Source organism: Paraburkholderia sp. PREW-6R (assembly GCF_039621805.1).
Classification (GTDB): Bacteria; Pseudomonadota; Gammaproteobacteria; order Burkholderiales; family Burkholderiaceae; genus Paraburkholderia.
The window spans coordinates 861,591-917,457 of the sequence record NZ_CP155075.1 but is presented as its reverse complement, the minus strand read 5'-3'; the positions used below and the strand labels follow the sequence as shown (position 1 = coordinate 917,457).

56 protein-coding genes and 3 pseudogenes (2 of these 59 only partly in view) are annotated in these 55,867 nt (G+C 58.8%); 34 read left to right on the top strand and 25 right to left on the bottom strand.

Going from position 1 to position 55,867, the window contains the following annotated elements; all coding sequences use genetic code 11:
* Both AAGS40_RS28700 and AAGS40_RS28695 read left to right on the top strand, forming a co-directional pair.
* A protein-coding gene (locus AAGS40_RS28700) for an SDR family oxidoreductase (protein ID WP_345817624.1) crosses the window boundary here: on the top strand, nt 1-166 show its final stretch. 830 nt of this gene lie to the left of the window's left edge; 166 of the gene's 996 nt are visible here — the last part of the coding sequence; its start codon lies off the left edge, out of view; its stop codon occupies nt 164-166.
* 61 nt (nt 167-227) lie between these two features.
* Nucleotides 228-2,009, top strand: a complete 1,782-nt coding sequence (locus AAGS40_RS28695; protein WP_345816944.1) for a glycoside hydrolase family 15 protein — start codon at nt 228-230, stop codon at nt 2,007-2,009.
* A 332-nt stretch (nt 2,010-2,341) separates the two neighbouring features.
* On the opposite strand, the gene AAGS40_RS28690 is transcribed toward AAGS40_RS28695, so the two are convergent.
* From AAGS40_RS28690 to AAGS40_RS28675, 4 genes are all read right to left on the bottom strand, one after another.
* The gene (locus tag AAGS40_RS28690; RefSeq protein WP_345816943.1) at nt 2,342-3,064 is read right to left on the bottom strand and encodes a YfdX family protein; all 723 of its coding nucleotides are present in this window, start codon (nt 3,062-3,064) and stop codon (nt 2,342-2,344) included.
* 554 nt (nt 3,065-3,618) lie between these two features.
* Nucleotides 3,619-4,251 carry a class I SAM-dependent methyltransferase gene (locus AAGS40_RS28685; RefSeq protein ID WP_345816942.1) on the bottom strand — a complete coding sequence of 211 codons (633 nt, stop codon included), beginning with the start codon at nt 4,249-4,251 and terminating at the stop codon, nt 3,619-3,621.
* Nucleotides 4,252-4,359: 108 nt separating this feature from the next.
* The gene (locus tag AAGS40_RS28680; protein ID WP_345816941.1) at nt 4,360-4,773 is read right to left on the bottom strand and encodes a nuclear transport factor 2 family protein; all 414 of its coding nucleotides are present in this window, start codon (nt 4,771-4,773) and stop codon (nt 4,360-4,362) included.
* A gap of 205 nt (nt 4,774-4,978) precedes the next feature.
* Complete coding sequence (locus tag AAGS40_RS28675; RefSeq protein ID WP_345816940.1) at nt 4,979-5,731, bottom strand: glucose 1-dehydrogenase; 753 nt, start codon at nt 5,729-5,731, stop codon at nt 4,979-4,981.
* 156 nt (nt 5,732-5,887) lie between these two features.
* Between AAGS40_RS28675 and AAGS40_RS28670 the strand changes: the two genes are divergently transcribed.
* Nucleotides 5,888-6,481, top strand: a complete 594-nt coding sequence (locus AAGS40_RS28670) for a helix-turn-helix domain-containing protein (protein ID WP_345817623.1) — start codon at nt 5,888-5,890, stop codon at nt 6,479-6,481.
* Between the two features lie 337 nt (nt 6,482-6,818).
* Here AAGS40_RS28670 and AAGS40_RS28665 read toward each other — a convergent pair whose 3' ends face one another.
* Entirely contained in the window at nt 6,819-7,181 is a 363-nt protein-coding gene (locus AAGS40_RS28665; protein ID WP_345816939.1) for a helix-turn-helix domain-containing protein, read from the bottom strand.
* Between the two features lie 110 nt (nt 7,182-7,291).
* Between AAGS40_RS28665 and AAGS40_RS28660 the strand changes: the two genes are divergently transcribed.
* From AAGS40_RS28660 to AAGS40_RS28630, 7 genes are all read left to right on the top strand, one after another.
* On the top strand, nt 7,292-8,026 hold the full coding sequence (locus tag AAGS40_RS28660; RefSeq protein WP_345816938.1) for an SDR family oxidoreductase: 735 nt from the start codon (nt 7,292-7,294) through the stop codon (nt 8,024-8,026).
* A gap of 71 nt (nt 8,027-8,097) precedes the next feature.
* Nucleotides 8,098-8,697, top strand: coding sequence for an NADPH-dependent F420 reductase (locus AAGS40_RS28655; protein ID WP_345816937.1), 600 nt, complete (start codon nt 8,098-8,100; stop codon nt 8,695-8,697).
* 185 nt (nt 8,698-8,882) lie between these two features.
* On the top strand, nt 8,883-9,299 hold the full coding sequence (locus tag AAGS40_RS28650) for a nuclear transport factor 2 family protein (protein WP_345817622.1): 417 nt from the start codon (nt 8,883-8,885) through the stop codon (nt 9,297-9,299).
* Nucleotides 9,300-9,684: 385 nt separating this feature from the next.
* Complete coding sequence (locus AAGS40_RS28645) at nt 9,685-9,777, top strand: NAD(P)H-dependent oxidoreductase (protein WP_345816936.1); 93 nt, start codon at nt 9,685-9,687, stop codon at nt 9,775-9,777.
* Between the two features lie 20 nt (nt 9,778-9,797).
* A complete protein-coding gene (locus AAGS40_RS28640) occupies nt 9,798-10,001 on the top strand; it encodes a hypothetical protein (protein WP_345817621.1) in 204 nt (67 codons plus the stop codon).
* Nucleotides 10,002-10,059: 58 nt separating this feature from the next.
* Nucleotides 10,060-10,659, top strand: a complete 600-nt coding sequence (locus AAGS40_RS28635) for an NAD(P)-binding domain-containing protein (protein WP_345816935.1) — start codon at nt 10,060-10,062, stop codon at nt 10,657-10,659.
* A gap of 425 nt (nt 10,660-11,084) precedes the next feature.
* Nucleotides 11,085-11,525: a GFA family protein gene (locus AAGS40_RS28630; RefSeq protein WP_345816934.1), complete on the top strand. Its 441-nt coding sequence runs from the start codon at nt 11,085-11,087 to the stop codon at nt 11,523-11,525.
* A 417-nt stretch (nt 11,526-11,942) separates the two neighbouring features.
* On the opposite strand, the gene AAGS40_RS28625 is transcribed toward AAGS40_RS28630, so the two are convergent.
* Nucleotides 11,943-12,845 carry a LysR family transcriptional regulator gene (locus AAGS40_RS28625; protein ID WP_345816933.1) on the bottom strand — a complete coding sequence of 301 codons (903 nt, stop codon included), beginning with the start codon at nt 12,843-12,845 and terminating at the stop codon, nt 11,943-11,945.
* A gap of 90 nt (nt 12,846-12,935) precedes the next feature.
* Between AAGS40_RS28625 and AAGS40_RS28620 the strand changes: the two genes are divergently transcribed.
* Nucleotides 12,936-13,526 carry a hypothetical protein gene (locus tag AAGS40_RS28620; protein ID WP_345816932.1) on the top strand — a complete coding sequence of 197 codons (591 nt, stop codon included), beginning with the start codon at nt 12,936-12,938 and terminating at the stop codon, nt 13,524-13,526.
* 227 nt (nt 13,527-13,753) lie between these two features.
* Nucleotides 13,754-13,890: pseudogene (locus AAGS40_RS28615) on the top strand (DUF2837 family protein); the annotation flags it as partial.
* Between the two features lie 151 nt (nt 13,891-14,041).
* Here AAGS40_RS28615 and AAGS40_RS28610 read toward each other — a convergent pair.
* On the bottom strand, nt 14,042-14,440 hold the full coding sequence (locus tag AAGS40_RS28610) for a VOC family protein (RefSeq protein WP_345816931.1): 399 nt from the start codon (nt 14,438-14,440) through the stop codon (nt 14,042-14,044).
* Nucleotides 14,441-14,701: 261 nt separating this feature from the next.
* Here AAGS40_RS28610 and AAGS40_RS28605 point away from each other — a divergent pair, with 261 nt between their 5' ends.
* From AAGS40_RS28605 to AAGS40_RS28565, 9 genes are all read left to right on the top strand, one after another.
* On the top strand, nt 14,702-15,427 hold the full coding sequence (locus AAGS40_RS28605; RefSeq protein WP_345816930.1) for a transporter substrate-binding domain-containing protein: 726 nt from the start codon (nt 14,702-14,704) through the stop codon (nt 15,425-15,427).
* Nucleotides 15,428-15,786: 359 nt separating this feature from the next.
* Nucleotides 15,787-16,137 (top strand): hypothetical protein, encoded by a 351-nt coding sequence (locus tag AAGS40_RS28600; protein WP_345816929.1) that lies wholly within the window; start codon nt 15,787-15,789, stop codon nt 16,135-16,137.
* A 257-nt stretch (nt 16,138-16,394) separates the two neighbouring features.
* The gene (locus tag AAGS40_RS28595) at nt 16,395-17,168 is read left to right on the top strand and encodes a DUF2167 domain-containing protein (protein WP_345816928.1); all 774 of its coding nucleotides are present in this window, start codon (nt 16,395-16,397) and stop codon (nt 17,166-17,168) included.
* A gap of 1,952 nt (nt 17,169-19,120) precedes the next feature.
* The gene (locus tag AAGS40_RS28590) at nt 19,121-19,549 is read left to right on the top strand and encodes a hypothetical protein (protein ID WP_345816927.1); all 429 of its coding nucleotides are present in this window, start codon (nt 19,121-19,123) and stop codon (nt 19,547-19,549) included.
* 240 nt (nt 19,550-19,789) lie between these two features.
* Nucleotides 19,790-20,350 (top strand): isochorismatase family protein, encoded by a 561-nt coding sequence (locus AAGS40_RS28585; protein ID WP_345816926.1) that lies wholly within the window; start codon nt 19,790-19,792, stop codon nt 20,348-20,350.
* A gap of 409 nt (nt 20,351-20,759) precedes the next feature.
* Entirely contained in the window at nt 20,760-22,121 is a 1,362-nt protein-coding gene (locus tag AAGS40_RS28580; protein ID WP_345816925.1) for a metallophosphoesterase, read from the top strand.
* A 557-nt stretch (nt 22,122-22,678) separates the two neighbouring features.
* A complete protein-coding gene (locus AAGS40_RS28575; RefSeq protein WP_345816924.1) occupies nt 22,679-23,659 on the top strand; it encodes an MBL fold metallo-hydrolase in 981 nt (326 codons plus the stop codon).
* A gap of 487 nt (nt 23,660-24,146) precedes the next feature.
* The gene (locus tag AAGS40_RS28570; RefSeq protein ID WP_345816923.1) at nt 24,147-25,049 is read left to right on the top strand and encodes a DMT family transporter; all 903 of its coding nucleotides are present in this window, start codon (nt 24,147-24,149) and stop codon (nt 25,047-25,049) included.
* Nucleotides 25,050-25,192: 143 nt separating this feature from the next.
* Nucleotides 25,193-26,218 carry a phosphotransferase gene (locus AAGS40_RS28565; protein ID WP_345816922.1) on the top strand — a complete coding sequence of 342 codons (1,026 nt, stop codon included), beginning with the start codon at nt 25,193-25,195 and terminating at the stop codon, nt 26,216-26,218.
* A gap of 189 nt (nt 26,219-26,407) precedes the next feature.
* Here the strand turns inward: AAGS40_RS28565 and AAGS40_RS28560 are convergent, their stop codons facing one another.
* The 8 genes and pseudogenes from AAGS40_RS28560 to AAGS40_RS28525 form a co-directional block, all read right to left on the bottom strand.
* Nucleotides 26,408-26,779, bottom strand: a complete 372-nt coding sequence (locus tag AAGS40_RS28560) for a YciI family protein (RefSeq protein WP_345816921.1) — start codon at nt 26,777-26,779, stop codon at nt 26,408-26,410.
* Nucleotides 26,780-26,993: 214 nt separating this feature from the next.
* A complete protein-coding gene (locus tag AAGS40_RS28555; protein WP_345816920.1) occupies nt 26,994-27,704 on the bottom strand; it encodes a DJ-1/PfpI family protein in 711 nt (236 codons plus the stop codon).
* Nucleotides 27,705-28,138: 434 nt separating this feature from the next.
* On the bottom strand, nt 28,139-28,450 hold the full coding sequence (locus AAGS40_RS28550; RefSeq protein WP_345816919.1) for a DUF4148 domain-containing protein: 312 nt from the start codon (nt 28,448-28,450) through the stop codon (nt 28,139-28,141).
* Nucleotides 28,451-28,956: 506 nt separating this feature from the next.
* A complete protein-coding gene (locus AAGS40_RS28545) occupies nt 28,957-29,520 on the bottom strand; it encodes a TIGR00645 family protein (protein WP_345816918.1) in 564 nt (187 codons plus the stop codon).
* A 198-nt stretch (nt 29,521-29,718) separates the two neighbouring features.
* Nucleotides 29,719-29,880, bottom strand: a pseudogene (locus AAGS40_RS28540) (hypothetical protein); the annotation flags it as partial.
* A 281-nt stretch (nt 29,881-30,161) separates the two neighbouring features.
* A complete protein-coding gene (locus AAGS40_RS28535) occupies nt 30,162-30,458 on the bottom strand; it encodes a hypothetical protein (RefSeq protein WP_345816917.1) in 297 nt (98 codons plus the stop codon).
* A complete protein-coding gene (locus tag AAGS40_RS28530; RefSeq protein ID WP_345816916.1) occupies nt 30,455-30,718 on the bottom strand; it encodes a hypothetical protein in 264 nt (87 codons plus the stop codon). Before AAGS40_RS28530 ends, AAGS40_RS28535 begins: the two co-directional genes overlap by 4 nt.
* A gap of 652 nt (nt 30,719-31,370) precedes the next feature.
* Nucleotides 31,371-31,871: a MarR family transcriptional regulator gene (locus AAGS40_RS28525; protein ID WP_345816915.1), complete on the bottom strand. Its 501-nt coding sequence runs from the start codon at nt 31,869-31,871 to the stop codon at nt 31,371-31,373.
* A 118-nt stretch (nt 31,872-31,989) separates the two neighbouring features.
* On the opposite strand from AAGS40_RS28525, the gene AAGS40_RS28520 reads away from it, so the two are divergent.
* Nucleotides 31,990-32,991, top strand: coding sequence for a hypothetical protein (locus AAGS40_RS28520; RefSeq protein WP_345816914.1), 1,002 nt, complete (start codon nt 31,990-31,992; stop codon nt 32,989-32,991).
* Nucleotides 32,992-33,111: 120 nt separating this feature from the next.
* A complete protein-coding gene (locus tag AAGS40_RS28515) occupies nt 33,112-33,552 on the top strand; it encodes a hypothetical protein (protein WP_345816913.1) in 441 nt (146 codons plus the stop codon).
* Nucleotides 33,553-33,921: 369 nt separating this feature from the next.
* Here the strand turns inward: AAGS40_RS28515 and AAGS40_RS28510 are convergent, their stop codons facing one another.
* Nucleotides 33,922-34,113, bottom strand: a complete 192-nt coding sequence (locus AAGS40_RS28510; protein ID WP_345816912.1) for a DUF3562 domain-containing protein — start codon at nt 34,111-34,113, stop codon at nt 33,922-33,924.
* A 244-nt stretch (nt 34,114-34,357) separates the two neighbouring features.
* Here AAGS40_RS28510 and AAGS40_RS28505 point away from each other — a divergent pair, with 244 nt between their 5' ends.
* The 3 genes from AAGS40_RS28505 (at nt 34,358) to AAGS40_RS28495 (ending at nt 39,853) form a co-directional block, all read left to right on the top strand.
* Nucleotides 34,358-34,561, top strand: coding sequence for a hypothetical protein (locus AAGS40_RS28505; protein WP_345816911.1), 204 nt, complete (start codon nt 34,358-34,360; stop codon nt 34,559-34,561).
* A gap of 211 nt (nt 34,562-34,772) precedes the next feature.
* On the top strand, nt 34,773-36,320 hold the full coding sequence (locus AAGS40_RS28500) for a methyl-accepting chemotaxis protein (protein ID WP_345816910.1): 1,548 nt from the start codon (nt 34,773-34,775) through the stop codon (nt 36,318-36,320).
* Between the two features lie 308 nt (nt 36,321-36,628).
* On the top strand, nt 36,629-39,853 hold the full coding sequence (locus AAGS40_RS28495; protein ID WP_345816909.1) for an EAL domain-containing protein: 3,225 nt from the start codon (nt 36,629-36,631) through the stop codon (nt 39,851-39,853).
* A gap of 162 nt (nt 39,854-40,015) precedes the next feature.
* Here the strand turns inward: AAGS40_RS28495 and AAGS40_RS28490 are convergent, their stop codons facing one another.
* The gene (locus AAGS40_RS28490) at nt 40,016-40,699 is read right to left on the bottom strand and encodes a hypothetical protein (protein WP_345816908.1); all 684 of its coding nucleotides are present in this window, start codon (nt 40,697-40,699) and stop codon (nt 40,016-40,018) included.
* Complete coding sequence (locus AAGS40_RS28485) at nt 40,696-42,702, bottom strand: alkaline phosphatase family protein (RefSeq protein ID WP_345816907.1); 2,007 nt, start codon at nt 42,700-42,702, stop codon at nt 40,696-40,698. Before AAGS40_RS28485 ends, AAGS40_RS28490 begins: the two co-directional genes overlap by 4 nt.
* A 292-nt stretch (nt 42,703-42,994) precedes the next feature.
* Here AAGS40_RS28485 and AAGS40_RS28480 point away from each other — a divergent pair, with 292 nt between their 5' ends.
* Entirely contained in the window at nt 42,995-43,390 is a 396-nt protein-coding gene (locus AAGS40_RS28480) for a tautomerase (RefSeq protein WP_345816906.1), read from the top strand.
* An 11-nt stretch (nt 43,391-43,401) separates the two neighbouring features.
* Here the strand turns inward: AAGS40_RS28480 and AAGS40_RS28475 are convergent, their stop codons facing one another.
* Entirely contained in the window at nt 43,402-44,349 is a 948-nt protein-coding gene (locus tag AAGS40_RS28475) for a GlxA family transcriptional regulator (RefSeq protein WP_345816905.1), read from the bottom strand.
* A gap of 179 nt (nt 44,350-44,528) precedes the next feature.
* On the opposite strand from AAGS40_RS28475, the gene AAGS40_RS28470 reads away from it, so the two are divergent.
* Nucleotides 44,529-45,341 (top strand): SDR family oxidoreductase, encoded by an 813-nt coding sequence (locus AAGS40_RS28470; protein WP_345816904.1) that lies wholly within the window; start codon nt 44,529-44,531, stop codon nt 45,339-45,341.
* 276 nt (nt 45,342-45,617) lie between these two features.
* On the opposite strand, the gene AAGS40_RS28465 is transcribed toward AAGS40_RS28470, so the two are convergent.
* Both AAGS40_RS28465 and AAGS40_RS28460 read right to left on the bottom strand, forming a co-directional pair.
* Nucleotides 45,618-46,628 carry a D-cysteine desulfhydrase family protein gene (locus tag AAGS40_RS28465; protein ID WP_345816902.1) on the bottom strand — a complete coding sequence of 337 codons (1,011 nt, stop codon included), beginning with the start codon at nt 46,626-46,628 and terminating at the stop codon, nt 45,618-45,620.
* Nucleotides 46,629-46,785: 157 nt separating this feature from the next.
* Nucleotides 46,786-47,589, bottom strand: coding sequence for a DeoR/GlpR family DNA-binding transcription regulator (locus AAGS40_RS28460; RefSeq protein ID WP_345816901.1), 804 nt, complete (start codon nt 47,587-47,589; stop codon nt 46,786-46,788).
* A gap of 31 nt (nt 47,590-47,620) precedes the next feature.
* Here AAGS40_RS28460 and AAGS40_RS28455 point away from each other — a divergent pair, with 31 nt between their 5' ends.
* Entirely contained in the window at nt 47,621-48,220 is a 600-nt protein-coding gene (locus AAGS40_RS28455) for a GDP-mannose pyrophosphatase (RefSeq protein ID WP_345816900.1), read from the top strand.
* A gap of 129 nt (nt 48,221-48,349) precedes the next feature.
* Entirely contained in the window at nt 48,350-48,907 is a 558-nt protein-coding gene (locus AAGS40_RS28450) for a lipocalin family protein (protein ID WP_345816899.1), read from the top strand.
* 233 nt (nt 48,908-49,140) lie between these two features.
* On the opposite strand, the gene AAGS40_RS28445 is transcribed toward AAGS40_RS28450, so the two are convergent.
* Entirely contained in the window at nt 49,141-49,941 is an 801-nt protein-coding gene (locus AAGS40_RS28445; RefSeq protein WP_345816898.1) for an SDR family NAD(P)-dependent oxidoreductase, read from the bottom strand.
* Nucleotides 49,938-51,281: an MFS transporter gene (locus AAGS40_RS28440; RefSeq protein ID WP_345816897.1), complete on the bottom strand. Its 1,344-nt coding sequence runs from the start codon at nt 51,279-51,281 to the stop codon at nt 49,938-49,940. Before AAGS40_RS28440 ends, AAGS40_RS28445 begins: the two co-directional genes overlap by 4 nt.
* Before the next feature lie 150 nt (nt 51,282-51,431).
* Between AAGS40_RS28440 and AAGS40_RS28435 the strand changes: the two genes are divergently transcribed.
* Nucleotides 51,432-52,220, top strand: a complete 789-nt coding sequence (locus tag AAGS40_RS28435; RefSeq protein WP_345816896.1) for an SDR family NAD(P)-dependent oxidoreductase — start codon at nt 51,432-51,434, stop codon at nt 52,218-52,220.
* A 45-nt stretch (nt 52,221-52,265) separates the two neighbouring features.
* On the opposite strand, the gene AAGS40_RS28430 is transcribed toward AAGS40_RS28435, so the two are convergent.
* On the bottom strand, nt 52,266-52,751 hold the full coding sequence (locus AAGS40_RS28430; RefSeq protein ID WP_345816895.1) for a MarR family winged helix-turn-helix transcriptional regulator: 486 nt from the start codon (nt 52,749-52,751) through the stop codon (nt 52,266-52,268).
* 148 nt (nt 52,752-52,899) lie between these two features.
* On the opposite strand from AAGS40_RS28430, the gene AAGS40_RS28425 reads away from it, so the two are divergent.
* Both AAGS40_RS28425 and AAGS40_RS28420 read left to right on the top strand, forming a co-directional pair.
* The gene (locus AAGS40_RS28425; protein ID WP_345816894.1) at nt 52,900-53,769 is read left to right on the top strand and encodes a hypothetical protein; all 870 of its coding nucleotides are present in this window, start codon (nt 52,900-52,902) and stop codon (nt 53,767-53,769) included.
* Between the two features lie 16 nt (nt 53,770-53,785).
* Nucleotides 53,786-53,938: pseudogene (locus AAGS40_RS28420) on the top strand (integrase); the annotation flags it as partial.
* A gap of 145 nt (nt 53,939-54,083) precedes the next feature.
* Here AAGS40_RS28420 and AAGS40_RS28415 read toward each other — a convergent pair.
* On the bottom strand, nt 54,084-54,632 hold the full coding sequence (locus tag AAGS40_RS28415) for a MarR family transcriptional regulator (RefSeq protein ID WP_345816893.1): 549 nt from the start codon (nt 54,630-54,632) through the stop codon (nt 54,084-54,086).
* A 159-nt stretch (nt 54,633-54,791) separates the two neighbouring features.
* Between AAGS40_RS28415 and AAGS40_RS28410 the strand changes: the two genes are divergently transcribed.
* Nucleotides 54,792-55,867 carry the 5' portion of a sulfatase-like hydrolase/transferase gene (locus AAGS40_RS28410; protein WP_345816892.1) on the top strand. The gene runs 511 nt beyond the window's last position, so the window shows 1,076 of its 1,587 coding nt (coding positions 1-1,076); it begins with the start codon at nt 54,792-54,794; its stop codon lies beyond the right edge, outside the window.

Sequence of the window (55,867 nt, the reverse complement as noted above, 5' to 3'; positions counted from 1 at the left end):
TGAACCCGTGCCCGGCGACTATGCGGCTCACGGACGTTTTGACGACCGTTCGAAGACGCGCAGCTGGGAAATGTTCACGAACCGGCATCGCGACGCTTTCTGGGCGTTGACGGGCGTTGCGATACTGGGCGGCATTGGCGTGCTGCTTGGCAGGAAACGCGGCTAATGAAGAATCGACGCATGCAATAAAATCCGGCGCCGTATCGGCGGCGCACAGGGGGCGGAGCGTGAGCAAGCTGATTGAAGATTATGCGCTGTTGGGCGATGGCGAAACTGCCGCGCTGGTGGGCAAGGACGGTTCGATCGACTGGTTATGCTGGCCGCGTTTTGACGACGACGCATGTTTCGCGGCATTGCTCGGCACGAACGACCACGGTCATTGGTCGCTATCGCCCGCGGGGGACGTAATCGCTCGAAGCCGCCGCTATCAGGAAGATACGCTGATCATGGAAACCGATTTCCGGACGGCGGATGGCGAAGTGAGAGTGATCGATTTCATGCCGGTGCGCAAGACGTTTTCGTCGCTCATACGTATCGTGACCGGCTTGCGAGGAAACGTGAAGATGCGCAGCAGCTTACGCCTGCGTTTCGACTACGGGGCTTTGCCCCCGTGGAGTGTGTCCGATAGGGGTCACCTGATCGCGAAGGTCGGCCCTAATCTCATCGTATTGCGCGCGCCGCTAGAATTGCATGTGACCGCGGACTCGACCAGTGCAGAATTCGACGTATCAGAAGGACAACGAATCGCCTTTGTCATGAGTTACGCGCGTTCGGACGAAGGACCACCGGAGCCTGTAGATGCCGAGACGGCACTCGCCTCGACGCAGCATTTCTGGCGCGACTGGATTGGCCGTTTTGATAATTCAAAAACCGACTGGCCACTTCAGGTCCGGCGTTCGCTGATAACCCTCAAGGCACTGATTCACCGGCGCAGCGGCGGTCTGGTTGCGGCGCCCACTACGTCGCTTCCCGAGGCGCCCGGCGGCCAAATGAATTGGGACTATCGTTACTGCTGGCTGCGCGATGCGAGTTTTACCCTGACAGCACTGCTGAATGCCGGCTACCACGAGGAGGCAGAAGGCTGGCGAAACTGGTTGCTTCGCGCCATTGCAGGCTCGCCCGATAACATGCGTATCATGTACCGCGTCGACGGCGCGCGACATCTGGCCGAGTGGACCGTGGACACATTGCCGGGTTACCGTTTCGCGAAACCTGTGCGAATCGGCAATGCTGCATCGACGCAACATCAGCTCGATGTCTATGGAGAAGTGCTTGACTGCCTCGATCTCGCGAGGCGGGGCGGCGTCCCATCGTCGGAGCAGGAATTATCTGTTGAACAGAGGCTCGTCGCGCATCTCGAGGCAGTCTGGCAGACGGCAGGGTCGGGGGTGTGGGAGTCACGAGCGGAACCCCGCCACTACACCTATTCGAAAGTCATGGCCTGGGTAGCATTCGACCGCTTCGTGAGTCGCCACTCAACGAGCAATCTCGTGAGTCGTGACACGTTGGACCGGATCACGGCGCTCTGTCAGAGGGTGCACGACGAGATCTATCACGAAGGATGGAACGAGGGTCTCGGCACTTTCACCCAATACTACGGTTCACAGACGCTGGACGCCAGCCTCCTCCTGTTGCCACTTGTCGGATTTCTTCCGGTCAGCGATCCCCGGATGGCATCGACGATTGCAACGATTGAGCGCGAACTCTCCGAGGGTGGACTGATTCGGCGAAAGAAGCCCAATGCGGATGGACCGAACGAGGGGGCGTTTCTGGCCTGTTCAGGCTGGATGGTGGAATGCATGAAGTTGCAGGGCCGCGACAGGGAAGCGCGAGAGCAGTTCGAGCGCCTGCTCGCGGTCGCCAACGACGTCGGCCTGCTTGCAGAAGAGTACAACGTGCCAGGCGGTCATCTGGCTGGAAATTTTCCGCAAGCCTTGACGCACCTCGCCGTTGTGAACGCCGCGCTCGCTCTCCGTGGTCCGACGTTACAGCGCGGCGGCCGGTCCTGACATTCCCGAATTCGAAGGTCACCGGGCGGGCTTGCCACGCGGCAACGCCACGGGCCGCGTTGGCTGTTGCATGTTCTTGAACGTCAATGCAATGAGCCTTGAAAACTGACACGACGGCCGCCGCCTACCGAAACACATAGCGTCTAAAAAAAATGGTGAGCCGACTTTCAGGACGTAAATTGTCGTCGCTTTCCGCCAGAAGAACGTCGCGATTTCCCGACGCGCCAGACAAACGACCGATGTGGCTGCGAAGTCGAGCAGTCATCATTCCGCGGTCGAGCGTATGCCGCCCGCGCCGGCTCACTACGATATCGTCCGTTTTCGCCATGCTCCTATTTCGCCATCGTTCCAGAAGCCGCGCCAGTGGCATCATTCTTGGCCACCACGTGCGACGGTTGCGGCAGCGCTTTCACATCCACCCAGTCGTAGCGGACGCTATCCTGAACTTCCTTTAACGTCTGATTCGCTTCGTAGTACTTGTCCATCGACAGCAGACCGGCCGCCTTGTCGACATCGGCAATCGTCTGCTTCAATGGGACGACCGCCATCGTATAAGACACGTTAACGTCGGCGAGTTTGAGAACCTTCATGGCAGAGTCCGGCTTGCCGCGCTTTAACTGTTCGTTTGCCGATGCGACGGCCTTGGCTTGAGATGGTTTGGCCGCGAAGTCGTCAGTGACCGTCACATCCGCGGCGACGGGCAACCAGGAAACCGGTGTCGTACTTTTCGTGGCGCTTGACTGGTATGTGATGGATGGAGGCGTTCGGAGATCCGACTCTGCTTTCAGGAAGGCGGTGTTATCAGCCTGCGCAGCCGTCATCGACGCCTGTGCCTCCTTGATCAGCTTCTTTGCCTGAGCCGGGTGGCCACTGAATATCGCAAGTCGTGCCTGCTGGATCTCGTCAAATGCCTGGCTCCCCTTGGCCGAGAGCCGTCCCATGTCGGATACAGGTGTCGCGGATGATTGCGCGGCGTTCGCGCCTGTGAAGCTGCACGCGAACGTTGCAATGGCGGCGACGAGTACCGCCGTGCGTTTCATGCCAGGATTGAACATTTTGCCTCTCCTTGAAGCGTGACGGAAATCGGCGTTCGCGCAGGCAAACGCCGAAAGTCGTGTGAGCCCTTTGTCGATCGACCGGCGGCCGGGCGTCATGCCGAGCGGCGTAACCGACAGTTCAAAGGTAGAGGCAGACGCTTAAGTAGCCCTTAAATTCGATTCAAAAAGTCGACCATACGCCACCGTCTCATGAGGATAGGTAGGTTTCATCATGATCCTCGATGCTTGCGATTTTTTATCATGATGTGACATACCAGTAAGTATGCTGCGAATTCCAAGCACGTTTCGCCGCAGTCAATGAGATTCGATGCCGGACGGCGCGCTGGTTGGGGCATGGTCAGTGCGACGCAGGGCATCGTCGATGGTAGGGATATCACCCTTGGCGGGCGTGGATAACATTTCTGCAGTGCAGAACGAATACCCGTGACCGGCGCCAGAGTTCGGCGAGGATCTCGCCCTGCGTTCCTGTAGTACAAGTCCCTCTTCTCGCCCGGGGCAGTGCGGCCTGAATGTCGTTCGAGAGGCCGACAGGAAGTCGGCACTGCAATCTGTCAGGGCTTCACGAACCGATAGGCGAAGCGATCGGTTTTGCCCTTGATCGATGGATCGAACACCTTGACCGAGCGCCGATCGTCCTTGTTCGCGAGCATGGCGCTTTGCGCGTCCAGCACAAAGCCGGCCGCCTCGACCTCCTCGCGCACGGACGCAGGCTCGATCCGATGCAGCGATTGCGCGTCGCTCATGGCCGCCCCGATTGCAGCGGCGTGATCTACGATGACATAGAAGCCGCCGGGCTTCAGCCGGTCATAGACAGCTCGATTGAAAGCAGCCGCCGTCGCGCCCTTGGCCTGCATCAACGGTGTGTGGAGGTCGTGGTAGAACAGGTGCAGCCATACGACATCCGCTGCTTGCGTGATTTCGTGCATCGCGATGAGATCTGCCGAGACGGCTTCTACGTTGTCCCGGCCCGGCTCTTTGGCAAGCGTGCGCATGTGGCCGAGCGGATCGCTCTTGAAGTGGGCGACTTCTGCGGGCACGAAGCTATAGACCCGTCCGTCGGGCCCCACGATGTCGGAAAACAGACGGGTCCAGTCGCCGTCGCCCGGATAAACGTCGATGACAGTGGAGCCCGCGCCAACTCGTGCGAACTGGATCAACCTGGATAGCGTGGATGGGTCGTACATGGTTATCTCCTTTGCAGTTAGGTATTCGCCGGGCGCGCGGCGCGCGAGGGGACGATTCACGGGGTATCTACCCGTCCATCTCCACCCGATGCTCGCAGGTGGCCAGCGCTACGCTGGTCCAGACATGTCCGTCTGCGAAGCGCGCGCCAGTGCCTGGGTGTCGATGTATTCGCGGATGCTCTTCAGTTTGCCGTCACGGACGGTGATGGCGAAGATCCAGTTGTCCTCGAACGTCCTGTTCGTGGCTTTGACCGTCCCCGTGGCGAAGCCGACGACAAGGACCCTGTCTCCCTGCGCAATGAATTCCTGGGGTTGCACGGACGTTTCTATCGATCGGGATGCGGTCTCAAGCAGATCTATCAGCCCCGCATGTCCCCGACGCGTTCCGGCCAACGGCCAGTCTTTGCCCGGGATGATCCACTCGATGTCTTCGGCGGCCAACCCCAGCAGGCCTTCCCTGTCGCTGCGGCCGATCGCGGCGAAGAAGTCTTTCACGGTCTGGACGTTCTCAGTAGTGCTCATCGTATGTTTTCCATTTCTCTCGGTTCGAATCGCGCGCGAAGTATCTCAATCAGAACTCGCTGTCACTATCCGGTGCCCGGACCGAACTGTCACCGGTCAAGTCGGTCACGTCAGTCAAACGCCCTTACAAGAGGCCGCCCTGCTTGCAAAAACGTGGTCCCGCGACCGGCGACGGTTGTGAGCCAGCCACGGGATCGCACTGGAATTAGCCCTGCGCCCAGCCTCCATCGACTGGAAGATCGATACCCGTGATATAGGAACTCTCCTCGGAGGCGAGGAACGCGACTGCTGCCGCAAGCTCCTCAGGCATCCCCCGGCGGCCCATCGGAATCTGCGCGATAAACTGTGCGACCGCTTGCTCGGCCTGTTCAGCGGTCAGGCCCGTGGTCGTCGTTAAGGCCGGGGTGTCGATTGCTCCGGGGCTCACGCAATTCACGCGGATTTTGCGGTCTTTCAATTCCAGCGACCAGCCGCGCGCAAAGTTGCGCACAGCGGCCTTACTCCCAGCGTAAGCAGTGAATCCTGGAAGCCCCTTCACGTTCGCGACCGAAGAGTTAAGAACAATCGAGCCGCCGTCCCTGAAGAGAGGGAGCGCCTTCTGCACCGTAAAGAACATTCCCTTCACGTTTACGTCGAAGGTCTGGTCAAAATGGGCCTCGCTAGCAAACGCGAGCGGCGCAACTGTCCCTGCGCCCGCGTTTGCGAAGAGAACGTCGATATGACCATGTCTCTCCTTCACGACCGCATACAGCCGGTCCAGATCTGCCAGGCGGGACACGTCGCCCGCGACCGTGGTAACGTTTCTCTCGATGGCGGCGGCGGCCTCTTTCAACTCTTTCTCACGTCGCCCAGTGATCACGACGTGCGCACCTTCTTCCACGAAGCGCCTGGCCGTGGCCAAACCAATTCCGCTGCTTCCGCCCGTGACGACTGCAACCTTGCCTTCCAATTTTTTCATGACTTTCGCCTTTCGTTTGGGATGTCAGGGAGCGCCGCTGTTCCCGTCGGTACAAAGGCGCTGTATCATTTGGATCGCCGATCCAGATATTCACTAACAACAACCGGATCAGTGATCCAAATATACGGATCACTGATCCGGTTGTCAAGGGACCCCATGCGAGCCGACGCCCAGAAAAATTACAGCCATCTACTTGCAGTTGCGCACGACGTTGTCGCCGAGCACGGTGTCGACGCGTCGATGCGAGATATCGCCCGCCGGGCTGGCGTCGGGCTGGCTACTTTGCTACGTCATTTCCCGACGCGAGAAGCGTTGTTCGAAGCGTTGCTGTGTACGAATCTGGACGAACTGACGCAGAAGGCCGGCGAACTCGAAACGTCGGAATCATCCGATGAAGCACTTCTGTCCTGGTTTCGCGAATGGATCGCCTTTGCGCAAAGCTATAGGGGCGTTGTTGCGCTGATGGCGGCGGCGCATACCAATCCGGACTCTGCGCTTTACGCTTCATGCGCAGCGGTGCATTCAGCGAGCGCACGACTGTTGCTGCGTGCGCAAGCCGAAGGGATGGCACGTGACGATATGAATGGTGACGACCTGTTCGGCTTGATGGCAGCGCTCGGCTGGCTCGTCGATCTGCCCTCATTCTCGCCACGGGCAGATCATCTCGTTCACCTTATTACGAGCGCCATACTGACAAAACGGCCTGAGAACGAGGTCAAAAAGAAAGTTGCCAAAAAGGCCGTGCGCTGAATCAATTTGGACTGGAAGGAATGTGGCGGACGCTGGAGCGACGTCTTCACCAGTCGCGCTGCTTCCTTCTTTCACGGTCATGGATCCAGCAGGATTGAATGATCATCGTTGAGAAGTTCGACCATTGGCTGAAGGCACGATCCCGCTTACCTCGCCCGTAATCAGGAATCCGAAAGGGCGTTCGGGAGTGCCTTCAAGAGAGGGGTGGGTAGCTCGCCGACGCAGAATCGTCGTAGCCAGGTGCCCACATCGTTCATGATAAGGGATCAGCGATTTGATCGCGTGCTGCGACGCACTGCGCGCCGAGGAGGCATAACAGTCGAAGCCGCGTCACCTGCTAGGACGCGACATCACGCGCAGCGAAGATGCTCGCCATTTCCGCCGCGTGTTCGGTCCCCCAGGTGCACAGTGGGATGATCGCCTCGGCCAGGCTGCGGCCAAGCGGAGTCAGCGCATAGTCGACGCGAGGCGGCACCTCTCCGTAGTCTTTGCGCGCGAGTACGCGATCGGCTTCCAGATCCTTCAATTGCTGGATCAACACCTTGTCGCTGACGTCCGGGATCAAGCGCTTGAGTTCGCCATAGCGCTTTGGGCCGCCTCGCAGGAAAAACAGAATCAGCGGTTTCCACTTGCCCGAGATAATGCGGAGCGTCGCATTGAGCCCGCAGCCGGTGTCGCAGATTTCAGGGGGCGTCGTCATTTTGGGTACTTACCTAAAAGTGCATACTTGTCGTTAGGTTACCAGGGAAGCATACTGACTTCAAGCAAGCACGTTGCTGCTTCTGGACACCTTAACGAAGGATGCATGACATGACCAGACTGAATGGAAAAACCGCCGTGATTACCGGCGGAGCCACCGGCATCGGTTTCGCCGCGGCGCAGCGTTTTATCGAAGAAGGTGCGTTCGTTTTCATCGTCGGCCGCCGGCAGGAAGCACTCGACAGCGCCTTGGCCGCCCTTGGGCCCAATGCCCGCGCAGTGAACGCATCGGTTTCCGATGAGGCCGACCTGGACCGGCTTTACGCCGCGGTAAAGGCCGAGCGCGGAAGCCTCGACGTCGTTCTCGCCAACGCGGGGGCGGGAAGCCCGCTTCCGCTCGGGCAGATTACCGCCGAGCACATTGACGAAACCTTCGACACCAATGTGAAAGGTACGATCTTTACGGTCCAGAAGGCGTTGCCGCTGATGAGCGCGGGCGGTTCGATCATCCTGACCGGATCTAGCGCCGGCACCACGGGCGCGCCGGGGTTCACTGCCTATAGCGCGAGCAAGGCAGCGGTGCGCAACCTCGCGCGGACATGGGCGCAGGACCTGAAGGGCACTGGCATCCGGGTGAATGTGCTCTCACCCGGCGCGACGGCGACCGAACTCGCGAAGAGGTCGCTGGGCGAAGAGGGCCAGAAAGCCTACGGTGCGATGACTCCGCTGCTGCGGATGGCCGAGCCGGCCGAGATCGGGGCGGTGGCTGCCTTCCTCGCGTCGTCCGACAGCAGTTTCATGACCGGCAGCGAGGTGGCCGTTGACGGCGGCCTGGCGCAAATTTGACATGGCTTCGCCTTGCGGTGCGCCTTTAAAAATAAGGAGTCCGTAGGGCGTGACGAATGCGGGATACCTATATGAGCTACGCAATCATCGGCTTCGGCAATATCGGCCAAGCTTTGGCCAAGGCGTTTGCCCGCAGAGGCATTGAAGTATCCGTTGCAACCACGCGCGACCCCGAAAGTTTTGCATCGGCTGCCGCCGCGATCGGACCTACGATCATTCCCAGAAAACTGTCGGACGCGGTCAAGGCGGACATTGTTTTTCTGGCTGTTCGTTTCGAGTCGCACAAGGATGTCACGAATGCGCTGCCCAACTGGCAGGGGAAGACTCTTGTCGATGTCACCAATGCCTACGGCGTGCCTCCCGAGGAACTGGGTGGTCAACCTTCTTCCGAAGCCGTCGCGCAGGCCTTCCCGGGTAGTAGGCTGGTCAAGGGCTTCAATCATTTGGGCGCCCGCGTCCTTGAACAGGACCCTGCCGTACAGGGTGGCCGGCGAGTCGTGTTCCTCGCGAGCGACGATGACGGCGCCGCCATGGAGATTGGCGCGCTTGCGGAAAAACTCGGCTTTGCGCCGATCCAGCTTGGCGGCCTTTCGGAAGGTGGGTTGCTCGTGCAGGCGCGCGGAAATAGCTGGGGTCGCCTGATCTTCAAGGACTTAACCCGGTTCGACTGATGGATCGGGATTGCGCTGCGGTTACGTTTTTCGAGATCAATGCAGCCGACTTCTGATCGTCGAAGTTTTATATGGCTAACGTTGGAATCAGCCGTCCGACGCAATGCGATACCTCTTCGAGCCCGTTGAATTCGGTACGAAGGCCGTTGCATCTCAGTGAAAATCAACAAAGTGGAGAACTTATTGTGAGTACTCAAAACGATGTACAGCTTGTGAAGCATTTCTTTGAAGCGATCGGCCGCGGCGATAAGCAAGCTCTGCTGGCGGTATGTGCCGAGGATATTGAATGGATCATACCGGGCGAGAACTGGCCGCTGGCCGGCACACACCGCGGGCACGCGGGCGTGGCGGGTGTGCTTCAGAAGGCGTCCCAAGAGGTGGAAATGACATCGCCGGAGCCTCCCGAGTTCGTGGCGCAGGGAGAGCGCGTCATGGTCCTTGGTGTCGCGACGGGGAGAATCAAGGCTACCCAAAAGCCGTTCAAGGACGACTTTGTCTTCGCCTTCACCGTTCGAAACGGCAAGATAACGAAGATCCGGGAATACGTCGACACCCAGGCTTTGGCGCGGGCCTCGGAGAAGGATGCGTCCGGGCAGGCGTAGCGTTGTGCATCTCCAGCCATCGGGCGAAAGAAGTGGCGGATCGGCCGTGGATCGTTCCCTCGCATGCGGCGCGCTCGACGAATATCCAACCGCAGAAAAGCTGTCTCTCTACGATCAATCCACGCTAAAGGTGCAAACTTGGCGCTGACCTACGACTCTGAACTGCAAGGCGCTCAAGCCGAATTGGGCCGCGCGCGGGACTGAGTGCACGAGCCCAGTGGGCTTGCGTGATACGAAAGACAGTTAAAGTGAATCCACTTGGAACCTGACAACTAGTGTTCCGCCCCGGGAGCAACTTCGCCGGAGAGTGCTGCCGCCATCAACATATCGAACGATCTGGTCGCCGAGCTTCAGACAGCCCGATCGCATTGTCATCGGCACACCGATGTACAACTTCACCATCCCGGCGGTGCTGAAGGCTTATATCGACCATATCGTGCGGGTCGGGTCACGGTTGTCGACAACGTCGGACAGCTAACCGGCAAGAAGGCTACCGTCATCCTCGCGAGCGGAGGTGATTTCAGTCCGGGCTCTCCGATCGAAGGCTACGATCACGCGAGCAGCTACCTTCGTCAGGTGCTAGGTTTCATCGGAATGACAGATCTGGGCATCGTGATCGCCGGACCGGCGCGCGCTGGCATGTCAGGCGAGACGGCAGTGGAGGCGTTCGGCGAGGGGATTGCGTCGGCCGCGGCTGCCTGAGCGGTCGATTAAAGTCGGAGAAACAATCATGAATATTGGGTTCATTGGCGCTGGCCGCATGGCGACGACCATGGGTCGTCATTTCGTAGGGGCGGGCCATGAGATCGTGCTGTCCAGTTCGCGAGGACCAGACGCATTAGCAGGGCTCGTCGCCGAACTGGGCCCGGCCGCCAGCGCAGGGTCCAGGCAGGATGCTGCGAAATGCGATGTGGTCGTCCTCGCCACGAATTGGGCGGATGCGCCGGAGGCGCTCAGGGGTATCGACTGGAGCGGGCGCATACTCGTCGACGGGACGAACGCCCACATGGGCGAGGCACCGGACATCAGCGCTGACGGCGTAGCGAGATCGGTTGCCGCGCTGGAGGGCCGCACGTCGAGCGAAATCGTCGCCAAAATGGCGTCTGGAGCCAGGCTGGTGAAGTCAATCAGCAATATGCCGATGGCGTGGATACAGGATTTCTCGCCACAGAAGCCGAAGACCGTGCTGTTCGTGTCAGGAGATGATCGCGATGCCAAGGCGCTCGTAATCCAACTTATTCATTCAACGGGCCTCGCCGCGCTCGACCTCGGCTCTCTCGCGGCAGGCGGTGCGATGCAACAGCTCGGTGGCCCTCTATCCGCGGTTGAATTGCACTTCGTCCAGCGGATCGTTCGCTAGGAAGAACTCGAGCCGCGTGCATTTTGGGTTCGCGATTGGTCGCCGTTTCAGCGGCATTCAGGAGCAACCCGAACACGTCGATGTTTGTTCGAGAAGTATCGCGCGTCGACGACCTTCAGTTCGTATCGGGACAAGGCAATGTTGGCCGCTTTCTTCTTTTCGCGGGGCAGCTTCTGCGTGGGCCGATCGTGTTTCGAGGCCCTTCGTCATGAACACTCAGGCGGGAAATCCAGCAAACGTTCGTCAACGTTCGGGCCGGTCAAATCTGAACCAGGACAAGTGGAAGTGTTCAGGAATTCGACACATGTTGGCTTCTGCCAGAAACTGACCATGCGGCCAGAGGGAAAATAATTATGGACTACTTCGGAAAGCATTCTTGTAGTCACGAATTCCGGCTGATTTCACGAAGTAGGGCATGACTCATAATGTTCAATTCACCTTCCTGGGAAAACGTAATGCAAACGCAAATGCTGATCGGCGGCTGTTTCTGCGGAAATATCCGTTATGAAGTTTCCGGACGGAAATCGAGCCCGACTATCTGCCACTGCATCTCCTGTCGGAAAGCCGCTGCGGCGCCGATTGTAGGATGGTTTACTCTCGACCGGAAAGACTTCCGGCTTACGCATGGAACACCCAGGCACTTTGCCTCGAGTGCGCCAGTAATGAGAGGTTTCTGCGCAGATTGCGGCACGCAACTGACCTACACTCACTCCGCTTTTCCGGATTTGATGGACGTAACAACTTGCAGCCTCGATGCGCCTGAAACAGTCTTCGCTGCCGATCACATTCATGTCGCGCAGAAGTTGCCGTGGATTCATCTGGCGGACGGGCTACCGGAGCATTCTGGACGCCGTCCGCGAGATTAAGATTCGCGGTCCTAAGCTCGAAGTGCGGTCGCCGGCATGACGCCCTATCACTCGATGGAGGCAGGAAAGCGCCTGAAACTGTGTCGGCGGTCGACGTAGTAAGCGGCGAGTCGCGCCGGATGCGCGTGACTTTCGCGCCGGCGGCGGCAAGAACGTATTTTAACGAGCCGAAGCCAGAGGCTGGCCTGATCCCGGGCCTTGACGCGACCATTGAGGGGCTGTTGCGGCGTCCGTCGTAACAGCATCCTTGGTGCAGTCTTCTTCGATATGGACCAAAGCGAGGGCATCTATGCCGCGCTCGCATTACGGGCGACCGTTTTTTTAACGCATGATTATCATCACGCCGCGCGAATCGATTGCAGAGGAAGTCGCGCTACTCATTGCTGGCAGCAAGATGGGCGATTTGAGCGGATAACGTCAGACAGGCGCCGGCTCACTTGTCCCCGCAAGGGCCGTGATCGCGACTTGCAGCCGCGCGGGAAGAACCGACGCCGAGGCCCAGAGCAGATTGATATCGTGGTGGCGAGCGGGGAGGTCAGGCAGGAGCCGCACGAGCCGTCCCGTTCCGAGCGCCTCTTCTATCAGCCAGTCGGGTAGCCACGCGACTCCTCGTCCGGCAACCGCTGCGTCCAGAATGATGCCGAGATCAGCAGCCCGCATGCGCGAGCGAGGCTCCACCAGTTTCATGCGTCCTTCGTCGTCGGGGAAGGCCCAGGGCTCACTCCATCCATCGCGATGATAGACAAGCGCGTCGTATCGGCCGAGATCATCAAGCGAGCGAAGCATCCCGACTCGTTCGACCAGCGATGGCGATGCGCACAATACAGTGGCATGCCGGCCGATGACGCGGGACGACAGGCCCACCGTGTCGCCGAGGGAGCCGCTTCTGATCGCCAGGTCGAAGCCTTCCTCAACCAGGGAGACGCGACGGTCTCGCAGATCAAGCTCCATCAACAACTCCGGGTGCGCGTCGGCCAGATGCATCAACAGTGGGGCGATCTTCAGCCGGCCGTAGAGAACCGGCATCGTGATGCGGAGCGTTCCGCGCACACTGTCGCGCCCCGCATCGAGCAGGGCGGCGCCTTCACGCAGCTCCGCCATGGCCCTGACGCAACGGGCGAGGAACGCGCGGCCCTCTTCGGTCAGGAGTTGAGCGCGCGTGGTGCGATGGAAGAGCTGAGCTCCAAGCCGCGCTTCGATGCGCGCAACAGCCTTACCCACCGCAGAGCGCGACAGATGCAACTCCCTCCCGGCGGCTGAAAAGCTTCCTGCCTCAGCGGCGGCGACGAATGCCGGAACATCGTTGAAAAGGTCGGTCACATTGTATCCTGTCAGGCTCCATGTACAGGAATTATTATCGCAATTGTCGCCCGGTACAAAGCAATCTATATTGAGAACAAGGAGATCAATATGAACAAACTCTTTCTTTTCTCGAAGCTCACATTGACGCTGGCTGCGGCTGGCATCTTGGTAGCCACTCCCGCCTTGGCCCAAACAGACTCAAACGGGAGCGCCGCTCAAGAGACTGCAGCGCTGTCTGCGCAGGAGGGCTCTTGGACAGTCACCGATACGTTCTGGGCGCGGCCCGGAGCGGCACCGGTCGTCAGCAAGGGTCTGGTCGCCGACCGCCGTATGGTAGGCAGTCTCATGGAGGAGACATTGCACGCTGCGGACTCCAGCAGACCGCTACGTATTGACTATCTCGGCTACGACGCGATCGCGGGTCAGTGGCGTTACGTTTCGATCGAGGCGCGTATTCCTGTTGCGCCCATGTCGGCGTCAAGCTTCGAGCGGGACGGACCGGACCGCATCACGCTGCGTTTCGAGCCGTTCGCTGCGCCACCGATCGCAGCCGGTTGGGCCGGGCGGATGCTGCGAATGGAAGAGGTGGTTGCGCGCGACGGCCGTGATCATGAGACGAAGGACCAGTATTTCATCTTGGCAGATGGCACCGGCACACGATGGCTCGCCCACCGCTATGATTACCAGCGCCAGCACTGAATTGTCGCGAGTTGCTGGTCGTCGACGGAAGACACGGCCTGTCCGACGGGATAATCCTGACGCTGGGCGTTGATGGCGCCGGCGTTGTCGCTGAGGTCGGCTCCGGCTTCACGACGTTTGGGAGAGGCGAGGGCGTGCTGCTGGCGTCCTTGGCCAGATCGCGTCGATGGTTCGATCAGGCAAGTAAAGACGTCAAGCAGCTTTGGGGTGGGGGACGCGCGAAACTATCAATTATCAACGGCTTCACGACAGTCGTATTGGCAGTCGTCAGCGATCCTCAGGTTTCAGTGATAACGGACGACGTATGGAAGGCCGGACTTCGGAAAAGAGCTTCCGGCGGCCAATTACGACTCTCGCTCACGCCTTGGATAGACGTCGCTCGGTGTCAATGGAAACCGTGCATCTTCCTTGCCGCCCTTTTTTTGTTCGCCGAATGTGAGCTCAACGCGTCCTCAAGGGGCGCGAGAACGAGGACCATCGCTCGCATTGCATTGCATACGCTGCTCCTTCCAATATCAATCCAGCGCGGTGTGGCATACCGCTTCGATTCGATTGCCGGCCGGATCGAACAGAAACGCTGCATAGTAATTGCAGTGGTAGTCAGGCCGGAGTCCCGGGTCGCCATCCGATCGTCCTCCTGCCGCGAGGCCAGCCGCAAAGAATGCGTCCACCTGGTTGCGGGACGCTGCCTTGAAACACCAATGCCGCTTGCTCGCATCGAGCCTACCAGGATCCAAATACACTGCCAAGTACGTCGAGCTCGCGTTTATTGCCGTGCAGCGCTCGCCATATCCGAGCGCATCAGGATGGTCATACACCTTAACTGCTCCCAATTGCGCCATGATCGAATCGTAGAATGGACGTGCGGCATCCAGGTCGGGGACGCCGATTGAAACATGATCGAGAAGGTGCATTGATTTCTGCTCCGTCAGAGAAATTCAGGCACTGGGATTATCTCTTGTCAGTGATCATTTCGGCGCATGAAGATCCAGAAATGGGCCAAGGGAATGACAGGAGTGGGTCGTGCGTGCCTCTTGCATGAAAGCGCCTGGAGGCGATCGCTTGCCCTTTGCCTGAGGCTCTGTCCGGCCAAGAGGCGACCCACGCTTGTTTGAGTACAATCGTCGACAATCGGCAAGGCTGCCCGTTGCCGTTTCCGGTCGGTGAGGAAATAAATGAAGGTAACCATCGCATATATCGAAGAGCCGCCATTCGGATGGACAGACGCGAACGGGACGGCGACAGGTGCGGACCTTGATTTGGCGGATGCGATCCTTCGTGCGATCGGTGTTACCAGGATTGAGCATCGCGTAACCACTTTTGGCGAATTGTTACCCGGGGTTGCGGCTGGCATCTGGGACATGAATGTCCCGCTGTTCGTTACCCCGGAACGTGCGAGTCTGGTCGCGTTCAGCATGCCGGTATGGGCGATCGGGGACGGTTTTCTCGTGCGAACAGGAAACGCAAAAGCACTTGGTAGCTACGCGCTAATCGCGAAAAGCCGCGATGCGCGCCTCGGCATCATTGCCGGGCAGGTACAACACGAGTCGGCGAAGGCGGCAGGAGTGCACGATGAGCAGATAGTCATTTTCGATCAGCAGGCCGACGCAATCGAAGCCGTTCGATCAGGAGCGATCGACGCTTATGCGAGTACCGCCTTGGGAAACCGCATATTGGCCGATCGAATTGGGGCGCCTTTAGCGGCGGTAGATTGCCCACCCGAAACCAATGAAGGGGAGCGGCTACCGGTCGGGGCATTTTCGTTTAACAGGAAAAACCGTGATCTAACGGACGCGGTAAACGAGCAGCTTCGCATCTATTTGGGCTCCCTCGATCATCGCAGTCGCATGGCGAAGTTTGGCCTGACACCGAAGGAACTCGATCCTGTAATTGTCCGCTGAACTGGGCCACGCCTCGGCGAGGGGCTGGTGGCTTGGCATGCCGGGCCCGGCTATGAAAGGACTTTCACGCTTGTCGCTCAAATGAGCGCTCGTGCAGGCTTTCGGTGAGAGACATGGTGTTGCTGCCGCAGGCCGACTTCAGTGACACTTGGCGCGGGATTACAAGAGCCATTTGCTCCTTTGGCGACCCTCGCTAACAGTCGTCGTACGCGAAATAGAAAGGCTACGATCGAGAAGAGTGGATTCTGTCCGAGCGGTTACCGAAAGGATGCAAACAAGCAATTCAGGGTTGAGTCCGGTTGTCTTCGATTGAAAGGGATGACCGGAACGAAGAAGCGCGACGCGCGGGAGGCTGATAGATGGCATCTGGATTCAAGACGCCCGAAGTTTGGCAGCAGGAGTTACTTCATCGATTAATGATGGAAGAATTTGAGGGTTGCGAAGCGATCCGACTTCAATTGAAGGACTGTCTGGTAAGCATTGATGCGCTCGACGCCGATGGCAGTTTTAAACTGCACGTCCTTAATCGCGTGCCTGCTACGGTCTCAGTTAGGGTGCCAGTGGGTCTTGCGGGATACACTTCCACTAGCGAAGGCCCAATTGTTGTGCTTTTGCATGTTCTAGACGATATCTGCGACGAGGTGGAAATCTATCCTGCCGCCGGCGGCGTGATTTCGACCCTGCACAATGGGTGTCACTCGCGAAAGTAATGGGGGGATTCCCGTAGACAGCTGCTGTCCGAGCGTAGTGAACATTTTCAGCGGCACACCTTTAGCAACACACGTGCGCTTACGGGCGGCCCAAGCAAATTCTTTGGTAAGCGGCAGCTACCAGTCGCATTCATCCAACGGTCGATCCCGGATACTAAAATCTTTAAAGCTTGAAAAGATAACGCCGATATATTGACGAGCGGGGGCGCTGATAGAACGAACATGTCCTTGCCATCTTCAACCTATAGGCGGTACAAATGTCAATTTCGGCTTGGCTTATCGTGTTGCCGCTTCTATGTGTACACGTCTGCAGCGATGCGGCCGAGAAGCAAGCTTCGGAAATGGACCTAGACGCAGCCATTGCTTACATCGACCAGTCAATGGTTAGTGGACCGCGCCGGATAGACCTTGGTGACGGCGCTGTATTGACGCTAACCAAGAATAATTGCTTTGTTGGTAACGATGCGACTGTGCGGTACTTTCGCGCCCACGGGCGACTTGCCGACCAACAGCTGAACGCGGGAATGGTTTTTCCGTGTGGGCCGTTTGCTAACGCGGAATGGTTTGTCCTGGTGACGATTGGCCATGATGGCCACGTGAGTGAGAACGTGCACGGATGGACTGCCGACCATATCCTGGAGATCTTACAGGCGAAGGCGACAGCGGCTAATGCGGTCAACAAGCGAAGAGGTCTACCTGGCATAGAAATCAGCGGTTGGACTATCCCACCCGTCTACAATTCGGCAGCTCACCGCTTGGCGTGGGCAGCGAAGATCAAGATGAGCTGCTCGGTGAACTGCTCTTCGTCGGAGATGGTCAGTTACGAGGCGGTCATTCTTGGAAGAAGTGGGTATGTCGACGTGTTCACGCAGGCTTCGCAGCGCGATTTCCCAAGACAGAAAAAAATCGCAGATGACATCCGTGCGCGCATCAGTTATCTGCCGACAGCGGAATACTCTGATTTTGAGCCGCAGCTTGACAGGTACGCACCTTACGATCTTGTCGGGCTCTTGACCGGAAGCCGTCAATAATTGGTGCGGCAATTCGCGAACGGGGCGGCAGTATCTGGCAGCAATGCAACCCATACAACGAAATCGGGAATCAACTGAACCCAGCCGTTCTTCTTCCTTCCGTCCCGGCTTTCGCAGGATTCGCAAGCGATTTCGGACAACGATCGCAGTCGTTCTGCCCACATCATAGAGCGTTGCGTCGGTCTTTTCGTAGACCGAAAGCTATGGCATGAGCTACGCCCCAAAGCGGACGCTGTGGTGCTCCCGCCAACCCTTAATTATGTGAAGCCGCAGTTGGATGCTCAGTTGTTGGGAGCATGACGGAATGACGAGATTATCCTTTCCGGTCGTGCCTCGGGACTGGCCTGCTGACCAGTATAAAGGAGGCAGGAGCCGGGCCTCAAACAGACATTCAGCTCTGACCCATCAATCGTCGACAATATCGTCCGCGCCAAAAGATATATTCAGTCGAGCAGAACTACCCCTATCTCCATTACATGACTATTCCGCGCAGCATGTACGCTCTGGTGGCAGTCGCCGTCACCGCAGCATTTTGTGGATGGATCTACAGGCAGGATCTGCCGAGCACCATCCCGGTCAAGCGAGCGGTGTATGCGTCGGACACTACCTGCTCGCTTGATTGGTCACCAGCGCAATGCTCGCCGATCGCCCGGGCCGAGACGCGCGCACTGCCCTTTGCGTCAGGACCGATCGACTTTCGATCGAATTCAGCGTCTCCAACGCCACAAGCGCCACATGAATGGGCGGGGCCGTTTTTCACGCCAGATGGCAAAGTCTATCAACAGGGCATGATGGTCCAACAAAGCGCTGTAAGTACAGCAAACGCATTGCGTGTCGAATCAGCTGACTTGCGCCTGGCGGCCCCCGGGCATCACTTCGATTTTCGCGAAATGCCTGCGGGTACCCGGTACGAAGGACCGCAACACTATTCCTTGAAACGGAACCAGGATTGAGGTGACCGTCTCTCGACAGTATGGCTGGTATTGGCGGTGACGTTCTTGCACCGTACGTCGACATCGCAGTTCGCTTCAGGTGGGCCATGTCCACTTACTACTGCCAACGGTGGACATTCGACAAGCCGGCTTGTAATGTTGGCGAGCAGAAAACTGACGGCCCCATTCGCAGGGAACGGAAGAAAGTAAAACAGGGGAGCGAGGATTGGGATCGAAAGAGATCGAACGAGTGTGGGCGGCAATCTACGGAAATGCCGCATGGTCTGTAAAAAAGGGCTATGGAAGTTTCCTTACCTTTGAATTTGGAGCCCCCTCTCTACAAATAAGAGAGCCGATGACTGCTTCACGACATGCGTCAGAGCGGGTTCGCACAGAACTGGCGCGTAGGCGGGTCCATGTAACCGGCAGATGGCACTTGTGGATTTATTGCTGTAATTGGTCGGTCCTGTTCGACGGTCGGGAAGCCGCCCATAATGAGTCTCCTGACGACACTATCAAGTCCGCAGTCGAGCGACTCGATGGTCAGCAAATAACCTCCGTGTCGGGAGGTTCGGCACTAGGATCGTGGAGTTTCACGTTCGATCTGGGCGGCGAACTAAAAACGTCGCCATACGGAGATGATCCGTTGGATGAGCAATGGTTGCTCTACGAGCGTGAATCGGGCTGGGTTTTGACAGTGCGGGCAGACAATCACTACGCCTATGGTCCAGGCAACCAACGTCCCGATGACCTGACCTGGAGTCCAATCTAGGAATGCATTGCAGCCGAACGTCGGCTTACGCTCTCCAGCGATGCCGTTCAGGTCCTGAGTTGTGACGACCGCCTTTCCGCTGAACTCCGCCAATAGATGTAGATCCCGAAACCATACGCGGCTGATGCAGAAAAAGCGTCCACTTATAGAGCAGTCGGCCCCCGCCGCGGGTAAATGTTGGTGCGCTCTCCGTCTGCCCGAGTCCGACCACTTCAGGCCGTTCGCTGTTGCCCCTTGATCGTCGAAGAATGCTGCTCCTGAACCAGCGCTACTTTTCCTGTTGCACTCTTCTCCTTCGTGCTCCAGTCGTTCTGCAAGGTTTTCGTGCTGGTCCGCTAGCCTGGATCAGCAGTTCCGTCACCGCGCCAGCGCCGCAACTGGGTCCGATCGCGGCCCGCTGGCTTGCCTACCAGCCAGCGTCCACGCTTCGTGCGATGGGCCAGTCGGTTGTGACAACAACGGGCAATGATGAGTACCTTACGTTACTCGAAAAGGTCTTTGATCGGCATCCGGTGTATTTACTTTCCGGTGAACGCTCCCGCGGAGGCTGGAACGTACCGGACTGGGCGCTGGAAAAATGCGCTGGAGATCACACACTGGCCAACTGCGGCCATTTGATGATGCTGGATGATGACGTCGCCTTCTCAGCGGCAATCAAACGATTCCTGGCCGGGTAGTGTGGCCGCTGTCGATGGAGTAAGGTCGGCGTTCGGCCAATCGCGGCGTGTCGCTGCGGTTCGCCAGACTGCTGACAACAGGCCTAGCAAGTGACTAACGGAGAAGCCTCTTCTCATACATGCGGCACCGCCTGCGCGTCCGCTGGCGTGGCCCACGCAATACAGCCTGCTCGTGATGACGGCTTGTCCCGTCGTCGCCGCGCGACCGCCCCCCATTTGTGAATGATTAACGAGGTTCGTATGTCCCGTATTGCCGTCATCGTCATCGACGTGCAGCAGATGTTCTTCAGCGGCCCGATGGCCGCGTATCGTGCCCGCGAAGTGATCGATGGCATTAACTTGGTCACGCATGCAGCGCGCCGGGCGAATGCGCCCGTCTTTTTCGTGCAGCACGAAAGCGACGCAAACGGGCCGCTCGCACACGGAAGCGACCCGTGGCAACTGCCTGGCGCGCTGGTCCGCGATCATAATGACGAATCCGTCTATAAAGTCGTCGGCGATTCGTTCCATAACACGTCGCTTGCCGACCAGCTCCGGGAAAACGACATCGACAGCGTGCTGCTGTGCGGCTATGCAACGGAATTCTGCGTCAACGCCACTGCGCGCAGGGCGGAGCTGCTGGGCCTGCGCACCACGGTCGTGTCCGACCTTCACACGACGCACAGTAAGCCTCATCTTGTCGCCGAGAAGATCATTGAGCATCAGAACTTCGTCTGGGCGAATTCGTCGATGACCGGCGGGCGTGTGGCGGTGCGCCCCCTTGCTGACGTTCTGCAAACGGAGTTCGCATCAGCTCCATGATGTATTGGGATGGAAATTCCCTTGATCGTAGCCGTCCGTCACGAGAGTCGTCAGCGAATTTAATTGTTCGCGTTCAATAACCCTGGAGTGCTGCGTTCGTCCCATATCGAGCGATCGACAAGCGGCCCCAGATCGGAACAAGTCGCCGTCAAAGACATGCCGGCGCGGAGAGGGTGGCTGCCCACCCTTGCTCTGGCAAATGCGGCAGTCGGTGTCATCACGCTGTCATGAAGCACATCGCTCTTTCTTCGAAACACGGGCCGCCTGCTGCTCAACGGCAACTCATCTGAACTTACTGGACGGACGCTCGTCTCAGTGGAGCATCTCGCCGAAGAGCGCACCGTCGCACGCTGACAGTTCGCCAACAGCCGTTTAACCGCTCTTGTTCGACGATCACGGAGACTTCGACATGGCAAAGAAGCGCGCAGACAAATCGCCAGCCGCACCCGGTGGCAGCAGCGAGCGGATTCTCGCTGCGCCCGTCTTTTCGCAGCCGCAGCCTACGCCCGATCCGCAGACGTTCGTAGTCAGGCATGCATCCGATGCTGCAGCCTACAAGGCGATTGACGAACTGAACCGCGAGCACAAACTGAAGGCGCTGCCGTTTCCCGCGCCGCGCGGCGGAACCGAGCCCCGTCTTACGTTTGCAGAAGTGGTCAACGACGACCAGCAACTGCTCGACGCAATCAATGCGAGCGGCCAGATTGTCTTTCACTCAACCGGCGATTGCGGCAGCACCAAAGGTCCGGCTACGCAAAACGAGGTGTCGGACAAGATGGTCAGCGACTTCGACGAAACCGATCCCGCAGAAGTCCCGCAGTTCAACTTTCTGCTCGGCGACATCGTCTACAGCTTTGGCGAAGCACAGTACTACTACGATCAGTTCTACGAACCCTATCGCGACTACCATGCGCCGATTCTCGCCGCCGCCGGCAATCACGACGGCATGGTTTCGCCGCTCAAGCACGAGAAAAGCCTGCAGGCGTTTCTCCGGAATTTTTGCGCCGACTGCTTCGAGGTCTCGCCCGATGCCGGCCATCTGTCGCGCACCGCGCAGATTCAGCCCGGCGTGTTCTTCACTTTCGAGGCGCCGTTCGTGCGCATCATTGCGCTGTACAGCAATACGCTCGAAGACCCCGGCGTGATCGCTAACCGTGATATCGGCAATAGCCAGTTGAAGTTCCTGAAAGCGGCGCTGCAACGCGTCAAGAAAGAGGACTATCGCGGCGCGCTGCTGTTCGCCCATCATCATCCGCCGTACGTGGCGCGCGGCCGTCACGGCTGGAGCGTCGAGATGCAGCAGCAGATCGACGCTATTTGTAATGAAGTCGGTGTCTGGCCACACGCCGACCTGGCCGGGCACGCGCACAATTACCAGCGTTTTACGCGGAATCGCGCCGACGGCACCCACATTCCTTACATCGTCTGCGGCAACGGCGGTCACGCGGTGCAGCGACTCACCACCAATGGACAACCGCCGCTTCGTGCGCCGCAAGTTGTCCGAGCCGCCTCTAAAGATACCGACGCAGTTGTCCTCGAAAATTACGACGACCGCAACTACGGCTATTTGCGGCTCATCGCGAATGCCCGGCAATTGCGCATTGAATACCATGCCGCCATTGACGGACCCAATACCAAATCGCCCGACGATCAGGTCACCATCGATCTAGCCACTCGGCAGGCGGCTCACTACGTCGCCCGCGACTCTGGCATACCCGCGCTTGCGGAGCGCATTCACCAGTTGGCGCAGGATGCGCCCTCACATCGCTAGCGCGTGGTCGACATAGCCGCGCCGCTGTCTCACATTTTTTAGTGTTGTCGTTGCTTCGGGCGAATGGAACTCATGGACGACGTATCGACGAATCCATGACGATGCGATGGGGCGGGGTGTGGGTACGCTTTGGCGGCGCCAATTACGAATCGTTTTCAGCCAATGACGTGGGACTGGTGAACTCCAGCATAGCCTGGCGGGCATGACCGAAAAGACGACTGCTGCGGGATGTAACTGCTGATGGCAGGAGGCAGCACGCGGGGACGAGCGGTCAGTTGGCTGTTATGCCAATATCTTCACTAGTTGGGCTCATTTTGCGGGACTTATGCCCGACCCAAAAAAATTCTTCCACTTACGCGAATATTCGAAATTCAGGTGCCACGTTTCTCTCGATTGAGTCGCGCAGCGATTTGGAGTCCAATCACATAGCTAGAAGATCGGACCTGAACAGGCGATTCACCGGAGAACAGTTCATCGGCTTCCTGCGCAAGGCCTCGGCCGGACCCTGCTGGGGCGTAGATCGTGCTAAATGACAGGCCGTGAGGCCAAGGAGCGACATGGATTCGCAGACCACATCGCAGGAGCCGGAGGAGCTGGAAGACGACGGCCGCCGGCGCAGGGATTTCGTTCGTGGCGGTTTCTCTTTGGGTGGCGCGATCGCGCTCGCAAGCACCGCCTCAGCGACCGCCTCTACCGTGCCGAAAGACGACCATTGGGCGACACCGCGCACCGGCGGCAAGCTGCTCGTGCGTTGGCTCGGCGGTGGCGTCGTGGAACTCGCCACACCTGACTACAAACAGATTGCGTACGGCGACGCGTGGATCTGGAACAATGCGGGCTGGGATCGTTTCGGCGTCAAGAAGCCGCCGGAATATGCCAGTGCCAAGGGATTCGCCGACTATGTTGCTGGCAAGAATCCCGATGCCGTCTTTGTACTGCTCACCCATGACCATGGCGACCACATGGGCGATTACTTCGAGATGCTCAAAGCGCTGAACGACGCCGGGCTGCCAGTCAAGACCACGGGGCAGAGCGACATGATGCGCTCTGCGCTGGTGCCGGAGTTTCGTAAGGCGAGTCTCGATCCCGCGAAGATCGTGGTGAACGGCGGTGCGGGGATGAACTTTGGCGGAGTGTCCCGGCACGGCGACATGTCGGCTCGCCTGATTCCCGCCCTGCACTCCAACTTGTGTGGCTATCCGGCGGCAGGCTTCATCCTCGACATCGGTGGGGTTCGTGTGTACCTGAGCGGAGACACCGATCTTTTCGGCGACATGCGAATGATCGGTGAGCGTTACAAGCCCGACTTGGGCATCGTATCTGCGGGTGGCGGTCCGTTCACGATGGATCCGTCGGACGCGGCGCGGGCCAGTGCGTGGGTGGGCGTTTCCCATGGCATCCCGGTGCATTACGCGCACAACGGACTGGTGCTGGGTGTCGAGGCGGGTGAGCAATACCGTCAGGCTGCCTCGCACGTGGCGCCCTCGCTGCGGGTCTCGGTATTAAAGCCCGGCGAGCAAACGTTGATCACAGTCTGACGGTGTGCGTTGTGGCGGCGCGCGTGCCACGGGTGCAGGCCGTCAAGGCCGAAACAGCCACCGGAATGGCAAGCACGAGAGCGGGAGGGTGCAGCTAAGGCCGACGGGCAGTCATCACTGGTTGTGTTAAAGCCGAACGCAGCGCCGGGGTCGACGTCCGTGAATAACGGCTGTTTGCCGTGCAGTCGTGATTGACCGCATGGAGTCGTGTGCTGAACTTTGCAAATTGAGGCTCATGCGATGAGCGCCGAGTGGTTTGAACTTCACGATTTTTGTCAGTTCCGGCCATTCGGTGAGCATGTATAGATTGTTGACATTCAACTCGAATGGATCAGGGCCATTTCTTCCCGAGCGTTCGGGATTTCCATTCGTGTCGCATCGTCTATTCGCAATAGGAAGTCTGTATCGAATACGGGTTCGCCCCGCTGACGGGGCAGTATTCGGGTGTATGAGATGATGCCGATACTATTCAAACTTGCGTACCACGATGCCATCGCCCAGCGCAACACTGACTACCGCGCTTCCGTTGAACAGCGTAGCCAGCATACTTGCGTCAATGTTTTGCTTTGCCGTAGTGGATGCATTGGCGAAGACGGTCGCACTGCAGTATCCAGCGAATGAGGTGACATTCTTCCGAATGCTCTTCGGTCTGGTACCGGCGGTAGCGATCTGTTGCCGAGGACGTCTTTCGTTAACTGAGCGACTGGTCAACATCGACATCAAAGGGCAGACTGTACGTGCGCTGACACTGCTCGGCGCGTCAGGGCTGTTCTTTGCAGGCTTACCTTACGTTCCGTTGGGAGAAGCGGTCGCCCTTGCGTATTCTGAGACGCTGATTGTCATCCTGCTCGCGCCGCTGATTTTGAAAGAGCGGTGGACTGGAAGTGGAGTCGCGGCGGCGCTTGTCGGATTCTGTGGGGTGCTGCTTGTGGTTCGCCCAGGTGGCAGTCAGTCAAGCTGGTGGGGTCCAACGTTCCTTCTGTTGAGCGCCTTTTTCGGCGCACTGTCCATCGTTCAGATCAAGCGAATACGATCTACCGATGACTCAGCGACGACGGTTCTGTTTTTCACCTTGGTGGGTATGATTATTACTGGCTTTACGCTCGTGTTCAACTGGCGCACCCCATCTGTGGGAGCACTGTTGATCATGGCACTCGTCGGCGCTTTCGCGACCGCAGGACAGATTCTGATGACCGTCGCCTTTCGCCAGGCGGACGCGGGCAAGCTCGCACCGTATAACTACACGAGCATAGTATGGGCGGCGCTATTCGGCTACGTCGTATGGGGCGAGACGCTTCGGCCACTGTCTCTTGCGGGAATAGCACTCATCGTCGGGAGCGCCATCGCGGTCGCGGCTAGCCGCAAAGACAAGGAAGGTCCGCTCGCCTGACGGGTTATCCATCGGCGTTTGGCCAGCTTGTGTTAATAAAGGCCTGGCTCGAAGTGGTTGACAATCGAGGCAGGCGTCGGCGATTGCTTGCTGAAAGCAAACACGCGCAGAATATCCGATCAGACCTGTTCGGGAGCATGTGTATGGCAGACCATGGGTTATTGTCCTCCAAGCCACTGCGCGCCGCGTATTCGACAATAGATGCAACCGACCTTCGCGATCTCATTGCCTCGACATACCCGTTTGAATCACCGTTCGAATGCGGCTTGCTGAACAGAGGTTTCAACGATGTTTATCTTCTTCGCTTCCCCGATGGCCGCAGCAAGATAGCACGCCTCAGTTCGCGTCGAGCGAGGGGAGAATCAAACGTCGCCTATGAGACCTCGCTTCTCTGTCATCTGAAGGCCGCGGGCGGCGACGTGGCGGCGCCGCTTTCCACGAACACGGGCGCACTGAGTATCGAGGTCTACGCCGCTGAGGGTCGCCGCTCGCTTGTCGTGTTTGAGTTCCTTGCAGGTGATCCTCCCGGTACCGACCTGCAGGACACGAAAGCCATGGCTGCCAGCCTCGCCACTCTGCATCGTTTGGCGCAAGACTATAGCGGGCCGGCCAGTCATTACGTGCTGGATCTTCAGCATCTGGTGATTCGGCCGTTACAACGGCTATTGAATCACGCATCAATGGATGACCTCCTGGCGGGGCGCCTGAGAGAAATAGCCTCCAGCCTGATCGCAAAAATCGAAGCAACGACGCAACTGACCACGGTCTTCTGCCACGGTGACTGCCATGGCGGAAACACGTTTATGACAAGCTCTCCGGACGGCCGCCGTGTTGGTTCTTTTTTCGACTTTGACGACGGGGGCCCAGGTTACCTCGCATACGATCTTGCGGTCTACCTTTGGGCTGTATTGTTGAACAACAGGGAACTGGAGTTGAGCGCCGAGCAAAGCGAACAGTGGAGGTGCTTCGTCGATGGCTATCGCGAGGTGTCGCCATTGTCTCCGAGTGATTATTCGGCGATAGCGCTATTTGTTTCCGCCCGCCATTTCTGGTTTTTGGGTGAGTATGCGAGCCGCAGCGGCGAATGGGGCTCCGCAGCGCTTCCGCCGGAATGGCTCGAAAAACAAGTCGGGAAGCTCGAACAGTGGGGCGCACTCGAAACCCCGTGATCTAAAACTACATTCGAATTCCTTTGCACCCAACGGCCGCTAACGGGTTTTTGGAAGGGACCGCTCCAGGTCGATCACAGGCGTCGCCGCTCGGCCCAGGAGTAGCATGGTCGCGATGACTCACGAAGCCGTAAAGGCGTTCGAGGAAAACAGAGCGCCTCCGCACAGTTGATACCGACGTCCACGCCCTCATCGGGACCAGTAGAAATCCAAGGGAATCAGCTCGACGACCCATCCACCTTCTTCGCCCAGCGTGGCCGCCGGGTGCATGGAAGCGATGCGCAACGCCTCGTCATGGGTATCCGCCTCGATGATGAACAGGCCGCCCACCACCTCCTTCGACTCGATATAGGGCCCGTCGGTGACGTGCGTTTTACCACCGCGCGGGTGGAGCGTCCTCCATGTGTCCAGATCGCCAAGCGATGCGGAGACCAGTACCTTGTCGGTAGCCCGCATCCTGTCGTCCAATGCGGGGCATTGGCTCACCAGTTTCTTGACGTCGTCAGGCGCCATCGCGGCGAATTTTTCGTGGTTAAAGTAAGCCAAGCCGAGGTATTTCATGGGAGATCCTTTCGGTGTGAATAACCTGACGACGAAGCTGGTGATCGAAAATCGACATCATCCCGGAAGTTTGTAGCGGGATGGGCCAGACTGTCTGTTTTTGGCGGCTTGCGGTGCCGACCGCCGGGTCCTACTGCACGCGCTGATCGCGTGAGGCAGAGGTCGCCCAACTCCGGAGGCCCGAAGCTTTGGTCAAGATCGCGGGCATTCAGTGCTAATCCGACTCCTTCAGCGCGCTGGCGAGGTTTTCTGCCGCACGCTTTGTCGCAGTCCTGCGTTGCTCGATGAAGGAGGCATTTTTCTCGCGAATCGCTTCAGTCACTGCAGGCGGAGCAGTGCGCGGCGATCCCGCCTGATAGGGTGGAGCCGGATCGTATTCCATCTGGAGCTGGATCTCTTGAGCGATTTGATGACCTACCAGATCTGCGACAACGGTGAGAGCGAAGTCAATACCAGAGGTCACGCCAGCGCCTGTGATTCGATTGCGGTCCCGCACAACGCGTTCTTGTACGGGTTCAACGCCGAGCAAACTCAACTGGTCGATAGAGGACCAATGGCACGTTGCCCGATAGCCGGTGAGCAAGCCCGCTGCTGCCAGAACAAGTGATCCAGTACAAACCGATGTAACCAGTTTGCAACCGGCAGCAGCCTTTCTGAGGAAGTCTAGTGTGATCCCATCTTCCATGAGTTCGATCTGGCCCGGCCCGCCTGGAACGCAGATGACATCCAATGTAGGGCAGCCCTCGAATGTCGTGGTGGGCAGAATCGTGAGTCCACGGTCGGACGATACGGGGTCGAGCGTTTTCCAAAGTAGATGAATCTCGGCACCGGGCATCCGTCCGAATACTTCTGCCGGTCCAGTCAGGTCAAGTTGTGTCAGTCCGGGGAAGAGGAGGAGACCGACTCGGATCTTCTGATTATTCAAGATTATCTCCAAGGGTTTGCGTAACCATTGTAACGACCACTCTTGTTGAAAATCGGTTTGTCGAGCCGAACGTCGTGGCGATGGAAAGACGCTCCAGCGCTATCGTTGATGCGCGGCAGATTATTCGACTTCGAAGCCGGCGCCTTTTACGTTGGTGTGCCCGGCAGGGTGCACCGAAAAAAAGCCCGCCAGGAAGGGGCGGGCTGATCCGGCTGTGCTGTCATAAAGGATAAAAAGCGCCCAGACCGGGGAAGGTCTGAGCGAAGCCATCGGGAGCCCGACGGCGGAGGTACCAATACGAAACTGGCCGCGCTCTCGGGCATTGCCGCGCTAGCGAGGCAATTCTTCAAATAGGGGCGGGCAGAAGTACGGCGCACCTGGCCGTTCAGGCCAGGTGCTTCTGGCAGCTGCCCCGTACATTCGAAATCAACGCATTACGGGTGGCTGTACATCGCGTTCCAGTCCGCCTTCGACACGGCGGGGCGTCCTGCTTCCGAAGAACCACTCACGACACCGCCGTAACCGCTTGCCGCGCCGTTCTGCGCACTTACCTTCGCTTCAGCAGCCTGAATGTCAGTGGGGTAATAGGGATCTTCGCCATGGGCCGGGTTGTAGCCAGCCTTCTCGAGTTGGACCAGTTCGGCGCGTACCTGTGCCCGCGTGACAGGCGCATTCGATTGGGCGAATACAACAACGGGAGCAACAAGGGCAGATGCAACGACAACGGCTTGAATAAGGGACTTCATGATACTTACCTCCAGACTTTGCTTTGTCCTGTTACGAACACCCTGTTCGTAATCAATGACTACAGTCTAGGTAAGCATGTGCTTAAGATTAAGGCCGATGTCAGGAAGGGATTGTTGCTGGATTTGGGTAAACCCTCATTCTGCTCCGATGCCGTCGTCTTTCTGCTCGGAGGAGAGCTCAGCGTGCGACGCGGCAGCCGGTAGTTGGGCGCGTATGCATGCACGCATGTGTGACTACGGCGATGTCTATCTGGGGCTATGTTGCGCCGGGCTCGCGCTGCATCGTGACGCAACGAGTGGACGCCTGCATGAGCTTGCTTTCCAGGGCATCAGGCGGATGGAATCACACATTGGCGGACATCTGCAATCGTTACAGCAACAGTTGTAGTCAATAGGGAAGAGGTTGACCCGCTCCCGTTAGCGATGCGGCGCGGCACCACGGTCAAACGAAATCATCGGCGCTCGTCGGGATCTAACCCGCCCCGCGTTGCTGCCGTTCGTGAGACTTATTGCGTCTCCGAGTACTTGCGTGCGCGGGCCGTTATCAGATCCATCAATGCCAGCAGCACGGCGGAAACAACGAACGTCATATGGATGGCAATTCCCCAGATAAGTTCGCGATTGCTCGCGCTGCCAATGGTCATAAAAGCCTTAAGCACCTCAATCGCTGAAATTGCGACGATGGACGCCATCAGTTTGAGTTTGAGATCGCTGAACCCTACATGCCCAATCCACTCCGGAGTGTCTTCGTGACCGCCAAGTTCGAGTTTGGATACGAAGTTCTGGTAACCGCCAAAGATCATCATGAGAAGCAGGTTTGCCATCAGCGATAGATCGATAAGCGACAGAACGCCGAGAATGGTGTTTTCCCCGCTGATGGACAACGCATGTCGGGCCATTTCCCAGCTTTCCTGGCCGAACTTGATCAGGATAAGCACGAGACTCAGCGCGAGCCCCACATAGATTGGTGCGAGGAACCAGCGGATCTGAAAAAGTCCCTGCTCGATAATGTACTCGGCGAAGTTGGTAGGACGGCCACTGGTCTTTTCTGTAGGACGCGTTTGTTTCATAAAATCGAATGGAAAATTATCGGTGTTCGTGCGCTCGTCTTGCGAAGAGCGGTAGGGCGTTTTAACGTACGGCTGAGCGGTTCAGGAAGGCTTGAGGTGTTCAGCAAGAATGACACTGCCGATACTGGTCAGGACAATGCCTTATGCCATTTCCGCGCGCCTTCCAATCATCCGGCCGCGTAGCACCTCGGCGAACCGGCCAAAAAGAGGCATGAACGCTTCGATCACACCAAAGAACAGACCTGTTCCAAGGGCTTTGCGCCAGTGTGGACGACGTAGGGTGGTGCCCTTTCCGATGGCTGCGACAAATGCATCGGTGGACGTGGCGAAGGCGAGAAACCGTGTGGCGACTGGATTCATGAAGGGGAATGCTCATGGTCGGGCGGAAAACTGCGACGCACCGCGGTGCCCGACCGGTCGCTTGGTGTGTCGATGGTCTTGCCAATCAGACGGCTATTTGTGTGACCAGGAAGGTAGACGCAGGCGCTTCCAGGCGGGAGCCTGCTACGCCCAAAGACAGGCGTGAGAATATCACGACAGAAAGGATAATGTAATGAACGTGGTGAGCCCGTCAAGCAGCCTCGTCCCGCTTCAAAGACGTGGGCAAGGCAATGTCGAAAACGCCGGGCAGCCGCCCTACACTATGTGCACTCGAATGGACGTTGCAGCGTGAGAGCTGCCATCGAGGCACGGACGAGCGCCTGATGACCGTCTGCACGCTCTTCGGCTTCAGCCCGAAACGTACTCTCGCTGAAAGCAGTCAGCCTGAATCCGCATCCTTTCTCTTGGGACACGGTGATGCCCCAGTGCCAGCCGCCGACTTGTTCAAACACATGCAGGATCGCAGCCAACAGCTCGTCGCCAGCCGGGGAGGACGCCTCACCGACAACCTCGCTAGGGCGCTCGCCCATGGGAAGGAGGTCGAACTGGGCGTTCATCCCACCACGACCGACGGTGGGCGGCTGATTTCCACTGACAATGCTGTGGGAACACTGGCGCGAAGTTCCGCGCGTAATTGTTCAGGCTCCAGTTCGTCCTTGCACATCAGATCCAGATGCAGTGATTCCTGTTTTTCCTGGGCGTCAATATTGACGCCCCACTCTTGGGCCTTGACACCAAAGTGCAGCAGGCTCCGCCACACGGGCACCATGTGTAATTCTCCCTGACGGGCCGTCACCGCGACGCGGGTCAAATACATGCGATTTCTCCGACGAATGGCACTGATCATCAGCCAGCAATCTGCTCACGTCAGATTTTTGCGCCGAAAAAAAGTCATGACTGTGAATTCGTACGAACGCGTAAAACCATCAAAGAATATCGGTATCGCTTGAATCATGTGACGCGTATGACAAGCGCCTTTCGGGCTGGGGCGTTCACGTTAGCCCTCACGGTCGGCGGCCGAGGAGGGCATTAAACCAGCCATGCATTTCGAGGTTTTGACGAGTACTGGGCCGGCAATTCCGACGCGGTGATCCGGGCGAGTAAGCCAGACCAGATTTCAGGCTGCGCAATCGCCATAGGTCTTCATTGCGGCGCTTCGGGCACACGCCTGGTGGGCCACGAGATCATCTAAGCTTGCCGGATCGTTGTTCGAGTAGCTCCTTGATTCTCAGGATACGGATCACGCCGTAATACACGAGGATCGCTCCGCTAGTCACTCGCCCTGAGCCTTCGCTTGCATAAAAGTTGTTATCGCGAGTCAGTATGCGGCAGACGTTGTCATGGCGAATCGCATTCATCCGCTGGCCCGGTGCTTCATCGATCCGCGCGGCGTTAAAGTGCGCGTGGCGAAGCCAGAGTCCAGTTCGATGCAGCGGCGGTACGCGATCATTCTGCCCGCGCGGATGGCGCTAAGCGTTGTCCGCGCATTCGGACTCCATCTGGCGAAGCACGGAGTGAAAGCTCGTCAGCAGGCTCCCTCCGGGCATGCCCGCCTCTCCAAATAGACGCATCTGCACCTCGATGGCGACGGGCAATGCCTGACGCATGCTTTGCAAGCCTGCCTCGGTGACCGCAATGTCTTTGGCGCGCACATCGGTCAGGCTTGTTGTCCTGCTGACCATTCCTTTCTCTTCCAGCGACTTGAGCATTTGGGACAGCTGGACCTTGTGAATTTCGCTATGTCTGACCAATCTCGTCAAGGTAACAGATTCGTTATCCTGAGCAAGCCACGCCGTAAGCGTTAGCGTTGTGAACTGCAGATGGGTGAGTCCCATGGGCGATAAAGCTCTGTCGACTTCGCGCTGATATAGATGAAACATCTTCCATAGAATGAACCCTATTGCCCGGTCGGGCGCGCCTAGCGAGACGCTTTTGAAGGTTTTGCGGATCTTGGTGTGCATGGTTGTCATGTAGGGAAACGCTCCTTCCTGAACGAAACAAATGAGTCTTGCATCGAAGGCAGACCCGCACTATTGTAAACGCATTAACAATTCTCGTCTGGCCGATATTCATCCTCAGGAGCCCACGATGAACCGAATCCCTCTCGACATTGCATTCTGTAACTATGACCGCGTTCAACCTCTCGTTAGCGGCTCGGTCAGGATTGACGGCGTCGATGCGACTTTTCATACCGAGCGCATCGTCACCGAGATTTTCAAGGGAATGATTGCCGAGCGGAAATACGACGTGTCCGAACTGGGCATGACCTATCTTCTTCGTGTCATCGACAGGCCAGACCCAGAATTTGTCGGTATCCCGGTGTTTCCGAACCGGGCGTTTCGTCACTCAGCTATTTATGTCAACAACGCCAGCGGCATCAGACGCCCTGAAGACCTTGCTGGAAAGAGGATAGGCGAACTTGCACTTTACGGTCACGACGCGGGCGTCATGCCCAAAGGCATCTTGTCAGATGACTTTGGATTCAAGCCCGAAATTGCGAGATGGCTTGTCGGTGGCATCGATTTTCCGATGGAACCGGTCAAGTATGTGCCGCAGCGTCACCCCGGGAACGTGCAAGTTCAATGGGCGGACACAGAAGCCGATTTGGGCCGGATGCTGGAGGAGGGTGAACTCGACGCGCTGATCTCGGCGGACGTGCCGAAGTGCGTACTCGAGGGCTCGGAAAAGGTCAGTCGACTCTTCCCTGACTATGTGAAGGTCGAGCAGGAATACTACGCTCGCACGGGAATCTTCCCGATCATGCATACGGTCGCGGTGCGGCGTGAACTTGCCGGGAGTCGACCCGACCTCGTGAAGGCGCTCTATTTCGCGCTCTGCAAAGCGAAGGAAACGACGATGGAGGGTCTGGTCCAAGGGATGACGTTTAACAACATGTCGCTCATGATTCCCTGGACAACGAATCTGCTGCAGGAGATTCGCAACGCCTTGGGGCACGACTGGTGGCCATACGGCATGCGTGCGAATCGCGAGGCGATTGACGCGATCCTGCGTTATCACTTTGAGCAAGGGATTACGTCGCGTCGCTTTTCGGCGGAAGAGGTCTTTGTGCCGTATCTGATGGATACCTGAGTCACGCGAGTCGAGCCTGAGCAGTTCGACCACGACACGCGCCACAACTCCAAAGCCATGCAGAATACTGCTATAAACGGTATATACTGTTTATACCGTATTCAACATTGGAGGTTTTTTGTGAATGAACCCATTGCCAAGAAGGCAACTAAAAAGAGGTTTCATTTCCCCAAGAGCGCTGACGCCCCCGCTGTGGAGGTCGACGACGCGGAGCCGACCGGGACCGCACATGTGAAAAAGGTTGCTGCGACTGATAAAAAGGCATCGAAGCGGCAGACGGCGAGCGTGGCTGAAGTATCACCGCCCGCGGCTGAGATTGAAGCCAGAGCGAAACGTGCGAAGAAGGAGAAGGTCGTACGGGATAGTTTTACGATGCCGAAATCCGATTACGAGAAAATCGCGGCGTTGAAGCAGAAGTGTCTGGCAGCGGGCGTATCGGCAAAGAAAAGCGAAATCTTGCGTGCCGGGCTGCTTTTGCTGGACGCTGCTGCGCCGAAGCGGCTCCTGGCCGCAGTGACGGCGGTCGAGCCAGTCAAAACGGGCCGTCCTGCGAAATCGTAAGCATCCGACTAACGGCAAGCGCTGCTCTTGATGAAGAACGGGGTCCTTCCCGCTTCAGCGAGTGTGGCGCCCGAGGCCTTTCGCGTCGTGCGAGGACCACATCGGTTATGCTGAACCCGCAACAGCACGCAATCTCGTTGCTGGGTCCAGATGCCATTCCCACTGCAATCTGCGCTGGGAAGACGTCGTAACGGGTGCGTGTGCCGGGAAAGTTCGGCATGTGAAGCATGTCAACGGCGTACAGACAAATGTCTTCAGGAGAGGCCGGCGTATTCAATGTCCCGCCTCGACTCCTGAATAGATTCTTGAGCAGAAAGTCTGCAACTGAGGCAACCCAACGTTTAGCCTGCCGTTGCAAAGGTGCACAATCTACGTGGCCGTCGGGAATTTCAGGTTTTGACGTACCCGTTTCGCGGCAAATAACGGGAGGTAATCCATGATACGTGCGTCGCGCCGATAATCCTCGAGTGCATCGGCATACATCTTTGACACCAGTTCTTCATCGTTGTCGGTGGATTCTGCGATTTCGTGGACGATTGCTTCCGAACTGGTTGTTTGCATAACGCTCTCCGTGGATTTCAGTCACAACGCTATATTCGAGTGCAAGCTCTCAGCATATCCCCAATCCAATTGACCAATCGTTGCGCGGCGTCACACGCCTGAATATCGTCGCAAGTCGATGAGCTTTCGCGACGCTGTCACATGCTTCGTCCAGCCTTGTTTGCGAGCGCGTACCCGCCGCAGCCTTCCTGAGAGCAAACATCGAGCGCGTCAGTTTTCGCCCAGACGAATTGACATCTGTGCAATGCGCGAGCAGCTGGCCAACGAAGAATTCGTTGAACTGGCCGATGCGTCGGGCCTCGTCTGGAAGAAGACGCCAGACCGCGTGGCTGCCGGCCGGGACTACGCGCTACCTGATTTCGAATCGGCGAGAGAGCGGCGACTGAGGCCCTGTCGGGAAACTCAAGGTTCTTCCTTCTCGCGGGCGGGTTTCTCCTGCGCCGCGTGAACCCGATTGTCCGGCGCCACTGCAATTAGCCAATCACAGGCGGGCGCGCATGCACCATACGAGTGCTACATGTCACGAAACATTCACTTAACAAAAGATGCCTGCCGCCGTAATAAAGTCGCCCTGCTGCGATGTCCGCAGTGTTCGTCTTCGACAGGCACCACCCCGCAACCTTAGCTAGCGGCGCCGGTCCGGTTTAGATAGGTCACCCATGCGCAATCTCACGGTTAAAAGCCGCCTCTTTCTTGTTACTGTTGCAGTCGCCCTCGTCCTGATAGTTATCGGTGCAACTGCCCTCATTGGTCTTACACAGGCGACTAACGTGCTGCAGGTCATGTTCGAGGGCAGAGCGAAGTCCGTGCAGATCATTTCGACTATTGACGAACTGGTTGCGGATACTCGCTTCTCGGTAAGCGACGCCATTCTCGACCCGTCCGCAGACAAGACGAAGCTCGTCACTGAAGCCACCACGAGCCGTATCCAGCAGGTAGACACACTGATGGCGCAGTACCTCGCGAATACGCGGTCCGGAGAAGAGGGCAAGCTTGCCTCGCAATTCTCGGCGAGCTGGGCCTCACTGCGAGACAAGGGTCTTCGTCCTGCGGTCCAGTTGCTCGCTGCGAACAACCTCTCCGAAGCACAGTGGGTGGAAACCCAGACCATCGAGCCAACGACGAAATCAGTGCGCACACAGGGTACGGAACTGCGCAAGATGGAGTTAGCAGGCGCACAGAAGGAGTATGACCACGCACGCACTTCCGGACATGTCGTGCAATTGGTCGTCGTGGTGTTTGTACTCGGCGGCCTCGCCGTCGTCGCGCTGATTTGTATCGCGATGGCGCGCAGCCTCTTTCGGGAACTGGGCGGTGAGCCGCATCTCGCAGCCGAAGTTGCCCGGCGTGTGGCCGGCGGGGACCTGTCGGTTAGCGTTCACGTTGCGGCCGGTGACACACGGAGTGTTCTTTTTGCAATGGGTGCCATGCGGGACCGACTCGCATCGATGATTGGAGACATCAAAGAGTCAACGGAAACCATTACTGAGGCGTCCGCCGGCATTGCTGCGGGCAATACCCTGTTGGCAGGAAGAACGGAAGAACAGGCGGCGGGCATTCAACAGACTTCCGCGACAATGGAAGAACTGGCGTCGACGGTCAAGGCCAACGCCGAACACGCAGAAAAGGCTCATGCCCTCGCAAAGATCGCGTCTGAAAAGGCGGGCGACGGCAACCGTGCAGCAAAGGACGCAATCGAGCGAATGACTGAACTTGCACACCGTTCGGGACGCGTCCGCGAGATAACGTCGGTGATTGAAGGCATTTCTTTTCAGACTAATCTGCTCGCGCTGAACGCGGCCGTCGAGGCCGCCCGGGCGGGTGCGGATGGTCGAGGCTTCGCGGTCGTCGCGCAGGAAGTTCGTGCGCTTGCCGAGCGCAGTTCGCGTGCCGCAAAGGAAATCGATGCCCTCATCAAGGGCATAACAACCGAAGTTGATTTGAGCAGCAACGCTGTCAATATGGCCGCCTCGACCATTGGCGACTTGATGGGTGCTGTCTCCGGTGTCTCGCAACTGGTCGGATCGATTGCCAGCGCGTCGAGCGAGCAAAGTGTCGGCATCGACCAGGTCAACGCCGCCGTAGCGACGATGGACCAGATGACACAGAAGAACGCGGCATTCGCTCAGGACGGCGTCCAGGCGGCGAGTGCGCTTGAATCTCAGGCGCAGTACCTGCGCACCGCTGTGCGGGCATTCCAACTCTGACAGGAGCGCATCGAGGATGCAACCACATGCCCCCATCTGTTCGCATAGCGGCTGCGATCTGAAGAGTCGAATCAAATGCCATGTGAGGCTCGCCACCGCCGTTAGGGCAAACACCGTGGACGGCGAGCTCCGTCGATACAAAGGGCCGATCTGCCGCCGCGTAGGGTCGTTCGTTACTTTGCCGCGATATTTGAAACTCTCCTTCGACCCGCGCCTAAAGCATGAGCCCGGCTCGTCAAAAGTCCATTGTAATTAGTCGGCGAGTACATGAGGGCGCAGCCGATGGTGAGCGTCGCTGGAGATGATCTATGTTCAAAATGAAGGCCAAACGCTCGCGAGGTACGGGCACGGACGCCAATTCGGGTGCGCGCAGCAGCGGATTGTCACGAGACGCGCGCAGAGTGGCGCTCTCCATCCTGGCGGTTGGTCTGATTCTCGCTGCCATTGCCGCGAACACCATTCTCGCCCTTCGCCAGACGGAGGAGCAGGACAATACCTTGCAGGCGCTTCAGACATCCAGCCGATTGAAGCGGGACTTGGACCAGCTGCAGCAGATCATGCTCGACGAGCACGGCGAACTCTATACGCTCATTAGTACAAAACCGTTCTACAGACGCTCAGCATACGTCTTCCCATTGCGCGGGCTACTCGACCTGACCAACGATGTTCGCGAGGCCTGCAAACGAAGAGCCACCTGTCTCTCGCAACTCGACGATCTCGATGGAATGCTACGGCTGCTCGGAGAGCGAAGCGATGCGTTATCCAGACGGGCAATGGAGCATCCCGGCAGTGTCGGACTAGGCGACGCCGGATTGAGCGAAATCGACGCCTATTTTTACGCCGTCCTTGAACACGTCGTCGAAGTCAGAATGCAGGCTGACGCGGCCACTGACATAGCGGTCAGCGAGTCGTCGCGCGATGCCAAGTCGGCCTCGACCGCCCTGCTGCTCTGTGGCCTTGCAGCTGCTACGCTATTGCTTGCGTTGATTCACTGGAACTCGCGCATAGCGGCTAAATTACGTTTCACGCTTCGTCAGGCAGACGGAGCGAGAATGAAATATCAACGATTCTTCGACGAACATCCGCTGCCGATTTGGGTCTTCGACGATGAATCGTTGCAGATTATCGCTTCCAACCGGGCGGCGCAGCGCAATTTCGGCTACTCGGACGCCGAATTGCTCGGCATGTCGCTGGCGGATGTCCGTCCTGACGAAGAGCGCGTTCGCTTTTACGAGGCGATGGCGCAGCGCCACGGTGAACACGGCGAGATCACCCGTCCGGTTGGCGTCTGGACCTACCTGACTAAAGATGGCGCACGTCTATCGATGGATGTTCATCACCTGAGTCTGGAAACAGAAGGCCGTAGGGTCACCCTCTCGGTGATGGTCGACGTCACGCTCATGACGGTCGCACAGGCGGAACTTTTCAAATCGAAGCAAACGCTCGAATACGTTCTCGACCACGTGCCGCAGGGTATTGCCTGGAAAGACGCCAATCATCGCTATGTCGGCGGTAATGAGATTTACGCGCGGGATGCGGGACTTGCATCGCGACACGCGTTGATTGGGCTGAGCGACTACGACCTTCTATGGGGTGACGACCCCGATGCGGTAATTGCCGAAGATGCGCGGGTCATGGCCGGTGAGCTGACATGGAGGCATCTGGAACGTGCGGCGATCGCCGTTGACGGTTCGGAAGTCTGGATATCGGAGACCAAGCTCCCCTTGGAGGACCAGAGCGGGGCCGTCATTGGTGTGCTCAGGGCCTATGAGAACGTCACTAAACGCCGGCACGCCGAGGTCGCTTTGCGTTTGCAAAGCAGAGCCCTCGAGGCGAGCATCAACGGCATCATCATTGCGGAAGTTCGCGCGGGCCGGCACATCATCATGTTCGTCAACGAGGCGTTTGAACGCATTACCGGCTACGGGCACGCCGACGTTCTGAATGCCGACTGTAACGACCTTTTCTGCCTGAATGGAGAGCCGGATAAATGGGACGTTGTCCGGCGGGCCCTGAATGACAATACGGAAACGAACGCGACCCTGCTCTGTACGCGGAAGGACGGAAAGCGCTTCTGGAACAATATCCTGGTCGCTCCGGTTCGAGATGAAGCGGGGGCGGTAACGCACCACATAGGCGTGATGAGTGACGTTTCGGCGCTCGTCGAATACCAGCAGCGGTTGGAATACCAGGCGCGATATGACTCGTTGACTGAACTGCCTAACCGCACTCTGCTGGATGAGCGACTGGTGGAATCGATTGCACGAGCCGCCGCCACTGAAGGAAGCGTGTCAGTGCTCTTCCTCGACCTCGACCGGTTCAAGGAGGTCAACGACTCCCTGGGGCATCGCGTCGGCGATGCACTGCTTGCACGCGTTGCCAAACGCCTGCAGCGGCTCGTTCGCGCAACCGACCTCGTGGCGCGATACGGAGGTGACGAGTTCATTATCGTCGCGGAGCGCTCGAATGCAGAGCAATTGATGCCTATGCTCGACAGGATCGTCGCTGCCATGTCCGAACCATTCAATATGGGCATTCAGGAGCTCTACGTCGAAGCCAGTATTGGCGTCAGCACATTTCCCCAGGACGGACCGGACGCGGACACCTTGATTCGCAATGCCGATTCGGCCATGTATCTTGCGAAAGCACACGGGCGCAATGGGTACAAGTTCTATCGTGCTGAACTCAACGCCGCTGCGGCCGAAAGATTGCAACTTTCGACGCAACTGAGGCGGGCGGTCAAGACGCAGGCGCTGCAACTCGCATATCAGCCTCAGATAGACATGCTGACGGGACGGATATTCGGTGCCGAAGCGTTATTGCGCTGGAACGACCCTGAGTTGGGCGCCGTCTCGCCCGCGACGTTCATTCCGATTGCCGAAGAGAGCGGGATGATTCAGGTCATCGGCGAATGGGTGCTCCGAACGGCCTGCCAGCAGGCCAAATCCTGGCTCGATCAGGGCTTGCCGCCCATCCGGGTCTCGGTGAACGTGTCGCCCGTGCAATTGGAGCGTTCCGATCTGGTGTCGGTCGTGAAGACGGTGCTGCAAGATTCGCAACTGGCCGCCGATTGTCTTGAGCTTGAAGTCACGGAAGGGGCACTCATGCGCAACGCGGACGATGCAGCCCGGACGCTCCGGGAACTGCGCAGCCTGGGCGTGAAGATCGCCATCGATGACTTCGGTACCGGATATTCGAGCCTGAGTTATCTGAAGCGCTTCAGCGTCGACCGGATCAAGATTGACCGTGCATTTGTGCGCGAAATCGGGATTGACGAAGAATACGAAGCGTTGACACTCGCCGTGATTGGCATCGCCAAGGCACTGAAGTTCGACGTGCTGGCTGAAGGCGTTGAACTCGATGTCCAGAAGCACTTCCTGATAGGCCACGGTTGCACGGAAGCCCAAGGCTTCCTCTACAGCCAGGCCGTGAGCAGCGGGCAGTTCGCGCAGATGCTGCGCGAGTCGGACGAGGCGCTCAATCCGCACGCTGCTGATGCAGTGGAAACGGCACAGGAAGCAGCAGCCTCGTAGGGTCGGTGCCGACCGCGCTCAAGCGAATCTGGCGTCCGGCACGGCTGACCGAACTCAGCGTGGTCACTCTGCGCGGTCCCGCCGAACGGCCCGGCTGCTATACAACGTATTGGGATAAAGAGATTTGCATAAGACTCCTGAAATTCTTGATGCCGATCCTCGCTAGTCAGCGCCTGGCGCCAGGTCCTCATTGGCATCGAACCGGATGTAGTCACGCGAATTGAAGGTGACATCCGGGTCGCGCACATTGTCATCGACGGACACGACTCGCCACGCTTCTCGCCAGGCTCCGTCCGTTGACTTCAGGTTTTCTGCGAGCGGCAGGCCGACCGCCTGAGACCAGCAAATCTGCGCCTCTCCACTCGGTTGTTGCAGGAGGTACCAGGTGCAGGACGTGCCTGCCTGCTGGTCAGTGGGGCGGGACAGTCTTGAAAGCCGGTAAGGGCCGCCAGGTTGTTTCATCGCGTGAGCAAGTTGGTCCCAGTCATAGAAGATGCCCAGCCGGTTCAGATTGCTACGGTCGACTTCGTAGAACAGCTTGCGGGCATGGTCGACCACTTCATAGCGTGGCTCCATGTCGAGGCTGCCGGGTTGCGCTGTCTTTGTCGCGTACACCGACAGGCGTTCGTCCGTGTCACGCCGCACGGCGCTTTCGCCTTCGCGCCACACCTCCACGCGGTGCGCGGCGGCGTGTTCGTCGAACCAGACTGCGACAAAGTGTTGATGCTCCGGTGGTTTCATCTTGCCAAAAACGCTGGCCCAAGTCAGCGAAGCGGGTTCGCTAACTGCGGCGAGAACGGGCAAGCTGGTTGCCGCCACCAGAGACGCGAGCCAGAGCCGTTTCATTGCCGTACTGCCTCAGCGGAATCAAAATAGGTATAGGTCTTGCCGCCGACCGTCAGTTGCCTGGTCTTCAGGAGGACCTTGTAGCGCGTCTTTGCCGCGTCTACATCATCACCGTTCGGATTCGTGGGCAATGCCATCCGGATGCCCTGAGCTTCGCGCGCCGACTCGACAGTGACTTGTGCAACGTTGTAGGCGTCCGCGTGTAGCGCATCGCTCGTGGTCAGTGCCTCTAGCAGCGGCCGGCCATCTGCCTGGGGGAGCGGCAGGCTCATCAAAGTCGCGACCGTCGGCGCGACGTCCACGTTGCCGGTGGGCAAGCTGTCGGTCATGCCTTGTGCAAAATCAGGGCCACTCGCCACAAGGGTGTTGTGCACATCCGTTGTCCCGAAGGAACCATGCATACCGCGGTTGATTTGCATGCTCTCGAATTCGATGCCCGGCATGCCCGCAATCGATGCCTCGTCGTCGGACACGTAGCTCGCAACGATATCGGGTCCGCGCCCGGCGTTTTCTACTTTGATGGTCGACAGAGGAATGGTGCCGGGCACGTCGCCGTAGCGCGACGACACGAAGACCGCACCGATCTCCTCACGACTCTGCAGAAACCTCGCGGCGCTTCTGACGGTCGTCGCGTCATGGTCCGGCACGTACACGTAATCGCTGCCGCCATTCGCGGCGATGACTAGCGCACGGGGCGGGAGGGTAGCCGGCACCTTGAAGCTGCCCGTCGTGTACTTCGCGTTGGGCGTGCCGCAGACAGCACCTGTTGCGTCGTTCTGAGTCGGATACACCGCGGCGCCGTTGGCCTTGATACCCGAGAGTATCGGGCTCAGAATGCAGCCGCTGCCGTCGTACGCGGTAAAGCCGGCGCGCGTAAAGAGGTCGGCTAGACGTACGTCGCCGGATACGGAGTAGCCGTTGACCGGGTCAACTTGCGCCGGGTTACCGGCTACGATGCTTCGCAGTGGAAACAGCGCCGAGGGCCCCGACACGCTGCTGTGCCCGTGGTCGCTCATGACAATGAGGTTCGTTGTCTTGTCGAGGCCGAGGGCCGTGAGCTTGCGTTGCAGTTGTCCGAGAAGAATGTCCTGCTGCTTCAGCGCGTCATGATAATTGGCGGTACCCGGCCCGTATGGGTGCTCCGTGCTGTCCGGATTACGGAACCAGACCAACGAGAGGTCCGGCTTGTAATTGGGCAGGATATAGCTGAGGTACACGTTCATCATGTACGCATTGGCGGGCGCGGGTGGGGATCCGGTCCTGTCGGTAGGGTCGGCGGTGACTTTGTCCGCCATTTTTACGGTGGCTTTCGACGCAGTCGGGTCGCCATTGTCGTTTGCGAGTTTGACTGTCCCGGGCGCATACGCGAGCGGCGTCGTTTTGGGTAAGGCAAAGCCCGCCGATTGCAGTTCTGCCACGAGCGATGCGGGGAATACAGTCTTCTCGTCGAGTATCACGCCACCTCGCTTGCGGTCCTGCAGGAAAGCGGGCCCGGACTTTCCAATCGCCGCCGTCTTGAGTCCGGCCACCTGCGCTGCTTCGAACAGCGTACCGACGGAGAGCAGTTGACCGTTGTAATACGCGTCCAGGTCCTGTAGCACGCCGTAGTCTTCGGTAAAAACCGGCTGTGTGAAATCTACGCTCGCGCCTGTGCTATTGCTTCCCTTTGGCCCTTCCTGCCAGAGCCAGTTGCCATAGAAACCCGTGGTTCGCGGGAAGCTGCCTGTGGCGATACTTGCGGCGTTCATCATGGTGAACGTCGGATAGGTCGAGTGGTTGTCGGCGAAGTTGACGCCGGCTCGGCGCAGCGCGTAAAGGTTAGGCGTGTCTTCCTGCGTAATGGAATCGGGGCGCAGGCCGTCCCATACAAAGATGATCGTCCTGTTGCGTGCATGAGCGCTACCGGTCATCGGCAGCGATGTGCAGCCGGCGAGCAGCAGCCCCGATACGGCCGCGACGGCAACGAGTGCGTGCACGCTCCAATGCCTCTGTTTGTTTTGCATCTCAGGCCTCGACCTTTTCCGGTTTAATCGCCAATGGATTACATCGACGGAGTGTGTCAGTTCCGTGACAGCGGATGAGGCCGCCAGTGACCTACGAGTTGATTCGATGGGTGCTAACGGGGAAGCCTGCGGGCACTCGCGCGTCGTACTTGCTGTCCCGGTTCGCGGCTACGCGGAAGTCGGTCTTCAGCGGCTAACGGGCTCATCCGTGTGTCCGGAAACCTTGCGCATTTGTCATTGGAGCGACGCCGCGTCGGTCAGACAATTGAGGCTTTCAAGGAGTGCGACGACCATGCCCTACCTGCAACTGGACGTCAACGACCACTATCCGGTGGAAGACAAGCAGCGCCTGGCGCTGAAGATGAGCGAAACCTACGCGCGGATGATGTCGGTCGACATCAGGCGCATCAGCGTCGCGATTCGGGAATTGGGAGAGGGCGGTGTCTGGCGGATTCCCGAAACCGGTGAAGCACCCGTCCCGGTGGCGGTCATGATGCTGGACATCAGAAAGGGCAGGGCGCCCGAGCTGCGTATGGAAGTGGCCAAAGCGCTGTGCGCGTTATGCATCGAAGTTCTCGGCCTGCGTGAAGACCGCCTCAACGTCGAATTCACCCAGCATTCCGGGGACGAAATGTATCACCCGGCATTGGGCGGTTATAGCCCGGAATGGACGCCGGGCGAGCAGTAGTCGAACTGCGCCTAAAGCGCGACGGGCATGACACCCGATGCCCTCTGAATGGTTTGCGGTGGCTGACCGAACGCACGCAGGAACGCTTGACGCATCCGCTCCCGGTCACCAAAGCCTGTCTCTCTCGCGACAATCTCGATGGGGTGGCGAGTCGTCTCCATCATCAGACGAGCGGCTTCAACGCGAAGCCGTTCGACTGCCTTGGCGGGCGATTGACCCGTTTCCTCACGAAACACACGGCTGAACTGGCGCGGGCTGAGCCGTGCAGCTTCGGCCAGCCGCTCCACAGACAAATCGCTCGCCAGATTTTCGTTCGCGAACGTGAGCGCCATCTGAACGCGGTCCGAGCGCGCGCCCATCTCCAGCAGCGCCGAAAACTGAGACTGACCGCCACCCCGACGCTGATAAAGGACGAGCTTTCGCGCGACCATGCGCGAGGTGTCGAGGCCCAAGTCGTTTTCGACGATCGCCAGCGCGAGATCCACGCCGGCGCTCATGCCGGCCGACGTCCAGACCTGACCATCCACGACGAAGATGCGGTCTTCCTCGAGCTGTACGTCCGGGTACTGCTTCTGAAAGTCGCGCGCGTGAAACCAGTGTGTCGTTGCCCGCTTCCCGTCCAGCAGACCTGCGGCCGCCAGAGCAAATGCTCCCGTACAGATCGACGCAATTCGCCGTGATTGGCGAGGCGCCTGCCGAAGGTAATCCACGAGCGCGGCGGAAGGCAGACGGCCTTCGTTGTCGCCCGCCACGATGAGGGTGTCGTAGCCCTCTTTGGCAAGAGGCTCGCTGTGAACCGAAAACCCTTGGGATGAAGCAATAGGTCCGCCGTGCTCGGACACGATGCTGAATTGGTAAACCGGTTCGCCGCGCAGCAGATTGGCGTATTCGAACACGCTCGCCACTGCCAACGCGAGCGACTGGAAGTCGGGGTAGACGATGAGTCCGACAGTATGCATGGACGCCTCACGAACGATGGCTCGATTCGTTGAAGGTAGCACAAACCGGACAACGTTGCGCGCCGAGTGATGGCATAAATCATTGCATATATGACATTGAGGTCAAGTCGGTCAGCGATCAGAATTTGTCCATGAACCGGCGCTCCTGTCGGTTCAACCACCCACTGCAAGGACTGAAAATGACTTCCTCTACGAAAGGTTTCGCCCTGATCACTGGCGCATCGGCTGGGATTGGCGCGGTCTACGCTGACCGTCTCGCAAAACGCGGCTTCGACCTCATTCTGGTGGCACGCAACCAGACCCGACTGACCGCGCTCGCGGAGCGCCTCACGAAGGAGACGGGCCGCTCGATCGAAACGGTCGCGGCCGATCTCAACGACAAGGTTGCGCTCGCAACAATCGAAACCCTGCTGCGCGAAGACCAACGCATCACGATGCTGGTGAACAACGCAGGTGTCGGCTCGGTTGCATCGGTTCTCGACGGGCATGTCGACTCCATGGAGTCGATGATCGACCTGAACATCACCGCATTGACGCGTCTCACGTACGCGGTTGCGCCTGCGTTCGTCGCAAGGGGGTCGGGGACGATCATCAACATCAGTTCGGTGGTCGGTATTGCGGTCGAGCTGCTGAACGGCGTCTACAGCGCCTCGAAATCGTATGTGCTGAGCTTCGGACATGCGCTTCAGCGCGACCTCGCTGGCAAGGGCGTGCGGGTGCAAACCGTGCTGCCGGCAGCAACGGCCACCGAGTTCTGGGACGTGGCTGGCTATGCAAAGCAAAAGGAAGCCGCGAGCACGATGACAGCCGACGACCTGGTGGACGCCGCGCTCGTCGGTCTGGACCAGGGCGAACTCGTGACCATCCCGACGCTGCAGGATGGCGACGACTGGACGAAGTGGGAAGCTGACCGTCGCGCGCTCGCTCCCCGGTTCGCCAATGCCAGGGCCGCGTCACGCTATACATCGAAAAACGCCGCGACCGCCGGCTAACCCTGCCAACCGCTATGGCAAGAGAGATTGATCGTTAAAGGTCTTCGGCAATGCAGTAGCGGTTGCTGGGGTGTCGGAGCGCGATCAATCGAAGATGCACGCGGTGCCCTACGGAGAACGGGTCGAACGCACCATCGATGGATGGATCGTGAACGCTGAAACGGTCACGATCTGTCGATGCAAAGGCGCCTTAGCGGCGAGTATTCGATTTCCGGCGCAGCAACAGACTGAGATATTGGATCGGTCCTCTTCCCAGTGAGCGCCGCGCTGACGACATCAGAATGCGCTGCGATAGGCAAAAAGGCCTGGCAGCCCGCCGGTCATCACGAACAGGACGTTTTGGCCCGCCCGATAGCGACCGTTCTTTATATCGTCCAGTAGCCCCGCAAAGGCCTTTCCGCTATAGACGGGGTCGAGGAGCAGCCCCTCCGTGCGTGCCAGACTGCGTAGCGCGACGCGCATGCTGTCAGTCGGCACGCCGTACCCACTGCCGAGGTGAGAATCGTCGATATTGAGCTCGGCGATCGTGTGAACCGGGTCGCAGCCGAGAAGCCGCAAAACTGCTGTCGATTTCTCGAACGAAACGGCTCGCGCTTTCTCCTCGCTTGCGAGCACAGCATGCGCACGGACATACGCGGGTGTTTTGCCTATCGCGATGAAACCGGCGACGAGACCCGCGTGCGTGCCGCCGCTCCCATGCGGGACGACCACTTCATCGAATTGCAGGTTCATCGCGAAGGCCTGTGTCTCGATTTCAGCGGCACAAGCGGCGTAACCCAGGCAGCCAACCGGACTTGAGCCTCCCAATGGTGCAACGTACACCCGGCGGCCATTCTTCTTAAGTTCGGCGGCACGTTGTAGCGCGTAGTCCATGGGATCATCTGCGCCAGACAGATCGTGGATGGCCGCTCCCAGCAGTTCGTCAAGCAACACATTGCCGTTGTCCGCATAGGCGGCATCGCTGCGTTGTACTGAGCGGGTAAGAACGAGCTCGCATTGCATGCCGGCGCGCGCCGCAGCGGCTGCCGTGAGCCGGGCGTGGTTCGACTGACGGGCGCCGACTGTGATGACCGTATCGGCACCCATCGCGATGGCCTCTCCGAGCAGATACTCCAGCTTTCTCAGCTTGTTTCCGCCGCCTCCGAGGCCCATCAGGTCATCGCGTTTAACATGGATACGGACGCCACCCGATTCTCGTTCGAGTCGCGTGAGCCGTTGAATAGGAGTCACCCCGTCCAGCAGGCTAAGTCGCGGGTAAACGGTCAATTTCGGGATAGCTGATGTCACGGGTCAATCTCCCTGCATCTGGATAGGAGCGACGATCACTCGACGCAAAATGGGGGGGGCCACAACCGGCATCTGGGCGCTCGGATACAGGCTGACGCAAGCATACCGATGCAGTCTGGGTTGCAGCAATCCTGGCTGAGAGCGCTGCCTGGCAGCGCTACGCACGCACGACCGTCACACCCGCTGTTTCGATCTGTCTCATCAATTCCCGGTCGGCGGACTTCTCGACGACAATGGTTTGTGCGAGTGTGATTTCACCGATGACGAACGGCGACGCCGCATTGAGTTTCGACGGCGACGCCAGCACGACCGTCTCTGCCGCACGCGCAGCGAGTGCGCGTTTGATCGCGGCTTCCTCGAAATCTCCTGTACTGAAGCCCGCGGTGGGGTGAACACCGGTTACGCCCATGAAGTACCAATCCGCATGGATGCGTGAGATGCCCTCCATCGCGGCGGCGCCGACGGCGACAATCGAGTGCTTGTACAGCCGTCCGCCTATCAGAATGACTTCGACCGAAGGATGCCCGGCGAGTGCCGTGGCAACGCTTGGACTATGAGTGACGATCGTCGCACACAGATCAGCGGGCAGTGCCTTGACGAGCCATGCCGACGTGGTGCCGCCATCGATGATGGCTGTCTGCCCGGCGGCAATCATTGCAGCCGCTTGCCGTGCAATCCTCTGCTTGGCGTCCGATTCAATGTCCCGGCGCAGTTCGAATGGCGCGAGTGCGGGAGAAACGGGTAACGCACCACCGTGAACGCGTTGCAATAAACCCTCCGACGCGAGTTCACGCAAGTCCCGGCGAACCGTGTCTTCCGATATTCCGAACTCCACGCTCAACTCGCCAGCGTGCACGTGGCCATGACGAGCAAGCCTGTCCAGGATGACCTTCTTACGTTGAGTTGTCAGCATAACGATGCACGAAATATCTTGATATTGCACGACGTTGCACGATAGCATGAACTCTCCTTACTGTGAACGAGAGACGCTTATGTCTGCAACGAGAGACCGGGTTCGTATTGTCGAGTCCACCGTACTATCCGACGACTGGTACACGCTAAAGAAAGTGACGTTCGATTTCCTGCGCCGGGACGGCACGTGGCAGCGTCAAAGCCGGGAAACGTACGATCGCGGCAACGGCGCCACGATCCTTTTGCATTGCCGGCACACGGGAAACGTCCTGCTCACGCGCCAGTTTCGGATGCCCGTGTTCGTCAACGGACACGACGGCATGTTGATCGAGGCGGCCGCGGGCTTGCTCGACAACGCTCAGCCGGAAGATCGCATACGTCTGGAGGCGGAAGAGGAGACTGGGTACCGCGTGAGCAATATCCGCAAGGTCTTCGAGGCTTATATGAGCCCAGGATCAGTGACAGAGAAGCTCTATTTCTATCTGGGGGACTACAACGCGTCGATGCGCGTACATGGCGGCGGCGGTATCGAAGACGAGGGAGAGGATCTCGAGGTGCTCGAAATGCCGCTGCCGACCGCTTTGCGGTTAGTCAAAAGCGGCGAGATCGTCGACGGCAAGACGATCATGCTCTTGCAGCACCTGGCATTAAGCGAAATCATGGAGGGACGCCAGGCATGAAACCGCAAGTGATCATTTAACTTGGCCCACACCTGGTTTCCGTTGCGTCAAACTACTTTCTTGTCATGTCTTTTCTTTCCAGGCGGTTAATATGTTTGCCCATGCCGCTTTTGAAAGAACAAACCAACTATGCAAAAGAAGATTATCGCGACCGCGCTAACTGGGGCAGCACTACTTCTGGGCGCCTGCGCTTACATCCCTCGACCCGGGCCGGTCGGCAACCGCGCCGTGCCGCAACCGGGCAGATCCGTCAACCTGAGCAAATACATGGGCCGCTGGTACGAGCAGTTCCGCTATGAGGCGTCGTTCGAGAAGGACATGGACGACGTCACAGCGGAGTATTCGCTCAACGACGACGGCACGGTCAAGGTCATCAATAGCGGCCGCAAGCTCGGCAGCTCCGGCGATTTCAAACGATCGGTCGGCAAAGCGAAAATCGCGGATCCCACGACGAATGCGAAGCTGAAAGTGTCATTCTTCGGACCGTTCTACGGGGATTACTGGGTGTTGGACCATGGCGACGACTACGATTGGACGATTGTCGGCGAGCCGTCGGGTCGCTACCTATGGGTACTGACGCGCACAGCACACCCGGCCCCTGAAGTCCTGGCCAGTCTGGCGGATCGCGTGAGAGCGCTTGGTTACGATTGGTCGCTCGTCAGGGTAACGAAGCAGAGCGGATCGTAATCAAGGTGACGCCGTAGGGTACTGGTTGCGTTGACGCGGGCGAGACAACGGGAATGAAAATTCGGTGGCTATGGCCGCTGGCGGATGCCATGCGCCGATGAGGGCTGCGGCTTGCATGGTAGACGCGGGTTTCGGCCAAGAGGGAACGTCCAGCTCAAACGCGCGGCCGCCCCTTCAGAAATTGAAAGTGGACGCCCGCAAATCGTTGATGTGAACCTTCTTAGGTCGCGCAACTAGATGTCGAGGATACCCGCGGCGAGGAATCCACCGTCGACCGCCACCATGTGACCGGTTATATAGCCCGCCCGCTCCGAACACAGAAACGACACCGTCCCCGCGATATCCGAGGGTTCGCCATATCGGCGCATCGGCACGGTGCGGTGATAGCCGTTGCGTGTTTCGGCCGAGTGATGGTCGCGCGTGAGCGGCGTTTCGATCGGCCCCGGCGAAATGGCGTTGACGGTGATTCCCGCTTCGGCGAGTTCGACGGCCATTTGTCTCGTGAGTCCGATCAACGCAGCCTTGGATGTGCCGTATGCAGTGCGTCCAGCGCTCGCTCGAACGCCGCTAATGGACGCAATATTGACGATACGTCCCCAGCTGTGAGTCGACATCGAGCGAGCGGCTCGCTGCCCGCACAACATCGGTCCGGTAACATTGGTGGCGAGCACGCGTGACCAGACGTCGAGGGGACAATCCAGAAACGAGGCTACACCCGCAATGCCCGCGTTATTGATCAGCACATCGCAGCGGCCGAACGTCTTCTCGATTTCGGCAAAAGCCGCGTCGATGGACGACGGATCGGCGGCGTCCAGATAAAGTGCGCACGCACTGCCTTTTGCCGCATCAATAGCTGCCGCGTGCGCGCGGGCCGCATCGAGGTTGATGTCGGCAATCGCCACCATGAAGCCATCTGCTGCAAGTGTGCTGGCGATTGCCGCGCCGATGCCCATCGCCCCGCCCGTCACCAGGGCGATGCGGAGCGCTGAATCGTCACTTGTACTGCGTTGAGAGGCGTGGCGGGATGCATTCATTGATGGCTCCTCGCGGCGAGGGTGTTTGCGGGACGTATCGAGTTTGTACGGTTGACGAGCGCAGCCGGGACGAGAAACACCAGCAGCACGCCAACCACTGCAGCAAAGGCGAGCGCGTACATGCCGGACGCCGTGCTGCCGGTCGAGTCGGTTACCACCCCAACCAGATACGGCGCGACGAAGCCCGACAGATTGCCGATCGAGGTGATTAGCGCAAAGCCCGTCGCGGCTGTTGCCCCTTTCAGAAACGCCGTTGGCAAATTCCAGAACAACGGAATGGTCGTTACGATGCCGGCCATTGCAGCGATCAACGCCATGAACGACCACATTGGCGTGGCGCGCAGCAGTACGCTCAGAACGAGACACGCTGCGCCCAATAGCCCCGCTAAAGCGAGATGCTTGCGGCGCTCGCCGGTGCGATCTGAGTTCCAGGCCAGCACAAGCATCGTCACGACGGCGGCTGCATAGGGTAACGCGGTCATCAGACCGATCTGCCGGATGCCGCTGAAGCCGAGAGCCTTGACGAGAGTCGGCAGCCAGAAACTGACGCCGTAGAGCGCGGCCACAAAGGCAAAATAAATCACGCACAGCAACCAGACTCGCGCATCGGACAAGCCGCGTGCGAAGCTACCCGAATGATGCGCGGTCACTACGCCGACCTCGGCCGTGAGCGCCGCTTTCTCGGACGCATCGAGCCACGTGGCATCGTCGATGCGATCGGGCACGAGAAACCAGAAAGCGATGCCGCAGGCAATAGCGGGCAGGCCTTCGCAAAGGAACATCCACTGCCAGCCGCGCAGCGCGGCGAAGTCCGGTGCGGAGGTCATCAGCCACGCAGAAAGCGGGCTGCCGATCACACCGGAGATCGGCAACGCGGTCATAAAAATGGCGATTATCCGGCCGCGAGTGCGTGCCGGAAACCATTGACTGACATAAAGCATGATGCCCGGCGAGAAACCGGCTTCGGCAAGGCCCAACAGAAAACGCACGACATAGAACGACTTCGGCCCAACCACGAACATCGTGCAGGCGGACAGCACGCCCCATGTCAGCAAAATTCGCGTGATCCATACCCGCGCGCCGAGCCGGTGCAGCAGCATGTTGCTCGGGATCTCGAATAGGCAATAGCCGATGAAGAAGATTCCCGCACCCAGCCCGTACGCGGTATTCGACAGGCCGATGTCCGGCGCCATCTGCAGCTTGGCGAACGCGACGTTGACTTTGTCCAGTTGATTGACAATGAGGCTGATCAGGATCACCGGAATCAGGCGCCAGAATAGCTTCGCGTCGGTCGCCCGGTCCACCGGTGCAGGGAAGGTCGTCTCGAGAGTTCCACTCATCTTCGTCTCCATTGACACATCCGATCATGTCGGCGTAGATTGTTATCAATTGATAATATATACCGGCCGGTAGGGCAGCGAAAACGCTTATTGCGTCAGGACATTCCCTAACGGTGGACCGGCCCGCAGACCGAGTTCTCAGGAGGCGACGTGGATTACAACGGCAAGACAGTGGCAATTACAGGTGCCGCGAGCGGCATTGGTTACGCAACTGCGCAGGCTGCAGCGCAGCAGGGCGCGCGAATCGTCGCGCTTGATCGCGATACGGGCGCGCTGCAAGCCATGCAGGCGGAGTTTGCGGGCAGCGGTTGGACGATCACGCCGGTGGAGGTTGATATCGGCTCTGAAACGTCGATTCGTGCTGCGGTGGAGCAAGGCATGGCGTCCGTCGAGCGTGTTGATCTGCTCGTCAATAGCGCGGGAATCGTTTCTCGCGGCATGTTCGAAACCACGACAGGCGACGAGTGGCAGCGAGTGCTGTCGATCAACCTGTCGGGCAGTTTCTTCTGTCTGCAGCAAATGGTGCCGCTGCTGAGAGCGGGGACGGGCCGCGCGGTCGTGAACGTCGCGTCGCTGGCGGCCAAGCGCGTGTCGTACACGGGCGGAGTCAGCTATACGGCGGCGAAGGCCGGCATGCTTGGTCTGACGCGCCACGCTGCATTCGAACTGGCCCATGAGGGCATTCGCGTGAACGCGGTGTGTCCCGGACCGGTGCTGACGGCGATGACACGGCGCGTCATCTCTGAAGAAGAACAGCGCAAAGTGGCGGCGATGGTGCCGCTGGGCGATTGGCTCAGCCCGCAGGACGTGGCCGCATCAATCCTGTTTCTCGGCAGTCCTGCTGCGCGAATGATCACCGGAACGACGCTGGATATAGACGGCGGATTGTCGCTTGTTACCGGCGCGTCGTTCGAATCGTATCGGAGCGCACGTCAGTAGTCTGACGCGGAGAACGTGGCACGAGCGTAGGCGCCTGCGCCGCCTTCACGCGCTTTTGCGCTTGCCGCCAAACAACGCGAGCGAGATGCGCTCGACGTCCTCCGACGAGTAAACGGTGCTCATGATCAGTCGGTCGAGCAGGCCATTGAGCGCGACCGTTTCAACCGCGCTCAAATCGCGTAGTGCAAAGGTTTGTACCTCGAACACGATTTTCATGCCGGTTTCGTACGCGCTATGGCCGGCTTTCGTCAGCGTGTAACGGGTGGCGCGCCCATCGGTCGGATCGGGCACTGCAACGACGAGATTCAGGTCGCGCAATTTCAGCAGGCTGCGCCCGGTCTGCACCGGTGTGAGCAATATGTCGCGGCCGATTTCCGTTGGAATGCTGCCGGGCGCGTCCACCAGTTTGGCGAGTACGCGCCAGTCCAGCACCCGAATTTCCAGATGACGCGCGAACAGTTCCTCGGCCATGTCAAGAATGGATTCGGCGACCCGGCGAATCCGATAGGCAGGCAGTTGTTTGAATTGCATGGCGGTTTCACTGACAGTGCGGTGCGAACGATTCTATGCGAGCTGCCCGCGTGACCGAAAGAAGCGTTGACGGCAGGCATAAGCTACATCTATATTATATCAAATGATAGTATCGTCCGTGACGATTCCGAATAATAAGGAGGCGGCAATGAATGCAGCAGTTGAATTGAGCAGCGGCGCATCGGGTCAACGGGAGGCAGGCGTCTATGTCTTTGATGTCTCCGAGAACCCATGGCAGGGAGTGGGCAAAAGCGGACTAGCGCAAAAGATTGTGCGCCGCGACGACCGAACGGGTCACTCGTTCGGTTTCATGTCGTTCGACACCCTGGCGCGTACCGGCGTGCATCAGCATCTTGGCACTGCGTTCAGCTATTTTCTGTCCGGCGCGCTGACGGACTATCAGGGCACGACGTGCGCTGGACAACTCGGCGTCAACTTCGCGGGCTCTACACACGATGCGATTGCGTATCTGCCCACGCTAACAGTCGGACGCATGGAGGGGCCGGTGGCATACGGCGCTGACGTGACGCACTCCCTGCACGCGGGCAACCGCCACACGAGCTTCGAAAACGAATTCCCCGAACATTTGCCCGATTTGAGTATCGGGCTCGATTCGGTGCAGGTGAGCGGCACCCGAGTCGCGGGTTTGACGCGCCGACTCGTGTACGACTATGCGCATACGCGTCTCATGCGGCGGATGACGCAACTCATGCTATTGCCAGGCACCAAGGTGCCAGCGCATCGACTCAGTGGGCTGATCGACATATTCGTGCTTGCCGGCGATGTTTCTCTCGTCGCTCGTGATGTAGCGTCAACGGCAAAGGCGGGCGACTTCGTCGTGATGGAACCGGACACGCAGGTGGCGTTTTCATCGCGTTACGGCGCGAGCCTGCTTGTATGGGCCGACGGGCCGTCCTTCTGGGAGGACGGCCCGCTCAGCCCGGAACTGTACGGCTTCACTTCGGCACATGGCGATCCTTTACGGTTCGCAAATCGCGCGCCTTCGGACTTCGACTGAAACCCATACATCGTTCCGACGGGTCGCATCGATTGGGCTCGATGATGCCGCTTTCGGCACTCACACGATGCGCCGCATCAAGGCTTCGCTGGTTTGTCGACGGACAAAGAATCTGCGCGCTGTTCAGCTTTTGCTAGGCCATAGCAAGCTCGAAAGTACCGTCCGATAACGTCGACAGGAACGCGACATAATCGTAAAGGCATGATACGAGCCGGTTTGTGCCAACAACATGCGCTTACGAATCTGCAGCGTTGCGGACAGCCATCTGTTTTCCGATCCGTTAATGAGTCCAGGCTTAGGACTCGTCCACCAGTTCACTCCTCCATCTCCCCGCCACCCGACCAAGACCCGCCCGCCGTCCTCGGCACGCCGAGTCCAATCTCGCGCTCAGTCAATTCCTGCGCACGCGCTTCGAGCTTACACAAAAGCGTGTCGAGCTGCTGCGCTTCCGCGTCGGTTAAACAACCGGCGAAATCCATGTTATAGCGCTGGCCCGCTGCGTGCGCGCGGTCATAAACCGCTTCCCCGGTTTCCGTCAGATGCAGCGTCAATACGCGCTTGTTGTCGCGTTGCCGTGAGCTTGCCAGCAGGCCGCGGTGTACCAACTGCGTGACGCAACGGCTCGCGATCACCGCGTCGAGGTCGGTCAGCTGCGCGAGCCGTGTGAGATTGAGCCCCGGAAATTGCCCGACGAACGCCAGAATCCGCCAGTCGCGCCGGCTGATGCCGATCTCGCGCCGGAACATGAGCCCGACCCCCTGAATGCCGATGCGCGTCAGCTTGTGGATGCGATACAGCAGAAATTCGTCGATATGACGCGGGTGCTTGATCCTGAGCACTGAAGCGGACGGATAGTGCGGCACGGGTCGCTCGTTAAGAATCGTTGAAGGAAGGGGCATTATCGGTTAAAGCGGACGAGTGCGATTTTGTGCAACCGCACATACGTTTGACTAGGTCAATCGTGCACGACGCTTCTAGCATCGGAGCAAGCCCATTACCTCCGCGCCACGCGCCTTGACCCTATGAAATCTCCCCGCAACGTGCTTTTCATCATGTGCGACCAGTTGAGGCGCGATCACCTCGGTTGCTACGGGCATCCGTACTTGCGCACGCACAACATTGACGCGCTGGCTGCGCGCGGCTTGCGTTTCGATCAGGCGTATGTCAGTTCGGGCGTGTGCGGACCGTCGCGCATGTCGTATTACACTGGCCGCACCATGACGAGCCACGGCGCGAACTGGAACCGCGTGCCGCTGTCGATCGGCGAAATTACGCTTGGAGAATATTTGCGCCGTCATGGCCGCTCGCTCGCGTTGGCCGGCAAGACGCACATGATGGTCGATAAGGACGGCATGGAGCGCCTCGAAATCGCCGACGACAGCGCCGTCGGCCTGCGTCTGTCCACTGGCTCGTTCGACGAACTCGATCGCTACGACGGCCATCATGAACCGGGGTGCGAAAGCGGCTATCCGGCGTGGCTGCGTGCGCAGGGTTACAACAGCGCTCGCCCGTGGAGCGATTACGTCATCAGCGTCGAAGACGGTCGCGGCCTGGTGCAGTCCGGCTGGCAGATGCGCAACGTGCGGTGGCCGTCGCGCGTCGCCGAGCCGCATTCGGAAACCGCTTACATGACAGATCAGGCGATCCGCTATATCGAAGCGCAAGGCGATACGCCATGGGCACTGCATCTGTCGTATGTGAAACCGCATTGGCCGTACGTCGCACCACGTCCGTATCACGACATGTATTCGCTTGATCAGTGCCTGCCGCCGGTGCGGCGCAAGGCCGAACTCGACAACGCGCACCCGGTGCTTGCCGCCTATCGCGAGCATGAGGAAAGCGTCAATTTCTCGCGCGACGAGGTATCGGATACGGTCCGGCCGGTCTACCAGGGGCTGATCCAGCAAATGGACGATCACCTCGGCCGTCTGTGGGACACGCTCGCGAAACTCGGCCGCTGGGACGACACGCTGATCGTCTTCACCGCCGATCACGGCGACTTTCTCGGCGACCACTGGCTCGGCGAAAAAGAGATGTTTTACGACACCGTGCAGCGCGTGCCGCTGATCGTCTACGATCCGTCACCGGCAGCTGATGC

Excerpts from the sequence above, each read along its gene's own strand:
- AAGS40_RS28690 (WP_345816943.1), bottom strand. The coding sequence starts at position 3,064 with ATGTTCAATCCTGGCATGAAACGCACGGCGGTACTCGTCGCCGCCATT.
- AAGS40_RS28685 (WP_345816942.1), bottom strand. The coding sequence starts at position 4,251 with ATGTACGACCCATCCACGCTATCCAGGTTGATCCAGTTCGCACGAGTT.
- AAGS40_RS28680 (WP_345816941.1), bottom strand. The coding sequence starts at position 4,773 with ATGAGCACTACTGAGAACGTCCAGACCGTGAAAGACTTCTTCGCCGCG.
- AAGS40_RS28675 (WP_345816940.1), bottom strand. The coding sequence starts at position 5,731 with ATGAAAAAATTGGAAGGCAAGGTTGCAGTCGTCACGGGCGGAAGCAGC.
- AAGS40_RS28670 (WP_345817623.1), top strand. The coding sequence starts at position 5,888 with ATGCGAGCCGACGCCCAGAAAAATTACAGCCATCTACTTGCAGTTGCG.
- AAGS40_RS28665 (WP_345816939.1), bottom strand. The coding sequence starts at position 7,181 with ATGACGACGCCCCCTGAAATCTGCGACACCGGCTGCGGGCTCAATGCG.
- AAGS40_RS28660 (WP_345816938.1), top strand. The coding sequence starts at position 7,292 with ATGACCAGACTGAATGGAAAAACCGCCGTGATTACCGGCGGAGCCACC.
- AAGS40_RS28655 (WP_345816937.1), top strand. The coding sequence starts at position 8,098 with ATGAGCTACGCAATCATCGGCTTCGGCAATATCGGCCAAGCTTTGGCC.
- AAGS40_RS28645 (WP_345816936.1), top strand. The coding sequence starts at position 9,685 with ATGTACAACTTCACCATCCCGGCGGTGCTGAAGGCTTATATCGACCAT.
- AAGS40_RS28635 (WP_345816935.1), top strand. The coding sequence starts at position 10,060 with ATGGCGACGACCATGGGTCGTCATTTCGTAGGGGCGGGCCATGAGATC.
- AAGS40_RS28630 (WP_345816934.1), top strand. The coding sequence starts at position 11,085 with ATGTTCAATTCACCTTCCTGGGAAAACGTAATGCAAACGCAAATGCTG.
- AAGS40_RS28620 (WP_345816932.1), top strand. The coding sequence starts at position 12,936 with ATGAACAAACTCTTTCTTTTCTCGAAGCTCACATTGACGCTGGCTGCG.
- AAGS40_RS28610 (WP_345816931.1), bottom strand. The coding sequence starts at position 14,440 with ATGCACCTTCTCGATCATGTTTCAATCGGCGTCCCCGACCTGGATGCC.
- AAGS40_RS28605 (WP_345816930.1), top strand. The coding sequence starts at position 14,702 with ATGAAGGTAACCATCGCATATATCGAAGAGCCGCCATTCGGATGGACA.
- AAGS40_RS28600 (WP_345816929.1), top strand. The coding sequence starts at position 15,787 with ATGGCATCTGGATTCAAGACGCCCGAAGTTTGGCAGCAGGAGTTACTT.
- AAGS40_RS28595 (WP_345816928.1), top strand. The coding sequence starts at position 16,395 with ATGTCAATTTCGGCTTGGCTTATCGTGTTGCCGCTTCTATGTGTACAC.
- AAGS40_RS28590 (WP_345816927.1), top strand. The coding sequence starts at position 19,121 with ATGCTGCTCCTGAACCAGCGCTACTTTTCCTGTTGCACTCTTCTCCTT.
- AAGS40_RS28585 (WP_345816926.1), top strand. The coding sequence starts at position 19,790 with ATGTCCCGTATTGCCGTCATCGTCATCGACGTGCAGCAGATGTTCTTC.
- AAGS40_RS28580 (WP_345816925.1), top strand. The coding sequence starts at position 20,760 with ATGGCAAAGAAGCGCGCAGACAAATCGCCAGCCGCACCCGGTGGCAGC.
- AAGS40_RS28575 (WP_345816924.1), top strand. The coding sequence starts at position 22,679 with ATGGATTCGCAGACCACATCGCAGGAGCCGGAGGAGCTGGAAGACGAC.
- AAGS40_RS28570 (WP_345816923.1), top strand. The coding sequence starts at position 24,147 with ATGCCATCGCCCAGCGCAACACTGACTACCGCGCTTCCGTTGAACAGC.
- AAGS40_RS28565 (WP_345816922.1), top strand. The coding sequence starts at position 25,193 with ATGGCAGACCATGGGTTATTGTCCTCCAAGCCACTGCGCGCCGCGTAT.
- AAGS40_RS28560 (WP_345816921.1), bottom strand. The coding sequence starts at position 26,779 with ATGAAATACCTCGGCTTGGCTTACTTTAACCACGAAAAATTCGCCGCG.
- AAGS40_RS28550 (WP_345816919.1), bottom strand. The coding sequence starts at position 28,450 with ATGAAGTCCCTTATTCAAGCCGTTGTCGTTGCATCTGCCCTTGTTGCT.
- AAGS40_RS28545 (WP_345816918.1), bottom strand. The coding sequence starts at position 29,520 with ATGAAACAAACGCGTCCTACAGAAAAGACCAGTGGCCGTCCTACCAAC.
- AAGS40_RS28535 (WP_345816917.1), bottom strand. The coding sequence starts at position 30,458 with ATGAACGCCCAGTTCGACCTCCTTCCCATGGGCGAGCGCCCTAGCGAG.
- AAGS40_RS28530 (WP_345816916.1), bottom strand. The coding sequence starts at position 30,718 with ATGTATTTGACCCGCGTCGCGGTGACGGCCCGTCAGGGAGAATTACAC.
- AAGS40_RS28525 (WP_345816915.1), bottom strand. The coding sequence starts at position 31,871 with ATGACAACCATGCACACCAAGATCCGCAAAACCTTCAAAAGCGTCTCG.
- AAGS40_RS28520 (WP_345816914.1), top strand. The coding sequence starts at position 31,990 with ATGAACCGAATCCCTCTCGACATTGCATTCTGTAACTATGACCGCGTT.
- AAGS40_RS28510 (WP_345816912.1), bottom strand. The coding sequence starts at position 34,113 with ATGCAAACAACCAGTTCGGAAGCAATCGTCCACGAAATCGCAGAATCC.
- AAGS40_RS28505 (WP_345816911.1), top strand. The coding sequence starts at position 34,358 with ATGCGCGAGCAGCTGGCCAACGAAGAATTCGTTGAACTGGCCGATGCG.
- AAGS40_RS28500 (WP_345816910.1), top strand. The coding sequence starts at position 34,773 with ATGCGCAATCTCACGGTTAAAAGCCGCCTCTTTCTTGTTACTGTTGCA.
- AAGS40_RS28495 (WP_345816909.1), top strand. The coding sequence starts at position 36,629 with ATGTTCAAAATGAAGGCCAAACGCTCGCGAGGTACGGGCACGGACGCC.
- AAGS40_RS28490 (WP_345816908.1), bottom strand. The coding sequence starts at position 40,699 with ATGAAACGGCTCTGGCTCGCGTCTCTGGTGGCGGCAACCAGCTTGCCC.
- AAGS40_RS28485 (WP_345816907.1), bottom strand. The coding sequence starts at position 42,702 with ATGCAAAACAAACAGAGGCATTGGAGCGTGCACGCACTCGTTGCCGTC.
- AAGS40_RS28480 (WP_345816906.1), top strand. The coding sequence starts at position 42,995 with ATGCCCTACCTGCAACTGGACGTCAACGACCACTATCCGGTGGAAGAC.
- AAGS40_RS28475 (WP_345816905.1), bottom strand. The coding sequence starts at position 44,349 with ATGCATACTGTCGGACTCATCGTCTACCCCGACTTCCAGTCGCTCGCG.
- AAGS40_RS28470 (WP_345816904.1), top strand. The coding sequence starts at position 44,529 with ATGACTTCCTCTACGAAAGGTTTCGCCCTGATCACTGGCGCATCGGCT.
- AAGS40_RS28460 (WP_345816901.1), bottom strand. The coding sequence starts at position 47,589 with ATGCTATCGTGCAACGTCGTGCAATATCAAGATATTTCGTGCATCGTT.
- AAGS40_RS28455 (WP_345816900.1), top strand. The coding sequence starts at position 47,621 with ATGTCTGCAACGAGAGACCGGGTTCGTATTGTCGAGTCCACCGTACTA.
- AAGS40_RS28450 (WP_345816899.1), top strand. The coding sequence starts at position 48,350 with ATGCAAAAGAAGATTATCGCGACCGCGCTAACTGGGGCAGCACTACTT.
- AAGS40_RS28445 (WP_345816898.1), bottom strand. The coding sequence starts at position 49,941 with ATGAATGCATCCCGCCACGCCTCTCAACGCAGTACAAGTGACGATTCA.
- AAGS40_RS28440 (WP_345816897.1), bottom strand. The coding sequence starts at position 51,281 with ATGAGTGGAACTCTCGAGACGACCTTCCCTGCACCGGTGGACCGGGCG.
- AAGS40_RS28430 (WP_345816895.1), bottom strand. The coding sequence starts at position 52,751 with ATGCAATTCAAACAACTGCCTGCCTATCGGATTCGCCGGGTCGCCGAA.
- AAGS40_RS28425 (WP_345816894.1), top strand. The coding sequence starts at position 52,900 with ATGAATGCAGCAGTTGAATTGAGCAGCGGCGCATCGGGTCAACGGGAG.